The sequence below is a fragment of the Streptomyces sp. SID8374 genome (assembly GCF_009865135.1).
Taxonomy (GTDB): Bacteria; Actinomycetota; Actinomycetes; order Streptomycetales; family Streptomycetaceae; genus Streptomyces.
In genome coordinates, this window is sequence record NZ_WWGH01000002.1 from 972,878 (window position 1) to 1,030,548 (window position 57,671).

46 protein-coding genes (2 of these 46 running past the window's edge) are annotated in these 57,671 nt (G+C 71.8%); 40 read left to right on the top strand and 6 right to left on the bottom strand.

All coding sequences use genetic code 11. The features are described 5' to 3' along the window. The 12 genes from GTY67_RS27830 to carB all read left to right on the top strand — a co-directional run. A protein-coding gene (locus tag GTY67_RS27830; protein ID WP_161280673.1) for a lonely Cys domain-containing protein crosses the window boundary here: on the top strand, nucleotides 1-2,476 show its end. The gene continues 29,408 nt to the left of window position 1, outside the view; 2,476 of the gene's 31,884 nt are visible here — the last part of the coding sequence; the start codon falls outside the window, past its left edge; its stop codon occupies nucleotides 2,474-2,476. Between the two features lie 55 nt (nucleotides 2,477-2,531). Then, entirely contained in the window at nucleotides 2,532-3,149 is a 618-nt protein-coding gene (locus GTY67_RS27835; RefSeq protein ID WP_161280674.1) for a type VII secretion system-associated protein, read from the top strand. 736 nt (nucleotides 3,150-3,885) lie between these two features. Then, entirely contained in the window at nucleotides 3,886-4,896 is a 1,011-nt protein-coding gene (locus GTY67_RS27840; protein WP_161280675.1) for an Inducer of phenazine A, read from the top strand. A 258-nt stretch (nucleotides 4,897-5,154) separates the two neighbouring features. Further along, entirely contained in the window at nucleotides 5,155-7,401 is a 2,247-nt protein-coding gene (locus GTY67_RS27845) for an iron-containing redox enzyme family protein (RefSeq protein WP_161280676.1), read from the top strand. A gap of 90 nt (nucleotides 7,402-7,491) precedes the next feature. Then, on the top strand, nucleotides 7,492-9,330 hold the full coding sequence (locus GTY67_RS27850) for a carbamoyltransferase (RefSeq protein WP_161280677.1): 1,839 nt from the start codon (nucleotides 7,492-7,494) through the stop codon (nucleotides 9,328-9,330). A gap of 122 nt (nucleotides 9,331-9,452) precedes the next feature. Next, nucleotides 9,453-9,602 (top strand): hypothetical protein, encoded by a 150-nt coding sequence (locus tag GTY67_RS34700; RefSeq protein ID WP_202462369.1) that lies wholly within the window; start codon nucleotides 9,453-9,455, stop codon nucleotides 9,600-9,602. A gap of 43 nt (nucleotides 9,603-9,645) precedes the next feature. Further along, a complete protein-coding gene (locus tag GTY67_RS27855; protein WP_093692886.1) occupies nucleotides 9,646-10,599 on the top strand; it encodes a TauD/TfdA family dioxygenase in 954 nt (317 codons plus the stop codon). 63 nt (nucleotides 10,600-10,662) lie between these two features. Continuing rightward, on the top strand, nucleotides 10,663-11,916 hold the full coding sequence (locus GTY67_RS27860) for an ATP-grasp domain-containing protein (protein ID WP_161280678.1): 1,254 nt from the start codon (nucleotides 10,663-10,665) through the stop codon (nucleotides 11,914-11,916). Between the two features lie 142 nt (nucleotides 11,917-12,058). Then, nucleotides 12,059-12,349, top strand: coding sequence for a nitrile hydratase subunit beta (locus GTY67_RS27865; RefSeq protein ID WP_161280679.1), 291 nt, complete (start codon nucleotides 12,059-12,061; stop codon nucleotides 12,347-12,349). After that, nucleotides 12,346-13,686, top strand: coding sequence for a biotin carboxylase (locus GTY67_RS27870; RefSeq protein WP_237502935.1), 1,341 nt, complete (start codon nucleotides 12,346-12,348; stop codon nucleotides 13,684-13,686). The genes GTY67_RS27865 and GTY67_RS27870 overlap by 4 nt, the downstream gene beginning before the upstream one ends. Continuing rightward, on the top strand, nucleotides 13,683-14,825 hold the full coding sequence (gene carA, locus GTY67_RS27875) for a glutamine-hydrolyzing carbamoyl-phosphate synthase small subunit (protein WP_161281621.1): 1,143 nt from the start codon (nucleotides 13,683-13,685) through the stop codon (nucleotides 14,823-14,825). Before GTY67_RS27870 ends, carA begins: the two co-directional genes overlap by 4 nt. Beyond that, a complete protein-coding gene (carB, locus tag GTY67_RS27880) occupies nucleotides 14,818-18,207 on the top strand; it encodes a carbamoyl-phosphate synthase large subunit (RefSeq protein ID WP_161280680.1) in 3,390 nt (1,129 codons plus the stop codon). Before carA ends, carB begins: the two co-directional genes overlap by 8 nt. On the opposite strand, the gene GTY67_RS27885 is transcribed toward carB, so the two are convergent. Further along, on the bottom strand, nucleotides 18,129-18,776 hold the full coding sequence (locus GTY67_RS27885) for a LysE family translocator (RefSeq protein ID WP_093686234.1): 648 nt from the start codon (nucleotides 18,774-18,776) through the stop codon (nucleotides 18,129-18,131). The genes carB and GTY67_RS27885 overlap by 79 nt on opposite strands. Before the next feature lie 268 nt (nucleotides 18,777-19,044). Here GTY67_RS27885 and GTY67_RS27890 point away from each other — a divergent pair, with 268 nt between their 5' ends. The 8 genes from GTY67_RS27890 to GTY67_RS27930 all read left to right on the top strand — a co-directional run bounded on the left by GTY67_RS27890 (nucleotide 19,045) and on the right by GTY67_RS27930 (nucleotide 28,510). Beyond that, on the top strand, nucleotides 19,045-20,388 hold the full coding sequence (locus tag GTY67_RS27890) for a PLP-dependent aminotransferase family protein (RefSeq protein ID WP_161280681.1): 1,344 nt from the start codon (nucleotides 19,045-19,047) through the stop codon (nucleotides 20,386-20,388). 464 nt (nucleotides 20,389-20,852) lie between these two features. After that, the gene (locus tag GTY67_RS27895; protein ID WP_161280683.1) at nucleotides 20,853-21,863 is read left to right on the top strand and encodes a LuxR C-terminal-related transcriptional regulator; all 1,011 of its coding nucleotides are present in this window, start codon (nucleotides 20,853-20,855) and stop codon (nucleotides 21,861-21,863) included. 681 nt (nucleotides 21,864-22,544) lie between these two features. Beyond that, nucleotides 22,545-23,690, top strand: a complete 1,146-nt coding sequence (locus GTY67_RS27905) for an FAD-binding oxidoreductase (protein WP_161280685.1) — start codon at nucleotides 22,545-22,547, stop codon at nucleotides 23,688-23,690. Between the two features lie 66 nt (nucleotides 23,691-23,756). Continuing rightward, nucleotides 23,757-24,068, top strand: coding sequence for a (2Fe-2S)-binding protein (locus tag GTY67_RS27910; protein WP_161280687.1), 312 nt, complete (start codon nucleotides 23,757-23,759; stop codon nucleotides 24,066-24,068). Next, the gene (locus tag GTY67_RS27915; RefSeq protein WP_161280688.1) at nucleotides 24,019-25,707 is read left to right on the top strand and encodes an NAD(P)/FAD-dependent oxidoreductase; all 1,689 of its coding nucleotides are present in this window, start codon (nucleotides 24,019-24,021) and stop codon (nucleotides 25,705-25,707) included. Before GTY67_RS27910 ends, GTY67_RS27915 begins: the two co-directional genes overlap by 50 nt. A gap of 52 nt (nucleotides 25,708-25,759) precedes the next feature. Continuing rightward, nucleotides 25,760-26,656, top strand: a complete 897-nt coding sequence (locus GTY67_RS27920; protein ID WP_161280690.1) for a dihydrodipicolinate synthase family protein — start codon at nucleotides 25,760-25,762, stop codon at nucleotides 26,654-26,656. Between the two features lie 49 nt (nucleotides 26,657-26,705). Continuing rightward, entirely contained in the window at nucleotides 26,706-27,707 is a 1,002-nt protein-coding gene (locus GTY67_RS27925; protein WP_161280692.1) for a proline racemase family protein, read from the top strand. Between the two features lie 98 nt (nucleotides 27,708-27,805). Beyond that, complete coding sequence (locus GTY67_RS27930; RefSeq protein WP_093686227.1) at nucleotides 27,806-28,510, top strand: GntR family transcriptional regulator; 705 nt, start codon at nucleotides 27,806-27,808, stop codon at nucleotides 28,508-28,510. 13 nt (nucleotides 28,511-28,523) lie between these two features. On the opposite strand, the gene GTY67_RS27935 is transcribed toward GTY67_RS27930, so the two are convergent. Next, nucleotides 28,524-30,068, bottom strand: a complete 1,545-nt coding sequence (locus tag GTY67_RS27935; RefSeq protein ID WP_161280694.1) for a PucR family transcriptional regulator — start codon at nucleotides 30,066-30,068, stop codon at nucleotides 28,524-28,526. A gap of 204 nt (nucleotides 30,069-30,272) precedes the next feature. Here GTY67_RS27935 and GTY67_RS27940 point away from each other — a divergent pair, with 204 nt between their 5' ends. The 6 genes from GTY67_RS27940 (at nucleotide 30,273) to GTY67_RS27965 (ending at nucleotide 37,995) form a co-directional block, all read left to right on the top strand. Beyond that, a complete protein-coding gene (locus GTY67_RS27940) occupies nucleotides 30,273-31,097 on the top strand; it encodes an FAD binding domain-containing protein (protein ID WP_161280696.1) in 825 nt (274 codons plus the stop codon). Then, nucleotides 31,094-33,862, top strand: a complete 2,769-nt coding sequence (locus tag GTY67_RS27945) for a molybdopterin-dependent oxidoreductase (protein ID WP_161280698.1) — start codon at nucleotides 31,094-31,096, stop codon at nucleotides 33,860-33,862. Before GTY67_RS27940 ends, GTY67_RS27945 begins: the two co-directional genes overlap by 4 nt. Nucleotides 33,863-34,191: 329 nt before the next feature. Next, complete coding sequence (locus GTY67_RS27950) at nucleotides 34,192-35,238, top strand: iron-siderophore ABC transporter substrate-binding protein (RefSeq protein WP_161280700.1); 1,047 nt, start codon at nucleotides 34,192-34,194, stop codon at nucleotides 35,236-35,238. 50 nt (nucleotides 35,239-35,288) lie between these two features. After that, complete coding sequence (locus tag GTY67_RS27955) at nucleotides 35,289-36,326, top strand: iron ABC transporter permease (RefSeq protein WP_161280702.1); 1,038 nt, start codon at nucleotides 35,289-35,291, stop codon at nucleotides 36,324-36,326. Continuing rightward, nucleotides 36,323-37,390, top strand: a complete 1,068-nt coding sequence (locus GTY67_RS27960; protein ID WP_161280704.1) for an iron chelate uptake ABC transporter family permease subunit — start codon at nucleotides 36,323-36,325, stop codon at nucleotides 37,388-37,390. Before GTY67_RS27955 ends, GTY67_RS27960 begins: the two co-directional genes overlap by 4 nt. A gap of 83 nt (nucleotides 37,391-37,473) precedes the next feature. Continuing rightward, nucleotides 37,474-37,995, top strand: coding sequence for a hypothetical protein (locus GTY67_RS27965; protein WP_161280706.1), 522 nt, complete (start codon nucleotides 37,474-37,476; stop codon nucleotides 37,993-37,995). 133 nt (nucleotides 37,996-38,128) lie between these two features. Here the strand turns inward: GTY67_RS27965 and GTY67_RS27970 are convergent, their stop codons facing one another. Both GTY67_RS27970 and GTY67_RS27975 read right to left on the bottom strand, forming a co-directional pair. Beyond that, nucleotides 38,129-38,785 (bottom strand): DedA family protein, encoded by a 657-nt coding sequence (locus GTY67_RS27970; RefSeq protein WP_093686219.1) that lies wholly within the window; start codon nucleotides 38,783-38,785, stop codon nucleotides 38,129-38,131. 70 nt (nucleotides 38,786-38,855) lie between these two features. Then, nucleotides 38,856-39,740 (bottom strand): sugar isomerase, encoded by an 885-nt coding sequence (locus GTY67_RS27975; protein ID WP_161280708.1) that lies wholly within the window; start codon nucleotides 39,738-39,740, stop codon nucleotides 38,856-38,858. A gap of 206 nt (nucleotides 39,741-39,946) precedes the next feature. On the opposite strand from GTY67_RS27975, the gene GTY67_RS27980 reads away from it, so the two are divergent. The 11 genes from GTY67_RS27980 to GTY67_RS28030 all read left to right on the top strand — a co-directional run bounded on the left by GTY67_RS27980 (nucleotide 39,947) and on the right by GTY67_RS28030 (nucleotide 52,600). Continuing rightward, a complete protein-coding gene (locus GTY67_RS27980; RefSeq protein WP_093686217.1) occupies nucleotides 39,947-40,744 on the top strand; it encodes a DeoR/GlpR family DNA-binding transcription regulator in 798 nt (265 codons plus the stop codon). 156 nt (nucleotides 40,745-40,900) lie between these two features. Continuing rightward, nucleotides 40,901-41,305, top strand: a complete 405-nt coding sequence (locus GTY67_RS27985; protein WP_030572629.1) for a cell division protein SepF — start codon at nucleotides 40,901-40,903, stop codon at nucleotides 41,303-41,305. Between the two features lie 115 nt (nucleotides 41,306-41,420). Then, a complete protein-coding gene (locus tag GTY67_RS27990; RefSeq protein ID WP_093686216.1) occupies nucleotides 41,421-41,780 on the top strand; it encodes a nucleotide pyrophosphohydrolase in 360 nt (119 codons plus the stop codon). Nucleotides 41,781-41,904: 124 nt separating this feature from the next. After that, nucleotides 41,905-42,405 (top strand): DUF6099 family protein, encoded by a 501-nt coding sequence (locus GTY67_RS27995; protein WP_093686215.1) that lies wholly within the window; start codon nucleotides 41,905-41,907, stop codon nucleotides 42,403-42,405. A 34-nt stretch (nucleotides 42,406-42,439) separates the two neighbouring features. Next, on the top strand, nucleotides 42,440-43,363 hold the full coding sequence (locus GTY67_RS28000; protein ID WP_093686214.1) for an LLM class F420-dependent oxidoreductase: 924 nt from the start codon (nucleotides 42,440-42,442) through the stop codon (nucleotides 43,361-43,363). Nucleotides 43,364-43,404: 41 nt separating this feature from the next. Beyond that, nucleotides 43,405-44,322 (top strand): homocysteine S-methyltransferase, encoded by a 918-nt coding sequence (mmuM, locus tag GTY67_RS28005; protein ID WP_161280710.1) that lies wholly within the window; start codon nucleotides 43,405-43,407, stop codon nucleotides 44,320-44,322. Between the two features lie 78 nt (nucleotides 44,323-44,400). Beyond that, a complete protein-coding gene (locus GTY67_RS28010; protein WP_161281622.1) occupies nucleotides 44,401-45,891 on the top strand; it encodes a 3' terminal RNA ribose 2'-O-methyltransferase Hen1 in 1,491 nt (496 codons plus the stop codon). After that, on the top strand, nucleotides 45,888-48,485 hold the full coding sequence (locus tag GTY67_RS28015) for a polynucleotide kinase-phosphatase (protein WP_161280712.1): 2,598 nt from the start codon (nucleotides 45,888-45,890) through the stop codon (nucleotides 48,483-48,485). The genes GTY67_RS28010 and GTY67_RS28015 overlap by 4 nt, the downstream gene beginning before the upstream one ends. Nucleotides 48,486-48,549: 64 nt before the next feature. Further along, nucleotides 48,550-49,782, top strand: a complete 1,233-nt coding sequence (locus GTY67_RS28020; RefSeq protein WP_093686212.1) for an arginine deiminase — start codon at nucleotides 48,550-48,552, stop codon at nucleotides 49,780-49,782. Nucleotides 49,783-49,929: 147 nt separating this feature from the next. Then, entirely contained in the window at nucleotides 49,930-50,934 is a 1,005-nt protein-coding gene (gene argF / locus GTY67_RS28025) for an ornithine carbamoyltransferase (RefSeq protein ID WP_093686211.1), read from the top strand. Between the two features lie 178 nt (nucleotides 50,935-51,112). Further along, entirely contained in the window at nucleotides 51,113-52,600 is a 1,488-nt protein-coding gene (locus tag GTY67_RS28030) for an amino acid permease (RefSeq protein ID WP_161280714.1), read from the top strand. Here GTY67_RS28030 and GTY67_RS28035 read toward each other — a convergent pair. Further along, nucleotides 52,551-53,000, bottom strand: a complete 450-nt coding sequence (locus GTY67_RS28035; protein WP_030572598.1) for an ATP-binding protein — start codon at nucleotides 52,998-53,000, stop codon at nucleotides 52,551-52,553. The two genes, GTY67_RS28030 and GTY67_RS28035, sit on opposite strands and share 50 nt — an antisense overlap. A 364-nt stretch (nucleotides 53,001-53,364) precedes the next feature. Between GTY67_RS28035 and GTY67_RS28040 the strand changes: the two genes are divergently transcribed. The 3 genes from GTY67_RS28040 to GTY67_RS28050 all read left to right on the top strand — a co-directional run bounded on the left by GTY67_RS28040 (nucleotide 53,365) and on the right by GTY67_RS28050 (nucleotide 57,208). After that, on the top strand, nucleotides 53,365-54,192 hold the full coding sequence (locus tag GTY67_RS28040; protein WP_093686209.1) for an enoyl-CoA hydratase family protein: 828 nt from the start codon (nucleotides 53,365-53,367) through the stop codon (nucleotides 54,190-54,192). Between the two features lie 2 nt (nucleotides 54,193-54,194). Beyond that, complete coding sequence (locus GTY67_RS28045; protein WP_161280716.1) at nucleotides 54,195-56,510, top strand: bifunctional salicylyl-CoA 5-hydroxylase/oxidoreductase; 2,316 nt, start codon at nucleotides 54,195-54,197, stop codon at nucleotides 56,508-56,510. A gap of 125 nt (nucleotides 56,511-56,635) precedes the next feature. After that, a complete protein-coding gene (locus GTY67_RS28050; RefSeq protein ID WP_161280718.1) occupies nucleotides 56,636-57,208 on the top strand; it encodes a DM13 domain-containing protein in 573 nt (190 codons plus the stop codon). Between the two features lie 79 nt (nucleotides 57,209-57,287). On the opposite strand, the gene GTY67_RS28055 is transcribed toward GTY67_RS28050, so the two are convergent. After that, nucleotides 57,288-57,671, bottom strand: the end of a protein-coding gene (locus GTY67_RS28055) for a PaaX family transcriptional regulator C-terminal domain-containing protein (RefSeq protein WP_093686206.1). The gene runs 438 nt beyond the window's last position; 384 of the gene's 822 nt are visible here — the last part of the coding sequence; its start codon lies beyond the right edge, outside the window; the stop codon is at nucleotides 57,288-57,290.

Below are 57,671 nucleotides of genomic sequence, written 5' to 3' on the forward strand. Positions count from 1 at the left end.
CCGCGTACCGGGCCTCAACTGGGGGGCAGACGACGTCATCGCGCTGGACACCACCCGGAGCGATCTGCTGGAGGAGGACCCCGCAGGCGGCTACGACGTCGTCAGCACCTCACCGGCCCCCTGGCCGGGCACCACGACCCCGTACGTGGTGGCCGCAGAAGGCGGGTACGACCGGGTGGAGGCGCGGCTCCCGGACGGCTCGGTACGGGAGCTGGGCGTCGAGGAGTTCGTGGAGCTGGTCGCGGCCGACCTGGCCCGGGAGGCGCTGCCGCCGGACACGCCGATCGTGCTCGCCGTACCCTTCGCCGCCGACGGCTACCTCGACCTGCCCCGCAGGCTCGCCGACCGCACGGGCCGCACGGTGTGGGCGCACAGCGGCCGCATCACCGTCGAGTCCGCCCCCGGGGACCCGAGCACCATCGACGTCGTCCGCACCCCGAAGACCCCCCGGGGCGACTGGATCGCCAGCGAGCCGGGGCTCGGGCCGGACACCGACGACGACGGGCCCGACTGGCACCACGACGTGGTGACCCGGGCCCTCGTCAGCGCGCTCAGCGGCCGCCAGATCGGCCGGGCCTCCCACCATCCCGCCGAGTTCGCCCGGGACTTCGAGGAGCACGACCGCCACCTGGACCGTATGGCGACCTTCGTCCACGACCACCCGGCCACCGGCCGCACCTCCGGCGAGTACGACCTGCCGCGGCCGGGTCCCGAGGACCGCGCGTACCGGCTGGACCTGCACGGCTCTCCCGGCAGCCTGACGCTGGCCTTGCGCGACGGCACCACCCGTGACGTCGACGAGCGGGAGGCCGGACCGTGGCTGCGCCGCCGCAAGAGCCTGATGACCCTGCCCGAGGACCACTGGGTCGACCTCGTCGTCTGCTGGAGCGGAGCCCCCGGCGACAGTGCCGTACCGAGGCCGAGCACGGCCTCCGACGCGTATGGCGGCCCCTTTGTCGCCGACCCGCTGGCCACCGTCTCGATGGGCCAGCACGTGGCCAACGCCACCGGGCGCGCGGTGCGCATCGCCTACGGGCTCCAGGGCACCCGGCGGAGCAACGGCCGTTACCAGCGCACCCTGTTCGCCGATGCCCAGGGGCGCCACAGGGCCTGGGCGCTGGCCCGGCCCGAACCCGACGAGGACGAGCTGGACCGGCTGGCGGAGGTGGCCGGGGTGAGCCCCGGCGACGGCGAGGTGTCGGACGAGATGCGTACGGCGACGCTGCGCCTGGTGCGGGCGCTGCGGTTCACCCTCGGCCACGACATCGACGACGACCCGGACTTCGACGACCTGCTGCGCGGCGCGGCGGCGGTGGACCAGATGTGGCGCAGCGATTCCGACTTCCAGGAGGCCGGCCCGTTCACGCTGGACCTGCTCCACCGGGTCGTCGCCGCACACCCGGAGGCCGCCGCCGGGGTGGACGGGCAGACCGCCCGCCGGGTGCTGGCCGCCGCCGCTGAGCAGTGGGCCCGCTACCCCGGCGACGGGCTCGTCAGCTTCGTCGACCTGCCCGCGGTGGAGGCCGCCGCCCAGTGGCTGGCGGAGGGGGATGTGGAGGACGAGGCCGCCGCCGTCCTGCGCCTGCGCACCGACGAGGTGGGAGAGGCGGAGATGTCCCGGATGTTCTGGGCGCGGGTCAAGGCCGAGGAGACGCTGCCGGGGACGGGCCCGGACGCGCGGGAGTTCGCCGCCCGGGTCCTTCACCGTGAGCCGGACCCGAGCACCGCCCACGCCCGCCGCGCCGAGGCACTCGACGTGCTGACCCGGGCCTTCGCGGTGGGCCGGGAGGCGTCCGCCCCCGACGTCGCGGCGGCGTACGCGCTGAAGGAGGCCGGTGCGTACGACGACACCGCACTCGACACGGTGCAGGGTGCGTCGCACGGCACCGGCCGCGACTACACCGACGGCCTGGCGCAGGACGTGGACCTGGCGCGGTTCCGTACCCCGTCGGGCCTGGTGGACGCGCCCTGGGCGCAGGGGAAGGACCGGCCCGTCCCCTATCTGGTGCGGGTCGGGGCCGATGCGGACGACCCCGATCTCGTCGAGGTGTCCTGGGGCGGCGACACGTACGAGACGACGGTCGACGAGTTCGCCGAAATCCTTGCCGCCGACCTGGAGTTGGCCCCTGCCGAGCTGACCGTACCGATCGTCCTGGCCCTCCCGGGCCCGGCCGCCGACACCGCCGACCTCGCGGACCGCATCGCCCGCAGGCTGGGCCGCACTGTCTGGTGGACCGGCTTCCCGGTCGACCTCTCCGGCACCGGTGACACCGGCGACGCGGTGCTCACCCTGCACCGGACGGCCGACGGCACCACCCCGGGGCCCGCCCCCTGGCAGCGGGCCCGCCCGGCGCACCCCGCCTCGGCCGAGGACGCCCCGCGCCCGGTCCCGGCCCCGCTGCCCCGCTCCACGCGGAGCGACGAGGAGCGCACCGGACCGACCGGCCGCACCGGGACACCCGCCCCGGCTCCCTGACCACCGCCTCCACCCGCACCCCCGAACTCCCGCACCCCCAGTGAACGAGGACACGATGAGTGAGCCCGGCGCCCAGCCCGCCATCTCCCCCCTGGACCCCGCACCCCCGGAGGAGTTCGTCGAGGCCGCCCGGCTCGCGCCCGACCACTGGCTCTACCTGACCGACCCCGCCTGGCGCGGGGAGGGCCCGCCGCCGGAATGGGCCGTCATCGGCCAGTGGCGCTCGGACCGTGCGGGCGAGATCGTCGAGTGGGAGGACAACCCGGAGTACCGCCCGTCGCCCGAGGCGATGGGGTGGCCCGAGCCCGCCGACGAGGTGGACCGGGCCGTCCAGCTCGCCACCACCGGCTACGGCCCCGCCGAGGACGTCACCGCCGCCCTGGCCAGGGCCGAGGTCGCGGTGCCGGTCACGGCGGACGGTGACCCGGTGAGCGCGTCGGCACCCGACGGCACGGCGGTGGTCCCCGTCTACACCTCCCCGCGCTACCTCCGTAGCCTCGGGCAACTGGGCTCCGTAACGCTGCCGCTCACCGATCTGCTCGCCCGCATCCCCGCAGGCCACAGCCTCTGCCTCAACAGCTCGGCCCCGGTCAGCATGGTGCTGACGACGGAAGGGCTCGCGGACGTGCTGGCACAGGCGGCGGGGGAGGGGACCACGGCCCCCACCGCCTGAGGCGTATCCGCCGTCGGCCCGCCCCCTGAGGCGTGTCCGGCCGCAGGCGCACCCTCGGAGGCGTGTACGCCGCCGGTGCCAGCGCGGGCAGGACGCGCTCCCAGATCTCCGCGATGCGCTCGGGCAGATCCTGGCGTCCGGTTGCCGACTGCGCCTGCATCTGGGCCACGGTGCACGCGTTGACCAGGACGCGGGCCCAGCGCGCCACGGCCGCGTCCAGTGCGAGTTCATCCCGCTCCTCGGCGGCCCGCAGATCCTTGGTCAGCACCTCGGCCCACTGCTGATCGCGGCCACGCTCGCCCCGGCGAAGGCCTCGGCCACCGCGTGGAGGATGGCGGCTCGCGCCGGTCCACCTCACGGCCGAGGTCGGTGCGCACCTGGAGGCGGCGGAGACCCATAACACCGCGTTCCCGCCCGCCCTCTACGGCCGGTCGCGTGGCGAACGGGCCGACGCCCGGGCCACGTTCGCCGGGGCGCTGCGGCCGGAGGCGCCAGATCGTCCATCCAATCGGTTGTCATGTTCCGTGCATAAGTGGGGGCTGTGCAGCGACACAGCCCCCACTCACGCACATGAACGCCTTTGTCGCCTCTGTCCCCCCTTCGGGAACGCGCAACGCGGGTTCCCGACCACCGGGCCCCCTTCATCCAGGACTCCCGACGGACGAAGCTCGTCACGTACGGCGCACGAGATACGCCCGTCGGAAGAGCGAGTCCTGAATCGAGGAGCGTCCTGCCCGTGAAATCCCAGCGCGAACTCCTGACCCCCCAGATGCTGCGGTACGACGATTTCGACGACCGTGCGGAAACCCGCTACCTGCCCTACCTGATGTATTTCCACCGGGCGGACTACCGCTCCGCGACGATAAACACCGACCGGCTGGGATTCAGGATCTCCCACGGCTCCGGTGAACAGGCATCGGTGGCGAATCCGCCCAAAGGCCCGGTCCGGCTGCTGGCCGGCAGCTCCACCCCGTTCGGGATCGGGGCGACCGCCGACACCGCCACCATGGCGTCGCGCCTCTGGACCCGGTACGCGCCCTCCGTCCCCTGGCTCAACTTCGCCGGGCGCAGCCACAACTCGATGCAGGAGCTGCTGCTGTTCCTGATGCACCGGGAGCTGGTCCCCGAGATCGACGAGATCGTCGTGTTCTCCGGCCTCAACGACCTCGCGCTCAGCCGGCTGCCCGACGCCCAGCGCGGCGACCACGGCGGGTTCTTCAACTGCGGTGAATACTTCGACCGGATGGAGGAGCTGCGCGCCTCCCACCGCAAGCCCAGGCGGGGCTTCGGCCGGCGCCCCGGAGCGGTGGGCGAAGAGCCGCATGTGGTGCCCCCGCTCGCGGACCGGATCGCGTACGCCGTCGACCTGACCTCCCGTCACCTCGCCGCACTCCGCCTGCTCGCCGGGCGGACCGGCGCCCGCATCACCTACGTGCTACAGCCCCTGGCGACCTGGGTGCGGGAGTCCGGCCCGCGCGAGGAGAGGGCGATCTTCGGCGAGCTCGACGGGATCTCCAACTTCTGGGAGCTGTACGGCGACATCGCCACGCTGGAGACCGGCCGCCGGTACGCCGACGCGCTCCAGGCCGCCTGCAAGGAACAGGACATCCGCTTCCTGGACCTGAGCCCCGTGGTCGCCGATTCCGTCAAGGACGACGACTGGCTCTATGTGGACCGCGCCCATTTCACCGACCACGGTACGGAAATCGTCTCCGGCCTCCTCGCCGAATCCCTCGGGCTTTCCTGAACGGCCCCGATCCGATTCGGTCCGGCCCTGTACTCCCTTGAAACTCCCTTGACGCAAGAGAGGGCTATTCAGCCATGTCGTTCGTACGAAACCTCATCGCGAAAGTGTTCCGGCGCAGGCGGAAGCCCAAGAACGACGCCTCCATCTACCCCATGTTCTGACCGTCCGCGACGGAAAGCACGCGACGGAGAGCCAGCGACCGAGAGCACGCGACGAGGGCACGCGCCACCGAGAGCACGCGACCGAGAGAGGGGAACGATGCACAGCCAACAGGCAGCTGCCACGGCCACGCTGTCCGCAGAGCATCAGGCGGGCCGCCCGCACGGGCTGCCGGGGGACGGCGGCTCCGCGCGGACCGTCTACGCGTACGCGACGGACCCGGAAGCGTCCCTCCCCGAGGGCCGGTTCGTCGAGGAGGTACGGACCGTCCTGCGCCGCCACGCCACGGCCACGGACGACGGCTCCCTCGACGCCCTCGTACGGCAGGCCGCCGACTGGGGGGCCGCCGAACGCGAGCGCTACCGCACCCTGGCCGGTGACGAAGAAGGCCCCGAAGGCCACCACCAGGTACTGGTCCGCCGGGCCGTCCTCGGCTGCGCCCCGCTGGCACTCCTGTCCGGGGCCTGGCTGCAATGGCTCAGCGCCCCCGGCAACGCCGACGACCCCCTCGTGCTGCGCATCCTCGCCCTGTACGCCTCCGACGTGGGCGCCGGCCACCCGGCGGCCTCCCGGGGCAGCGCCTACCTCGAACTGCTGCGCCGCCTGCGGCTCGCCGAGAACGCGGCACCGGCCGCCCGGCTCACCGGCGACCAGCGCATCCCGGACGGGGCGTTCCGCCTCCCGGCGCTGCTCCTGGCGATGAGCCGGCGCCCCGACGACTTCCGGGGCGAGATCCTCGGCGCCGATCTGTGCCTGCGAGCCGTCGGGCTGCTGCCCGCCCTGGAGCTGGTACGGGAGGTGCTGCCGACCGGGGCGGAATGGCCGGCCCTCGACCCGGGCCAACTGCGCTGCACCGAAGGGCCCTTGCCCGTCGAACAGTGCCGCGCGGCGGTGGACGCGCTGGTCGCGGTGGAGGGCGAGCGGGGGGCGGCCGCGGTGCGCTCCGGCTTCCGCTGGATGCTGGCCGGCCTCCGCGACTGGTCCGAGGCGCTCCACGCCGAGCTCGTGGCGGCCGGTGACCCGGCGTTCGACATGGCCGATCTGATGCGGCTGCGGTCGCGTGAAGGCGCCGTCTACCACCACCAGTTCCTGCTGGAGGGCAAGCCCCTGGCCCGCTGGCTTGCGGAGTGCCGGACCGATCCGGGGCCGCTGCTGGACGTCCTGGCGCGCAGCAAGCTGGTCAAGCCCGGCCGTTCCGGGGCGAGTTCGCTCGTACGGGGACTGGTCAGCGAGCGCGGGCCGATGTTCCGGGTCTTCTCGCCGGAGGATCTGACGGTGATCCGGCGGTGGATCGACTCCCTGCCGGTGCGGCCCGCCGACCCCCACGGGGCGGGGGCGGAGACCGCACGGGACACCCGTCCGCCGCGTACGCCCTCCCCGGCCGCCGGACCGCAGGACCCCCTCGCCGCCGTCGCCGGAGCCCTGCGGGCAGGCGCCCGCTCCCCGGGCCGCACCCCGTCCGGGCTGCGTGAGGCGTACCACCTGCTGATGACCCGTACCGACACCCCGGCCCTCCGCTCCTGGGCCATGGAGTACGTCGCCGGCTGGCTCGCCCGCTCCGGTCACGGCATGGACCGTACGGCGATGCCGCTGCCGGAGCGGTGGGGCCACGAGGGGCTGCGGCCCTGGCTCCAGGCCCAACACGACCGGCACGGAGTCGAGTTCGAGGAGAACGCGGCGATCCCCCTGCCATCGAAGGAGGCGGTCGTCGACGACACCGTACAGACGGCGCCGCTGACCCTCATCGACGGCAGCTGGCTCCAGGGGTTCACCGACTACGAGCAGGCCTCGTCCGCGATCGGGCACTCCCTCTTCGAGACGTACTGGGACGAACTCGGCAACGGCGAACCGCACTTGAACCACCCCCTCATCTACCGCGATGTCCTCAAGGAGATGGGGGTGGAGCTGCCGCCGACGGCCTCCGCCGCGTTCGCGCAGTGGCCCGGCTTCCGCGAGGAGTCCCTCGAACTCCCGGTGTACTGGCTGTGCGTGGGGCGCTTCCCGCAGACCTTCCTGCCGGAGGTCCTCGGCCTGAACCTGGCCATGGAGCTGTCGGGCGTCGGCGGCACCTACCGGCGGGCGCGCCTCGCACTCAAGGCGTACGGCTTCAGCACGCGCTTCGTGGACATCCACAACACCATCGACAACGTGGCCACCGGCCACTCCGCCTGGGCCGCCGACGCCGTGGACACCCTGCTCGCCTCGCTGCCCGACGCACCGGGGCCCGGCGCCCGGGCCGATGTGTGGAGCCGGGTGCAGGTGGGCTACCGCTCGCTCAACCCGCCCAGGAGCGTCGGCGCACGGCTCGCCGCCCGCCGCACCCGCTTCACGGGGCGCCGCAGGTGAGCCGCCTGAGGCCGACGGGCCCCACGACGCGGCGAGTCCCGCAACCCCCACCACGATCCCGTATCCGAACCCAGCCGGAGGAACGCAGCGGTGTCTGACCTCATTCTCGGAGTCTCCGCCTTCTACCACGACAGCGCCGCCGCTCTGATCGCCGACGGCGTACCCGTGGCCGCAGCCCAAGAGGAACGCTTCACCAGGCGGCGGCACGACCCCTCGTTCCCCTCCCGCGCGGTGGCGTACTGCCTCGACGAGCAGGGCGTGAGCCTGGCCGACGTCTCCGCCGTCGCCTACTACGAGGACCCCTGGCTGAAGTTCCGCCGGGTGCTGGCCACCTTCGCGGGCGCCGCGCCCACCGGCTTCGCCTCCTTCCGCGACACCCTGCCCGCCTGGCTCGGCCCCGGCGGCAAGCTGCGCACCGCCGACACCGTGCGCGCCGAACTCGCCGCGCTGGGCCGGGGCCGGGTCCCCCAGCTCTCGGTGCGCCGCCACCACGAGTCGCACGCGGTCTCCGCCTTCTTCCCGAGCCCGTACGAGTCCGCCGCCGTGCTCTGCATCGACGGCGTCGGTGAATGGGCCACGACCACCCTGTGGCACGGCCGGGGCACCGACCTGCGACCCGTCTCCGAACTCCGCTTCCCCCACTCGCTCGGCCTGCTCTACTCCGCATTCACCTACTTCTGCGGCTTCAAGGTCGACTCCGGCGAGTACAAGCTCATGGGCCTCGCGCCCTACGGAAAGCCGCGCTACGCCGACCTCATCCGCGAGAAGCTCATCGACCTCAAGCCCGACGGGTCCTTCCGCCTGGACATGCGCTACTTCGCGTACCTGCGCGGCCAGGTCATGACCGGACGCGGCTTCGAGAAGCTCTTCGGCGGGCCGCGCCGCACCTCCGAATCCCCGCTCACGGAGCGGGAGTTCGACCTCGCCGCCTCCGTGCAGGCGGTGACCGAGGAGGCGGTGCTCCGGCTCGCCCGGACGGCGCGCGAGCGTACGGGGGAGTCCCGGCTCTGCATGGCCGGCGGCGTCGCGCTCAACTGTGTGGCCAACGGCAAGGTGATCGACGCCGGGATCTTCGACGAGGTCTGGGTCCAGCCCGCCGCCGGTGACGCCGGGGGAGCCCTCGGCGCCGCCCAGGCCGTCGCGATGGAACGGGGCGCGCGCCGCGACCACGTGCGTACGGGGCACGACGCGATGAGCGGCTCCCTGCTCGGCCCCGCCTACGGCGACGAGGAGATCGCCGCCTACCTGGACGCGCGCTCCATCCCGTACCGCCGACTCGACAGCGACACGCTGGCCGCGCAGGTCGCGGACGGGCTCGCCCAGGGGAAGATCGCGGGCTGGTTCCAGGGGCGCATGGAGTTCGGGCCCCGGGCCCTCGGCGCCCGGTCCATCATCGGGGACCCGCGCAACCCGGACATGCAGTCGGCGATGAACCTCAAGATCAAGTTCCGAGAGTCCTTCCGCCCGTTCGCCCCGGCCGTCCTGGCCGAGGACGCCAAGGACTACTTCGACCTGCCGCAGGAGAGCCCGTACATGCTCGTGGTCTCCCAAGTCGCCGCCGCCCAGCGGCTGGAGGCCCAGGACGCCGGAGCCTCGGGGCTGGACCTGCTGAAGGTGCGGCGCTCCACCATCCCCGCCGTGACCCACGTCGACCACTCGGCGCGCGTGCAGACGGTGACCGGCCACAGCAACCCGGCCTACCACCGGCTGCTGACCGCCTTCAAGTCGCTCACCGGCTGCCCGGTCCTGGTCAACACGTCATTCAACGTACGCGGCGAGCCGATCGTCAACTCCCCGCAGGAGGCCTACACGTGCTTCATGCGGACCGACATCGACCTGCTGGCGCTCGGCAACTTCCTGCTGGAGAAGAGCGAACAGCCCGCTTGGACGGAAGCGTCCGACTGGCGCGACGAGATCCCTCTCGACTGAACGCCCTGCCCGGCCACTTCCCGCTCCTGCGCCGCCGCCACGGGAGAACACGAGAAGCAGCCACGGCAGAACAAGAGAAGCCGCCACATGGGCACCACGAGAAACGGACGGAACGAACACCCATGCGTACCTTCCTGCTCCTCATCGCCTACTACCTCGTCGTGACCCCCGTCGGCCTGCTGAGCCGACTGGCCCACGACCCCCTGGCCCGCCGCTGGAACCGGCGCGCCGACACGTACTGGAACGCGCCGGCTCCCTCACCGGCCCGCTGAGCGATGCAACGAGGGCGTGCAACCGACCTAACGGAGACAGACGATGACCAGCTTGCTCCAGTTCGCCCGGTACCGCGTCGAGGACAGCGCCCGGGACCTGTTGCGCAAGGAGATCTCGGCCAGGGTGTCGGAGACCAGCCTCGACTCCGACCTCGACGACGCCATCCTCGGAGGGATCGGCGCGTACGCGCTGCGGCGCCATCTGCCCGGTGACATCCTCCAGGGCAGCCAGGTGTTCACCGCGGCCGGCTCCCACGCGCTACTCCTGTCCAACCTGCCCACCCAGGACTTCCCCGCCACCCCGGTCAGCGGCTTCGCCGACGAGAGCGAACTCGCCGTGACCAACGCGGTCCACCTGGGCCTGATCCGGCTCCTCGGCTGCACGCCGTTCGCGGTGAGTTACGAGAACGACGGCCGGCTCATCCGCAATGTGGTGCCCAACCCGGCGGCCTCCGGAACGACCAGCTCGTGGGGCGCCGACTCGGAGTTCTTCTGGCACTCCGACAACCCGCACCAGCCCTTCGGCCCGCCCGGATCCGACCCCCGGCTCTACACACCGCCGTACCTCACCTTCTTCGCCATACGGAACGAGGAGCGGATCCCCACCGAGATCGCGGCCCTCGACGACGTCGTCGTACGACTCGACGAGGAGACCCGATCCGCCCTCACCGCACCGGAGTTCGAGGTCGGCGCCCCCGACTCCAACGACGAGGGGACGATCGGCCCCCTGGTGAAGACCCCGGTCCTGGAGTCCGGCCCGGACGGCCGCCACCGCGCCCGCTACGACCGCGGCACCACGACCGGCCTCACCCCCGCCGCCCAACAGGCGCTGGAACGCTGGCGAGAAGTCCTGCTGGACATCCCGTCGGCCGATCTCGTCCTCCGGCCCGGCGACTTCATGATCTTCGACAACCTCCGCGTGCTGCACCGCCGCAAGGCGTTCACCCCGCACCCCAACACTACGGCCCGCTGGCTCCGCCGCTGCTACGCCGCCTGAACCGGCACGACAACTCCCCCTCGTTCCACCGCACATACCACCTACCACCTCGAAGGGAACCCCATGGGCAAGTACCGCGTGGCAGTCATCGGCGGCCGGCCGGCACCGGTCGCGGGAGCCAAGGAACTCGGCATCGACGTCGTTCTCGTCCATGAGGAGGGCGCCTACGACGTGGCCGTCGGCCAGCACTGCGAGCGCATCATCCACGGCCCCCTGGACGACGGCCCGGCCATCCTCGAACTCCTGAAGCCGCTGCACGCCGAGAGCCCGTTCGACCGAGTCCTCACCACCACCGAACCGGCCGCCGAGTCCACCGGCTTCGTCGTGGACGCCCTCGGCCTGCCCGGCGTCAGCGAGTTCACCGCCCGCGCCCTCAAGGACAAGGCGCTCACGCGGAAGTTGCTGGACGAGCACGGCATCAGCCCCGTGCGCTACCGCATGGTGCACAGCGCGGACGAGATCGCCGCGTTCCGGGCCGAGGTCGGCGACCGGATCATCGTCAAACCGGTGGACGGCGTCGCCAGCCTGCACATCCACCCCGTCGACGGACCCGAGGACGCCGCGAAGGCCTGGCAGGCGCTCCAGGCGGCGGACATCTCGACCGTCATCGCCGAGGAGTACCTCGACGGCCCCGTCGTCAGCGTCGACTCCTTCTCGCACGCGGGCCGCCACCTCACCATCGGCTACTCCGAGTACCGCATGAACGAGCGGTACGTCGAGTGGGAGGTCAGCACCCCCAGCCGGTACGCCACCCCGTGGCTCACCGAACTCCGGGAGCTCACACCGAAGTTGCTGGACGCCGTCGGCCTCACCGAAGGGCCCTCGCACAGCGAGTTCGTCCTCACCCCCAAGGGCCCTCGTGTCCTCGAATCCCACGCCCGGCTGGCCGGCAGCGGCGCCCCCGAGCTGGTCCGCCGCGCCTTCGGCCTCAACCTCAACCGGATGTTCCTCACGGTCCCGCTCGGCATCGACGAGCTGCCGGAGACCTCGCCCGAGCCGCTGGGCGGCGCCGCGGTCCGCTTCTTCACACCGGAGCCGGGCACGGTCGACGCGATCGAGGTGGACGACGACGCGGCCGACGCCATCCGCCGGGTCCCGAAGGACGAGAAGCAGTACGTCTTCCTGCCGTACCTGGACGAGTTCGTCGATACGGCGGTGGCGGCGGTGATCGGCAAGAGCGTCGGGGAGACCGTGCCCCCGCTGCTGACCGTCGCCGACTGCGTCTCCGGGTACGTCATCGCCTCCGGGCGCGACGCGGACGATGCCGTGGCCAAGTGCGAGGCGACGAACGACCGGATCCGCTTCAAGACGAGCTGAGGGCGGAGCGGCCTTCGGGGGCCTGCTCGGCCTCGCGCCCCGAAAGCCAGGGCGGCCGGGACCTCCGCCCGAGGCCCCGTCCGCCCGGCCCACCTTCTCTCCACGTCGCCCCTGCCTCCTGCCTCCTGGGATGGACTCACCCATGAACACGATCATTTGCCCCGTCGTGGCGGAGGGGTCCCGGCCGGACCCCGTCGCCCAGTTGCACACCGTCCGCCAACTGGTCGAGGAGCGGTACAGCAGCGAGCAGCCCCTCGCCCGCGCCGCGCTCCACCTGATCGACTGCGCCACCGACATCGTGGGCCAGCTCCCGGACGGCGACCTGGACGCGGCCCGCGGTGCACTCGGCTCGGCCCGGGCCGCCGTGGTCTCCGCGACCTTCGCGGTGGGCCGGGTCCGGGACCTGTCGGCCACCGGAGCCGATCAGGCATGAGCGAACACAGCGAACCCAGCGAACACAGCGAACCCAGCGAACACAGCGAACCCAGCGAACACAGCGAACCCAGCGGACACGGCGAACCCAGCGGTCACATCATCGTCATCCACCGCTGGCGTGACCGGCACGCCCACTACGAGGAGTACGTCGACCACCGCACCCACCGGGTCACCTACGTGACCACGGAACTGGCCCTCGACTCCGTGCCCGGCGGCGCGGCGGCCGCCCGTACGGTCCCGGCCACCGACGACCTCGACGCCGTCTGGCGCGCGGTGACCGAGCTGCGAACCCATTTCGGTGTGCCCGAGCGCGTGGTGGCCCTCAACGAAGGGGACCTCGACACCGCAGCCGTCGTCCGTGAGCGGCTGGGCTGCGCCGGCCAGACCCCCGACGCCCTGGCGCGCTTCCGGGACAAGCTCACCATGAACCAGGTGACTGCCGAGGCCGGGATACCGGCCCCCGCCTTCGCCGACGCCCCCGACGAGGCAGCGGTCCGGGCCTTCGCCGAACACCACGGCTGGCCGGTCGTGGTCAAGCCGCGCCGGGGCACCGCCAGCCGGGGTGTCGTACGCCTCGACTCCGAGGCCGACCTGCCGCTGCTGCGCACCTCACCCCCGGAACCGCGCCTGGTCCAGGCGTTCTGCGCCGACCCGATCTTCCACATCGACGGCCTGTGGACCGGCGAGGAACTGGGCCCCTGGCGAGCCTCCCGGTACGTCAACACCTGCGTGGACTTCACCCAGGGCGAGGCGCTCGGCTCGGTCGAGGTGGACGACCCCGAACTCCTGGCCCCGCTGGGCGAGTTCACCTCCCGGGTCGCCGGGGCGCTCGGCCCGGAGCCGTGGGTCTTCCACCTGGAGGCGTTCGTCGGAACGTCGCCTGACGGCTCACCCTCGATCCAGTTCCTGGAGGCGGGGTACCGGGTCGGCGGGGCGGAGATCCCGTTCGTCTGGCGGGAGGTGCACGGCATCGACCTGGCCGGGGCCGCCGCCGACGTCCAGCTGGGCCGGCGCCCGGAACTCCCCGTACCGGACGTCTGGCGTACGGGCGGCTGGCTGCTGGTGCCTTCACCCGTACCGGCCCCCTGCCGCGTGACGGCCTGGGACCTCCCCGAACCGCCGACCCCCGACGAGGGCCCCTACACCTCCGTGATCCCGGCCGTGGGCCAGGTGGTGCCGCGCGTGGGCGGGTACGAGCACGTGGGCGCCCGGTTCCGGTTCCGGGGCGGATCGAGTGGTGACGTGGAGAAGGCGATCCTCAGGACGGCATCCCAGTTCCGGTTGGAGTGCGTACCGGAGCGGGGAGCGCGCGTGGTCTGCGGACTGGATCGATGAGGGGCAGGAGCAGGGGAGGTCCGCCCCCGTCCGCCGTACTCGTCCTGGAGGACGGCCGTGTGTTTCACGGTCGTGCTTATGGGGCCGTGGGGGAGACCTTCGGTGAGGCGGTGTTCTCGACCGGGATGACCGGTTACCAGGAAACTTTGACCGATCCGTCGTATCACCGTCAGGTGGTGGTGATGACGGCCCCGCACGTCGGGAACACCGGTGTGAATGATGAGGATCCGGAGTCGGCGCGGATCTGGGTGTCGGGGTATGTGGTCCGTGACCCTGCGCGTAAGCCGTCCAACTGGCGCTCGCGGCGGACGCTGGACGAGGAGTTGGTGGCGCAGGGTGTGGTCGGGATCAGTGGTGTCGATACGCGTGCGCTGACCCGGCATCTGCGGGAGCGGGGTGCCATGCGGGTCGGGATCTTCTCGGGGAACGCGGTCGCGGATGAGGGGACGCTGCTGGCCCGGGTGCGTCAGGCGCCGGAGATGACGGGTGCGGACCTGTCGGCTGAGGTGGCCACCAAGGAGGCGTACGTCGTTCCCGCGATCGGGGCGAAGAAGTTCACGGTCGCGGCGGTGGATCTGGGGATCAAGGGGATGACGCCGCACCGGATGGCGGAGCGGGGTATCGAGGTGCATGTGCTGCCCGCGACGGCCACTTTGGATGAGGTGTATGCGGTCAAGCCGGATGGCGTCTTCTTCTCCAACGGCCCGGGCGACCCGTCGACCGCCGACCACCCGGTCGCTCTCATGCGGGGTGTCCTGGAGCGGTCCACGCCCCTTTTCGGCATCTGTTTCGGGAACCAGATCCTGGGACGGGCGCTGGGTTTTGGTACGTATAAGTTGAAGTACGGGCATCGGGGGATCAATCAGCCGGTGCAGGACCGCACCACGGGCAAGGTCGAGGTGACCGCGCACAACCATGGCTTCGCCGTCGACGCCCCCTTGGACAAGGTCTCCGACACGGAGTTCGGCCGCGCCGAGGTGTCCCATGTCTGCCTGAACGACCAGGTGGTGGAGGGTCTCCAGCTCCTGGACCGCCCCGCCTTCAGCGTGCAGTACCACCCGGAGGCGGCTGCCGGCCCGCACGATGCCGCGTATTTGTTCGATCGTTTCGTTTCTCTGATGGAGGGCCAGCGTGCCTAAGCGCTCCGATATCCAGTCCGTCCTGGTCATCGGCTCGGGTCCGATCGTCATCGGCCAGGCCGCCGAGTTCGACTATTCCGGTACCCAGGCCTGCCGCGTCCTGAAGGCGGAGGGGTTGCGGGTCATTCTGGTGAACTCCAACCCGGCCACGATCATGACCGACCCCGAGATCGCCGATGCCACCTATGTGGAGCCGATCACCCCGGAGTTCGTCGAGAAGATCATCGCGAAGGAGCGCCCTGACGCCCTCCTGCCCACCCTGGGCGGCCAGACCGCGCTGAACACGGCGATCTCCATGCACGAGCAGGGGGTGCTGGAGAAGTACGGTGTCGAACTGATCGGCGCGAATGTGGAGGCGATCAACAAGGGCGAGGACCGCGACCTGTTCAAGGGCGTTGTCGAGGCGGTGAAGGCGAAGATCGGCTACGGCGAGTCCGCCCGCTCGGTGATCTGCCACTCCATGGACGACGTCATCAAGGGCGTTGACACCCTCGGCGGCTACCCCGTCGTCGTGCGCCCCTCCTTCACCATGGGCGGCGCGGGTTCCGGGTTCGCCCACGACGAGGAGGAGCTGCGCCGTATCGCCGGCCAGGGCCTCACCTTGTCTCCGACCACTGAGGTGCTCCTGGAGGAGTCGATTCTGGGGTGGAAGGAGTATGAGCTGGAGCTGATGCGGGACAAGAACGACAATGTCGTGGTCGTCTGTTCCATCGAGAACTTCGACCCCATGGGCGTGCACACCGGCGACTCCATCACCGTCGCCCCGGCGATGACGCTGACCGACCGCGAGTACCAGCGGCTCCGCGATGTGGGGATTGCGATCATCCGCGAGGTGGGTGTCGACACCGGTGGGTGCAACATCCAGTTCGCCATCGACCCGGTGGATGGGCGGGTCATCGTGATCGAGATGAACCCGCGGGTTTCCCGCTCCTCGGCGCTGGCGTCGAAGGCGACGGGTTTCCCGATCGCCAAGATCGCCGCGAAGCTGGCGGTGGGGTACACGCTGGATGAGATTCCGAACGACATCACGGAGAAGACCCCGGCGTCGTTCGAGCCGACTCTCGACTATGTGGTGGTGAAGGCTCCGCGGTTCGCGTTCGAGAAGTTCCCCTCCGCCGACTCGACCCTGACGACGACGATGAAGTCGGTGGGGGAGGCGATGGCGATCGGCCGGAACTTCACCGAAGCCCTCCAGAAAGCGCTGCGCTCGCTGGAGAAGAAGGGCTCCCAGTTCGCCTTCACCGGCCCCACCGGGGACAAGAAGGAGTTGCTGGAAGAGGCCGTACGCCCCACGGACGGTCGGATCAACACCGTCATGCAGGCGATCCGGGCCGGTGCGACGCAGGAGGAGGTTTTCGAGGCGACGAAGATCGACCCGTGGTTCGTGGATCAGCTTTTCCTGGTCAAGGAGTACGCGGACGAGCTGGCCGCTGCGGACAAGCTGGAGCCTGAGCTGCTGGCGGAGGCGAAGCGGCACGGGTTCTCCGACGCCCAGATCGGTGAGATCCGGGGTCTGCGCGAGGATGTGGTGCGCGAGGTGCGGCATGCGCTGGGGATTCGGCCGGTGTACAAGACGGTGGATACGTGTGCGGCGGAGTTCGCGGCGAAGACGCCGTACTTCTACTCCTCCTACGACGAGGAGTCCGAGGTCGCCCCCCGCACCAAGCCCGCGGTGATCATTCTGGGGTCGGGGCCGAACCGGATCGGGCAGGGCATCGAGTTCGACTACTCCTGCGTCCACGCCTCCTTCGCGCTGTCGGATGCGGGGTACGAGACGGTGATGGTCAACTGCAACCCGGAGACGGTCTCCACGGACTACGACACCTCCGACCGGCTCTACTTCGAGCCGCTCACCCTGGAGGACGTCCTGGAGATCGTCCACGCCGAATCCCTGGCCGGTCCGATCGCCGGGGTCATCGTGCAGCTGGGTGGTCAGACGCCGCTGGGTCTGGCGCAGGCGCTGAAGGACAACGGGGTGCCCGTCGTCGGCACGTCCCCGGAGGCGATCCACGCGGCCGAGGACCGTGGCGCGTTCGGCCAGGTCCTCGCCGAGGCAGGGCTCCCGGCCCCGAAGCACGGGACGGCGACCACGTTCGCCGGGGCGAAGGCGATCGCGGACGAGATCGGCTACCCGGTCCTGGTCCGGCCGTCCTATGTGCTGGGCGGGCGGGGTATGGAGATCGTGTACGACGAGGCCCGCCTGGCCTCCTACATCTCCGAGTCCACCGAGATCAGCCCCACCCGCCCCGTCCTGGTGGACCGGTTCCTGGACGATGCGATCGAGATCGATGTCGATGCGTTGTACGACGGCACCGAGCTCTACCTGGGCGGTGTCATGGAACACATCGAAGAGGCCGGCATCCACTCCGGCGACTCCGCCTGTGCCCTGCCCCCGATCACTTTGGGCGGGTTCGACATCAAGCGGCTGCGCGCCTCCACCGAGGCCATCGCGCGTGGTGTCGGGGTGCGGGGGCTGATCAACATCCAGTTCGCGCTGTCCGGGGACATCCTCTACGTCCTGGAGGCCAACCCCCGCGCCTCGCGCACGGTTCCCTTCACCTCCAAGGCGACCGCTGTTCCCCTGGCCAAGGCCGCCGCCCGGATCTCCCTGGGCGCGACCGTCGCCGACCTCCGCACCGAAGGGCTGCTGCCGAAGACCGGTGACGGCGGCACCCTGCCGCTGGACGCGCCGATCTCCGTCAAGGAAGCCGTGATGCCCTGGTCGAGGTTCCGGGACATCCACGGGCGGGGTGTGGACACGGTGCTGGGGCCGGAGATGCGCTCCACCGGTGAGGTGATGGGTATCGACTCCGTCTTCGGGACCGCGTACGCCAAGTCGCAGGCCGGGGCCTACGGGCCGCTGCCCACCTCCGGGCGGGCGTTCATCTCGGTGGCGAACCGGGACAAGCGCTCGATGATCTTCCCGGCGCGTGAGCTGGTCGCGCACGGGTTCGAGCTGATGGCCACCTCCGGCACCGCCGAGGTCCTCAAGCGCAACGGGATCAACGCCACGATCGTGCGCAAGCAGTCCGAAGGGGAGGGCCCGAGCGGGGAGAAGACGATCGTCCAGCTCATCCATGACGGGCAGGTCGACCTCATCGTCAACACCCCCTACGGCACCGGCGGCCGCCTCGACGGGTACGAGATCCGCACCGCCGCCGTCGCCCGCTCCGTCCCGTGCCTGACCACGGTCCAGGCACTCGCCGCGGCCGTCCAGGGCATCGACGCCCTCAACGGCGGCGACGTCGGCGTCCGCTCCCTCCAAGAACACGCCGAACAGCTCACCGCGATCGTTCTTCGGGATCAGCTCGAACTGGCCGGCATCGAGGTGTCCAAGGCGACCGAGACGGCCAGCAGGCCCAGGGCCGTTCCCATCATGTAGCGCTGCACCTTGAGCCAGGAGGGCCGACGGGCCAGGAACATGGCGATGGATCCGGCGGCCAGGACGATGCTCAGGTTGATCGTGAGGGCCACCACGATCTGGACGGAGCCCAGCACGAACCCCTGGAACAGCACGTGCCCCGAGTCCAGGTTGATGAACTGCGGGATGAGGGAGAGGTACATGATGGCGATCTTCGGGTTGAGCAGATTCGTCATCAGCCCCATCGTGAACAGCCTGCGCGGGGAGTCGTGCGGCATCTCCTGGGGCGCGAAGACGGAGACGCCCCCGGGCTTGAGGGCGGTCCAGGCGAGGTAGGCCAGGTACGCCGCACCGGCCAGCTTCACCGCGACGTACAGCTCGGGCACCGCGATGAAGACCACCGAGAGGCCGAGGTTCGTCGCCAGCAGGTAGACCAGGAACCCGACGGCAACGCCTCCGAGGGAGACGATTCCCGCCCGTCGGCCCTGGGTGATGCTCCGGGAGACGAGATAGATCATGTTCGGGCCGGGGGTGAGCACCATCCCCAGGGCGACCATCGCGACCCCGAGCACTCCGGTCAGCTCAACCATTCCTGTGCGCCGCCTTCTGTTCCGTGGCCAGTTCTGTCACTCGCATCGCTCGCCCCGTGGATTTCCGGCCCCTGTGGGAGGGCGTACCTCGGAGCAATTCGAGTGTAAGGTCAATTCTTTCCTCGGTTCAATACGAAATATTGAACTCGGTGCAATACTGTGCTTCGATGCCGACAAGCGCATCAAGGCGAGGGCACCAAGGCGACCGCATCAATGCGCGATGAGTGATGAGCGAGAGCGAGAGCGATGAGTACGGGAGGAGGGGTCCGTGAAGGACTACCGGAGCGTCGCCGACGCGGTGGCCGCTGACATCGGGGCGGGCCGGCTCAAGGCGGGTGAACGGCTCCCCACCCAAAGGGAATTCGCCCGGCAGTACGGCATCGCCAATTCGACCGCCACCCGCGTCTATCAGGAGCTCGCGCGCCGGGGTTTCACCGAGGGCCATGTGGGCCGCGGCACCTTCGTGCGCGACGCTTCCCGTGCGGCGGCCGCCGCGCCCGCGCTCTCCGAACCCGCCGACAGCCGGGTCGACCTGGAGCTGAACTACCCGGTGGTGCCCGAGCAGGCCGAGTTGCTCGCCGCCGGGCTCGGCAGGCTGCTGCGCCCCGGCCGGCTGGAGCCGGTCCTGCGCCCGGTCGGCGCGGCCGGGACCCCCGCCGCGCGCCATGCCGCGGCCGACCTGCTCGCGCGGGGCGGCTGGCGCCCCGATCCGGCGCGGATCCTGTTCGCCGGGAGCGGGCGCCAGGCGATCTCGGCGGTCGTCGCCGCGGTGACCCGGCCGGGCGCGCGGCTGGGCGTCGAGGAGCTGACGTACCCGGTGCTCAAGGCGATCGCCACCCGGCTCGGTGTCACCCTCGTGCCGCTCGCGATGGACGAGGCCGGGCTCATCCCGGAAGCGGTGGAGGAGGCGCACCGGGCCGGGCCGCTGCACGCCGTCTACGTACAGCCGGTTCTGCACAATCCGCTGTCGCTGACCATGCCCGCCGACCGGCTGGACCGCCTGGCCGATGTGCTGCTGACGTGCGGGATCCATGCGATCGAGGACGCCGTCTGGGCCTTCCTCCGGGATGATCTGCCGCCTCTCGCGTCGCGTGCGCCCGAGCGGACCGTCCTCGTCGACAGCCTGTCCAAACGGCTGGCTCCGGGGCTCTCCCTCGGGTTCGCCGTCGCCCCTGCCGCCGTGTCGGGCGGGGTCGCGGCCGCTCTGCGCTCGGGGGGCTGGACGCCCATGGGTTTCCCCTTGGAGGCGATGGCCCAGTGGCAGGCTGACGGTGCCGTGGAAACGCTCGTACGGGCCAAGCAGCGGCAGGCCGTGGAGCGGCAGGAGATCGCGCGGCGCCACCTCGGTGACTTCGTGACCCGCTCCGCGCCCGGGTCGTACTACCGCTGGTGGGAGCTGCCGCGCCCGTGGCGTGCCGACACCTTCGTCGCCGCGGCGGCCCGGCACGGTATCGCGGTCACCCCGGCCGCCGCGTTCTCCGTCGGCCGGCACCGCGGCTCGCACGCGATCCGGCTCGGCCTCGCCTCGCCCGCCGAGGAGACCCTCTCGCGGGCTCTGGCGACCCTGGCGGACCTCGCCAGGTCCGCCCCGGACGATCTGGCGCAGGACTGAGGCCGGGGCGGAGGCGGTGACCGAGTCCGGGCCGAGGCCGGTCCTGACGCCAGGGCCTCGGCCGCCGTCTCGAATCGTGAGACATTTCTCTGTCAATTTCGAGGAGGAATAGGCCGGATAGGGAATGACGCTCTTTGTGCTCTTTGTGCATCAGCCCCAGGCCGAGTCTTTTCGCGCCCGTTGTACGCGATGTGTAATTGCTGAAAAGCAAGTATGCGCAGCGCTGACGGTCCGATACATACCATCACCTTGTCGATGTGATTGTTTCCATGTTTCACGGCGAGTGTTTCCCGTTTGTGAAATTTCCCGGGCGGCTTCCTGTCGATCGACCCGCGGAAGATATCCCGCTCGCTTTTGTTCGGGTGCATTGTTTGCGTCACGGTCATCCTTTCGCATATTCCGGCGTCGATGCGAGCCTGCCTGTCGTCCCGACCACGCATTGCGGCAACACGAAGGATGGGCAGATGACGCCAGAACCTGACATAACGCCACTTGTCGAGGTGCGCCTGTGTGCGGAGGGGCTGCGGCGCTACCGCGAGGCGCTGGAGGCGGGGTCGGTATCGGGTGATGTGCCCGGGTGTCTCGTACGCTCCGGACTTCTGCGGCCGCTGCCCGGTGCGCAGGACGTGTACGTACCGGTTCCCCCGGGAATCGCCGAGTCGCTGCTCGCGCGTCATATGGAGCGAGACATCGAAGAGCGCCGGAAATCCCTGGACGTCCTGCATTCATCCTTTCTCGCGGCGGAAGCCGTCTACCGAAAGGTCCGGCGCCGGGCCGAGCTGCCCATCGAGTCCCTGAACGGCGAGGAGGTGATCGGCGAGGCGCTGCGGAAGGCGGTCGGGTCCTGCAAGGAGGAGTTGCTGACCGCGCAGCCCGGCGGCGGCCGGCGGCCCGCGCTGCTCGCCGAGGCCTTACCCCGCGATCTCGCGCTGCTGCGGAAAGGCGTACGGCAGCGCACGCTCTACCAGCACAGCGTCCGGTCGCACGCGCCCACCCTCGCCTACATCGAACAGGTCCTCGCCGAAGGCGCCCAGGTCCGTACCGTGGATGAGATCTTCGAGCGCGTCATCATCTGCGACCGCGCCATCGCCTTCATCCCGGGGACCGCGGAGCGCAAAAGTACCGCGCTCGCCCTCCGGGACCCGGGGGTGATCGAGTTCCTCGCCAAGATGTTCGATCACGCGTGGGAGCGGGCGGAGCCCGTCGCCATCAGCGTCGAACGGCACCGCCCCGACCTGCTCACCAGCGCCGTCCGCAGGACCGTGCTCCGCATGGTCGTGACCGGCCATACGGACGAGTCCATCGCGTCCCGGCTGGGCATGAGCGCGCGCACCGTCTCCACCCACATCCGCAAGGTCTCCGAGGCGCTGGGCAGCCGCAGCCGGGCCGAGTTGGGCTACCTCCTGTCCCAACGGCGGCTGCTGGAAAGGGAAAGCGCCCTGCTCGATGTTCGAGATACGGGGGAGCTGCCGTGAAACGCTGTCGCGGAGGTACCCCTGATACGCGGACTCCAGGGCCCTGGGCAGCAGACCGCCGAGGTCCTCCGGGCCCGGAGGTGGAAGACGGGGCTGTCCCTGCGGCCGACCAGGCGGGGCACGGACTGCTCCGGTGCCGGAGCATCGGCCGGCCCGGAGTCCGGCCGCCCGGTCTCCAGCCGACCATCACGGTGGTTCCCGGCTCCTGCGCCGCGTCCAGCCGGGCCGGTGCGGAGCGTAACTCCGGTGCGAGCGGCGCCCGGCGATCCACCAGCAGGAGCAGCGGACCGGGGGCCCGTCGATGCGTTGGGGCACGAACACCCGTCAGCGGGAGCGGACTTCGCCCAGCCGCTCGGCCCTCCCCGAGCGAACCTGCCTCGACCGCAACTGCGTACGTTCCAGTGTCTCCGCCCGGGCCGGTTCCTGGCCGTCCAAGGCCGACTTCGCTAACCGGTCCGCCCGGCACCGCCGAGACGGTGACGGTGAACAGCCCCGCCCCCGGCTGGCGCTACCTCTCCATCGCCGCCGAACAGGCGGTGTCGGGGCTCGTGGTCTCCGCGGAGTTCTGACCCCGGGGGCCGGAGATTCCCGCGCCGGCGAACCGCTCCCGCCCCGGCGGGAGCGGGTCTTGGCAGGCTCTGAGTCATGTGACATGTTACTGCCGTGCTCAAGGGAGAGTCCGTGGATCTCGTCGTGATCGGCGCCGGAGTCGTCGGTGCCGCGTGCGCCTACTACGCCGCTCAGGCCGGTCTGTCGGTGGCCGTCGTCGACCGCGGGCCGGTCGCGGGCGGTACGAGTGGGTCGGGTGAGGGCAACCTCCTCGTCTCGGACAAGGAGCCCGGTCCCGAGCTGGAGTTGGCCCGGGTGTCGCTCACGCTCTGGGGCGAGCTTTCCCAAGTGCTGCCCGAAGACATCGAGTTCGAGGCCAAGGGTGGCCTGGTCGTCGCCGAGGACGGCGAACAGCTCGCATCGTTACGGGAGTTCGCCGCCGCCCAAGCCCGGTGCGGGGTCTCCGTGGAGGAGGTGGACGCCGACGGTCTCCACGGCCGGGAGCCCCATCTCGCGCCCGGCCTCCCCGGAGGGTTCCACTACCCCGAGGACGCCCAGGTGCAGCCGGCCCGGGCCGCCGCCCGCCTTCTGGAGGCTGCCGTGCGGGCGGGGGCGCGGCGCTTTCTGGGGGAGGAGGTCACCGCCGTGACGACCACCCCGGACGGGCGGATCAGCGGGGTGCGGACCGCGCACCGCCGACTGCTGACCGGGGCGGTCGTGAACGCGGCCGGCACCTGGGCGGACCGGATCGCGGAGCTGGCGGGCTCCTACCTTCCCGTCCAGCCGCGACGGGGCTTCGTCCTCGTCACCGAACCCCTGCCCCCGCTGATCCGCCACAAGGTGTACGCGGCGGGGTACGTCGCCGATGTGGCGAGCGGGGACGCCGAGTTGCAGACCTCGCCCGTCGTGGAGGGCACACCCGCCGGGCCCGTCCTCATCGGGGCGAGCCGGGAACGGGTGGGGTTCGACCGCCGTATCTCGGCCGAGGCCGTCCACCGTCTGGCCGCCGCCGCGACCGCCCTCTTCCCGGTGCTGGCACAGGCGCGCGTCCTGCGGGTCTACTGCGGCTTCCGCCCGTACCTGCCCGACCATCTGCCGGCCATCGGCCCCGACCCGTACGTCCCCGGCCTCTACCACGCCTGCGGCCACGAGGGCGCCGGGATCGGCCTCGCACCGGCGACCGGGCTGGCCATCGCGCAGCAACTGACCGGAAAAGCGGCGGGGATCGACGTCCGGCCCTTCGACCCGGGGCGGCTGACCGAACCTGCCAGGACATAGGTCGGGTTCCTCGTACTGGTACCTCCACATGAGTGCGTGAGTGACGAGAGAGGGGAAGTGCGGTCCATGCGCCGACGAGCCGAACCACCCGCCGAGGCCGAAGGCGATTCCGTCCGCTTCGCCTTCGACGGCCGGACCCTCGACGCCCGCCAGGGGCAGAGCATCGCGGGCGCCCTCTGGGACCACGGCATCGTCGCCTGGCGCACCACACGAGGCGGCGGACGGCCGCGAGGCGCGTTCTGCGGGATGGGCGTCTGTTTCGACTGCCTCATCACCGTCAACGGCACACCCGGTCAACGCGCCTGTCTCGTGCGGGTGTCGGAGGGCGATGCGGTCACCTCGCAGGAAGGACACGGGCGTGACGAGTTCGACGTCTGACGGCTTGCGGGGGAGTGGAGGCCCGGTGCCCGGCCCCGCGGCAAGGGGTTCCCTTCCGACGTCCCGAAGTTACGACCTGGCGGTCATCGGCGCCGGGCCCGCAGGCCTGGCCGCCGCCGTTACCGCGGCCGACTGCGGCCTGTCCGTCGCGCTCATCGATGCCTCGGAGCGGCCGGGCGGCCAGTTCTTCCGCCATGCCGCCCCCGGGCTCGCCCCGAAGGGGAATCCCGTCGGCCATAAGCGGGCCACCTTCGCCGCGTGGTCCGCCCGCCTGGCGGCACACGTGCGGGGAGGCGGGATCACCCACCTGGCGGGACGGCATGTCTGGATGGCCGAAGGGGGAGGCGGCGCGGCGGCGGGTCCCAAGGGCTGGGCCCTGCGCCACGTCCCGGTGGATGGCGCGCCGACCGGTAGTGCCTCCGGTGCATCGGCCGACGGCAACGCACCGACCCCCGGCAGTACGTCGGCCGACGGCTCCCCATCCCACGACAGCGCCCCGCCCCACGCCCCACACCTCACCCAGGCCCGCTTCCTCCTGCTCGCCACCGGCGCCTACGAACGCCAACTCCCCTTCCCCGGCTGGACCCTGCCCGGCGTGGTCGCCGCCGGAGGGGCTCAGGCGATCCTCAAGGACTCCCGCGCCCTGCCCGGGCGGCGCATCGTCGTGGCCGGGAGCGGACCGCTCCTGCCCGCCGTCGCCGTCTCCCTCGCGGAGGCGGGCGCCACCGTTCCGGTCCTGGCCGAGGCGGCCTCGTACGCCGGTTACGCCGCCCGCCCCGGTGTGCTCGCCCGGAACCCGGCGAAGGCGGCGGAAGGGGCCCGGCTCGCGGCGGATCTCCTGCGGTACCGGATCCGGCTGCGCCCCCGCAGTGCGGTCGTCCGGGCGCACGGTACGGACCGGGTCGAGGCTGTCACCCTCGCCGCCCTCGACCGGTACTGGCGTCCGGTGGCCGGGACCGAGGTGCGCATCGCCTGCGACGCGCTCGCCGTCGGCCACGGCCTCGTCCCGCAACTGGAACTCGCCGTCGCCCTCGGCTGCACCCTGCGCACCGCACCGGACGGGACCCCTGCCGTCGTCGTCGACGACCAACAGCGCACCGACGTGAACGGGTTGTGGGCCGCAGGTGAGTCCACCGGCGTCGGGGGCGTCCAACTCGCGCTGCTGGAGGGGCGGTCAGCGGCCTTGAGCATGGCGGCCGCCCTCCGGGGAGGCGGCGCACGCGGCACCCGGCCCCGCCCGGCCATCGCCCGGCAACGCCGCTTCGCCGACCTCATGGCGGCGGTCCACCGCCTGGGCCCCCACTGGCCGCAGTGGCTCACCGAGGACACCGAGGTCTGCCGCTGCGAGGAGGTCACCGCCCACGAACTGCGTCAGGCACACGAGTTGGGCGCCCGGGACAGCCGCAGCGCCAAACTCCTCACCCGGGCCGGCATGGGCTGGTGCCAGGGCCGCATGTGCGAGACGGCCGTCACCTGCCTCGCGGCGGACGGCGACGGCTCCGCCCCACTCGTCGCCGCCCGCCGCCCGCTCTCCTGCCCGGTCTCCCTCCAGGACCTCGCGGACTCCGACTCCCGCCTTCCCTCCCACCCGGCTGCCGACGCAGGCCCCGCCCCCGCCCCAGGACCCTCAGCCGTCTGATGTCGCCCACCGCGACCACCACCACCGCACGCCCCGACCCGAGGAGTTGTCCATGCCCCGCACCCACCCCTGGCACGGCGTCATGGTCGCCACCACGCTGCCGTTCCACGACGACCTCTCCGTCGACCTCGACGCCTTCGCCGACCACGTCCGCTCGCTCATCGACGCGGGCTGCGACGGCGTCGTACCGAACGGCTCCCTCGGCGAGTACCAGACCCTGACCGACGAGGAGCGCCGCCGGGTGGTCGAGACCGCCGTCGAAGCGGCGGGCGACGGGGCCCGGGTGATGCCGGGCGTCTCCGCGTACGGGAGTGCCGAGGCCCGGAGTTGGGCCGAGCAGGCGGCGGAGGCAGGGGCCGGTTCCGTCCTGCTGCTGCCGCCCAACGTCTACCGGGCCGACGAGGCCGCCGTCCGCGCCCACTACGCGGAGGTCGCCCGTGCCGGGCTGCCCGTGGTGGCGTACAACAACCCGTACGACACCCGGGTCGACCTCACCCCCGCTCTGCTGGCGCAGCTCCACGAGGCGGGGGACATCGTCGCCGTGAAGGAGTTCACCGGCGATGTGCGCAGGGCCTGGGAGATCGCCGAGCGCGCCCCCGGCCTCGACCTGCTGATCGGCGCCGACGACGTCCTGCTGGAGCTGGCCGTCGCGGGGGCCGTCGGCTGGATCGCCGGATTCCCCAACGCGCTCCCCGGCTCCTGCACCGCCCTCTACCGCGCGGCGGTCGCCGGTGACCTGGACACCGCCGTACCCCTGTACCGGAAGCTGCACCCGCTGCTGCGCTGGGACTCCAGGACCGAGTTCGTGCAGGCGATCAAGGCGTCCCAGGACGTGGTGGCCGACGGCAGCGGCGGACCCTGCCGGCCCCCGCGTACCCCTCTCTCGCCCCAAGACGAGGCGACCGTGCGGGCGTTGACCGGGAAGCTCCTCGCCGAAGGCCTCGACTGAGGCAGCGGCTGAACCTGGCCCCCCCGGCCCACCACGAAGGAGCAGCACTGTGCGCAGCCGCCGTACCGTCCACACCGTCGACTCCCACACCGAGGGCATGCCGACCCGGGTCGTCACCGGCGGCATCGGGACCGTACCCGGAGCCACCATGGGGGAGAGGCGCACCTACTTCCAGGAGCACCTCGACCACCTCCGCACCTGGCTGATGTACGAGCCGCGCGGCCACGCCGCGATGAGCGGGGCGATCCTCCAGCCGCCCACCCGGCCCGACGCCGACTGGGGCGTGCTGTTCATCGAGGTGTCCGGGCTGCTGCCGATGTGCGGCCACGGCACCATCGGCGTCGCCACCGTGCTCGTGGAGACGGGCATGGTGGCCGTCACCGAACCCGTCACCACGGTCCGGCTGGACACCCCCGCCGGCCTGGTCGTCGCCGAGGTCCGTGTCGAGGACGGCGCGGCCACCGCCGTGACCCTGCGCAACGTGCCCTCCTTCACCGTCGCCCTCGACCGCCGGGTGGAGATCCCCGGGCACGGCACCGTCGCCTACGACCTCGCCTACGGCGGCAACTTCTACGCGATCCTGCCCCTGGACCGCCTGGGCCTGCCCTTCGACCGTGCGCGCAAGGACGACATCCTGCGGGCCGGGCTGGACCTGATGGCCGCCATCAACGCGACGGAACCGCCCGTCCATCCCGAGGACCCGTCGATCACCGGCTGCCACCACGTCCAGCTCCTGGCCCCCGGATCGAACGCCGGGCACTCCCGCCACGCCATGGCCATCCACCCGGGCTGGTTCGACCGCTCGCCCTGCGGCACCGGCACCTCCGCCCGCATGGCCCAGCTCCACACCCGGGGTGAACTGCCCCTGCACCGCGACTTCGTGAACGAATCCTTCCTCGGTACGTCGTTCACCGGCCGGCTCGTCGAGGAGTGCCGGGTGGCCGGGGTGCCCGCGGTCGTCCCGACCATCACCGGGCGCGCCTGGATCACCGGGACCGCGCAGTTCCACCACGATCCCAGCGACCCGTTCCCGGACGGTTTCCTGCTGTGACGAACCCGGCCCGGACCGGGCGCGACCCTCTCGGGAGGTGAACTCCCTTCGGGTAACGTGACATTGCACCGAAGAAGCCCGAAGTCCCGGAGGACGCCGTGGTCACCTTGCAGTCACGCAAACTCGTGTCTCCCACCGAGAACCTGCGCGACCAGGTGGCCCACGCGCTGCGCGCCGCGCTCATCGCGGGGGAGATCAAGCCCGGGGGCGTCTACTCGGCCCCCGCCCTCGCCGCCGAGTTCGGCGTCTCGCCCACCCCGGTGCGCGAGGCGATGCTGGACCTCGCCCATGAAGGGCTGGTCGAGGTCGTACGGAACAAGGGCTTCCGGGTGACGGAGATGACCGAACAGGACCTGGACGAGTACACGGAGCTCCGTACGCTCATCGAGGTCCCCACCGTCGGCAAGGTGGTCCGGACCGCCACCCGCGATCAGCTCGAAGCCCTGCGCCCCGGCGCCGAGGCCATCGTGGCGGCGGCCCGGGGACACGACCTCATCGGCTATCTGGACGCCGACCGCCGCTTCCACCTCGATCTGCTCGCCCTCGGCGGCAACCGCCACCTCGTCTCGGTCGTCGGCGACCTCCGCAAGCGGTCCCGGCTCTACGGCCTCACCGAACTCGACGAGGCCGGGGTCCTCGTCGACTCCGCCGAGGAGCACGTACGGCTGCTGGATCTGATGATCGCCCAGGACGCCGAGGCGGCGGAGGCCCTCATGCGCCACCACCTGGAACACGTACGGACCCTCTGGGCCAGCCGCCCGCAGCCGGAGAAGCGGACCGCGCTCACCCTGCACCGGGGCTGAGCCGCACGATCGGTCAGCGGCAGAGCAGCGCCGCCTTCAGGTCCAGCTTGTGGTCGAGACGGCCCAGGTCACGGCCGGTGAGCAGCTCCACGCGCCGGATGCGGTAGTGCACGGTGTTGACGTGCAGATGCAGGGCCTCGGCCGTCCGCGCCCAGGACCCGTTGTGCGCGAGGAAGGTGTCGAGGGTCTCCAGGAGCATCCGGTGGGAGGGGTTCGTGGCGTCGGCGAGCGGGCCCAGCGCATGGATGCCGAAGGCCGTCCGTACGTCGGTGGGGACGCCCGCGAGCAGGGCGCCCAGCGTCGTGAGGTCCTGGATCGCGGTGAGGTGCGCGCCCTCGGCCGGTGCTGTCCGCGACGCGGCGGTCAGCGCGTAACGGGCCTGCACCAGCGCGCCGTTGAGGTCGGCCGGGGTGGCGGCCGGGGCGCTGACGCCCCCGTACGGGAGGGCGGTCTCGTCGCAGGCGAGCAGCGTGGGCCAGAGGTCCTTCAGGGCGGAGACCACAGCATCAGGGGCGTCGGCGTCCGGCACGTCGGCGTCCCTCGCGCCGGAATCCGCGGCGATCACCGCCGCCGCCCCGCCCCCGGCCAGGCGCCCCACCGTGAACCGCTGCTCCGGCAGGTGGCGCAGAACCTCCCCCAGCGCCTCCGCCCCTTCGCCGCCCGCCGCCCCCATGGACACCGCGACCACCGTGTACGGACCCTGTTCCGGGAGACCGCAGGCGCGCAGGGCCGCCGCGAGCGGCGCGGCACCGGAGCCCGGCGTGTCCAGCAGGGCCAGCAGCTCCGTGGCGGGACCGCGCGCCGCGGCCTCGCGGCGCAGCACCCCCTGCCGGTACTGGGCGAACACCTCGGCTATCTCGTGCAGCATCCGCGGAGGGACGTCCACCTCTCCGGCCAGATGCAGGAACCACTGCCCGTACGCCGACGCGTCCGGGTCCACGCGCAGGGCGGCCTTCAGCCGCTCGGCCGCCTGGGCGGCGGTGAGGGCCCGGGCCGTCGGCGTACGGGCGATCGTGCGCCCGGTGGCGCTGAGCACGTGACAGGGCGGGGTCCCCAGATGCGCCACCGCCCGGGTGAGCAGCGTGTCCGGGGCCGCGCCGTCCGCGAGGAGGCGGCTCAGCTCGCCCCGTACGTTCTCCGGCAGCGCGTAGGGAGCGGCGGGCCGCCTGCTGAGATCGCCCCACTGCCGCAGGTACACGGTGTCGGTGATCGCCCGGAACGAGGTGTGCACCGGCACGGAGAACAGCGCGATCCCGTGCCGGCGGCACGCCTCGACCAGCACATCCGGCACCGTCCCGTGCGTCTCCTCGCCCGCCAGCAGCGCGGCCGCACCGGCATCGCGCAAGGCCGTGACGAACCGGTCCGCCGCCCCCTCCTCGTCCGCCGCGCTCCACCACACCAGGCCGCTCAGCACGATCTCGCCCCGCTGGAGGAACCGGCCCGGGTCCTCCAGATCGGTCGCGGTGACCCCGCTGATCTCCCGCGCGAGGAGCGGGGGGCCGCCCCAGAGCAGGGTGAGGTCCAGGGACTCCAGCCGGAGGAGGTCTTCGACGTGCATGGGCGGTCTCCTTGCAGGGCTGCCGGGCACCACACCTGGCCTCTCACATTCACGAGGCCAATGCGAGTCACTGCATCGTAAATGCCAGGCTTAAGGGGGCAAACACCTCTTGGTTGATCCTCCAGTGTTACGTCTTGGGCCTGGTGTATTTCCGTACGGTGAACCAGTCGTGCGGGCCCCTGTCGCGGGGCTTCACTGGCGGGCATGGACCTCAACACGGTGCTGGACGTGCGGGACGCCCGTAGCCCCGCTCCCTGGCGGCCGGGCGACGCCTGGCTCGGCGGGGGCACCTATCTCTTCTCCGAGCCGCAGCCGCATCTGCGGCGGCTGGTGGACCTGAGCCGGATGGGCTGGGAGCCGGTGTGCGAGCTGCCCGACGGTTCGCTGGAGACCGCGGCGACCTGTACGATCGCGCAGCTCTCGCGGTTCGGGAAGACGTGGGGCGCACCGGCCGCTCCGCTGGTGGAGCAGTGCTGCCGGGCCTTCCTCGCCTCGTTCAAGATCTGGAACATGGCGACCGTCGGCGGGAACCTCTGCAACGCCCTGCCCGCCGGACCGATGATCTCGCTCACCGCCGCGCTGGACGGCACCTGCCTGCTCCGCGCCCAGGACGGTTCGCTGCGCCGGGTGAAGGTGGCGGACTTCGTCACCGGCGCGGGCCGCAAGGACCTGGCCGAGGGCGAGCTGCTGCGCTCGGTCACCCTGCCCGCCCGCGCCCTCGCCTCCCGTACGGCGTTCCGCCAGGCGTCCCTGTACGGGCTCGGGCGCTCGGGGGCCCTGGTCATCGGGGTCCTGGACCCGGTCGACGGGTCGCTGGCCGTGACGGTGAGCGCGGCGACGGTCCGGCCGTTCCGCTTCTGGTTCCCGCTGCCGCCGGACCGGGACACGCTGCGGAACGCGATCGACTCCACGGTGGGCCCCGACGACTGGTTCGACGACATCCACGGACTGCCCGCGTGGCGGCGGCACATGGCGCTCCGCTTCGCCGAGGAGATCCGGCAGGAACTGATCGCAGGGGGAGCGGTATGAGCTACGGGATCCACATCAACGGCCGGTCCTTCGCGGACGAGCCGCGCGCCGGGCAGTGCCTGCGCACCTACCTCCGCGAGCGCGGCTGGTTCGGGGTGAAGAAGGGCTGCGACGCCGGGGACTGCGGGGCGTGCACGGTGCACGTCGACGGGGAGCCGGTGCACAGCTGCCTCTACCCGGCGGTCCGGGCAGAAGGGCGGGCCGTCACCACGGTGGAGGGGCTGGCGGGCGAGGGCGGCGAACTCCACCCCGTACAACAGCAGTTCCTCGACGCGCAGGGGTTCCAGTGCGGGTTCTGCACTGCCGGGTACCTGATGACGACGGCCGCCCTCGACGAGGAGCAACTCGACGACCTGCCCTGGGCGTTCAAGGGCAACATCTGCCGCTGCACCGGCTACCGGGCCATCGAGGACGCGGTGCGCGGCGTACGGCACACCGAGGAGCCGGACGCCGGGCGGGCCGTCGGCCGCAACCTGGGCGCCCCGGCCGGGCCGCAGGTGGTGACGGGCACCGCGCGGTACACCTTCGACCTCGACGTCCCCGGCCTCCTCCACATGAAGCTCCTGCGCTCCCCGCACCCGCACGCCCGCATCGTCGCCATCGACACGGCCGCCGCCCTGCGCGTCCCCGGCGTCCACCTGGTCCTCACCCACCACGACGCCCCCGAACGGCTCTACTCCACCGCCCGCCACGAGCACCCCACCGAGGACCCCGACGACACCCGGCTGCTGGACGACACCGTCCGCTACATCGGCCAGCGCGTCGCCGCCGTGGTCGCCGACAGCGAGGCGGCGGCAGAGGAGGGGTGCCGCCGCATCGAGGTGACGTACGAGCAACTCCCGTACGTCACCGACCCGGAGGAGGCGATGGCCCCCGGCGCCCCGGTCGTCCACGACAAGGGCCCCGAGTCACGCATCGCCCGCCCCCAGAACAACGTCGTCGGTGAAGTCCACGGCGAGATCGGCTCGGTGGAGCAGGGGTTCGCCGAGGCCGACGTCGTCTACGAGGAGACCTTCCGCACCCAACGGGTCCAGCACGCCAGTCTGGAGACGCACGGCGCGGTCGCCTGGTACGAGAGCGGGGAGGACGGCGGGGAACGGCTCACCGTGCGCTCCAGCACCCAGACCCCCTTCCTCACGCGGCGGGCCCTGTGCGCCTTGTTCGACCTGGAGTTGAAGCAGGTACGGGTGCTGGCGGGCCGGGTCGGCGGCGGCTTCGGCGGAAAGCAGGAGATGATCGTCGAGGACATCGTGGCGCTCGCCGTGATGCGGCTGCGCCGCCCGGTCAAGCTGGAGTACACCCGCGCCGAGCAGTTCTACGGGGCGACCACCCGCCACCCCTTCACCATCCAAGTCCGCGCGGGCGCACGGTCGGACGGCACGCTGACCGCCCTTCAGGTGCGGGTGGTGTCGAACACCGGGGCGTACGGCAACCACGGCCCCGCCGTCATGTTCCACAGCGTCGGCGAGTCCATGGCCGTCTACCGCGCCCCGCACAAGAAGGTGAACGCCTACTCCGTCTACACCAACTCCGTTCCCGCGGGCGCCTTCCGGGGCTACGGACTCGGCCAGGTCGTCTTCGCGGTCGAGTCGGTGATGGACGAACTGGCCCGGCGCACCGGCGTCGACCCCCTGGTCTTCCGGGAGTTGAACATCATCGGCCCCGGCGAGCACATGATCAGCCCCGGCGGTGAGGAGGAGGACCTGGAGATCGCCAGCTACGGTCTCGACCAGTGCCTCCAGGTCGTACGGGACGCGATCGGGGAGTACGGGCACGGTTCCGGTTCCCTGGCCGGTGCCGGGCCCGGCGACGACGTCCCCGAGGGGTGGCTCGTCGGCCAGGGCAGCGGGATGTCGATGATCGCCACCGGCCCGCCCGGCGGCCACTTCGCCGACGCCACCGTGAAGCTGCTCCAGGACGGGACGTACGACATCGCCGTCGGCACCGCCGAGTTCGGCAACGGCACCACGACCGTCCACAAGCAGATCACCGCGGGCGCCCTCTCCACGACCGTCGACCGGATCGCGATCCGCCAGTCGGACACCGATGTGGTCCGGCACGACACGGGCGCCTTCGGTTCGGCCGGGACGGTGGTGGCGGGCAAGGCGGTGATGAAGGCCGCCGACGCCCTCGCCGTACAGCTGCTGGAGTTCGCGGCCCAGCATGTGGGGGCGGCTCTGGAGGAGTGCAGGCTCACGGCGGACGCCGTGGAGTGCGCCGGGCGCGTGGTCAGCCTGAAGGAACTGTTCCAGGCTGCCCGCGCGGCCGGGCGCGAGCTGTCGGCGGACGGGCACTGGGGCGGCTCACCGCGCTCGGTGGCGTTCAACGCCCAGTGGTTCCGGATCGCGGTGGACCCGGGCACCGGTGAGATCCGCATCCTGCGCAGCGTCCACGCCGCCGACGCGGGCAAGGTGATGAACCCGATGCAGTGCCGGGGCCAGGTCGAGGGCGGGGTGGCGCAGGCGCTCGGCGCGACCCTCTTCGAGAACGTACGCCTCGACGAGCGCGGCCAGGTCGTCACGGCCGCGTTCCGCCGCTACCGGCTGCCGCAGTACGCCGATGTGCCGCGTACCGAGGTGCACTTCATGGAGACCTCGGACGCGATCGGCCCGCTGGGCGCCAAGTCGATGAGCGAGAGCCCGTTCAACCCGGTCGCCCCGGCCTTCGCCAACGCGCTGCGCGATGCCACGGGCATCAGGTTCACCGAGCTGCCGCTGACGCGCGACCGGGTGTGGCTGGCGCTCCACGAGGCCGGGAAGGGCTGACGGTCACTTCCGGGGAGCGGGGCGCCGGCCGGTCGGCCGGAACCCGCGCCCCCGGGAGGTCCGGCGTCGCGAAGCGGGGCGGAAGGTCGGGGGTGAGCAGTGATCGTGCCTGGGCCATGGGTCCCACCTGCCTCGCTGTGAGAGTCCGGACGGGCTCCCACCAGTGATTCGGAGCCGTACGGCAGGCGGATTGGCCGAGCCCGCACCCCTCGGCCGCCTCAGACCAGGTCGCGGCCGGGAGGGTGGGGGAGGGCGCCCACCAGGGCACCCTGTACGTTAGCTTAGGCTTGCCTAACTCTCACTTGCTCGTCCAACCATGAGGAACACCCATGCTCGGCTTCACCCGCGTGCGTCGTCACACCCTTGCCGCTTCGGCCACCGCCGTCGCCCTCGCCGTCGTCCTGGCCGGCTGCTCCTCGGACGGTGACAGCAAGGACGCGGCGAAGGACACGGCGAAGAGCGGAGGCGCCTTCCCGGTCTCGATCAAGAGCTCGCTCGGCACCGCGAAGATCGAGGAGCAGCCGAAGCGCATCGTCACCCTCGGCCAGGGCTCCGCCGAGACCGCGATAGCCCTCGGCCAGACCCCGGTCGGCATCGAGAGCTACCCGTGGGGCAGCGACAAGTCCGGCTACCTCCCGTGGATCAACGAGGCCGTGAAGAAGTCCGGCGACAAGCTGCCCAAGCAGTTCGCGGGCGGCGAGGAGATCGACTTCGAGGCCATCACCGAGCTGGAGCCCGACGTCATCCTCGCCCCCTGGTCGGGCATCACGCAGAAGCAGTACGACGTCCTCAAGGACATCGCCCCCACGGTCGCCTACCCGGACCAGGCGTGGAGCACCGACTGGGACCAGCAGATCGACATCATCGGCCAGGCGCTCGGCCGGACCAAGGACACCGACGCCCTCAAGACGAAGATCGAGAAGCAGCTCGCCGACGCCGCGGCCACCCGGCCGAACTACAAGGACGTCACCTTCTCCTACATCTACAACTCCGGCCCCGGCACCCTCGGCGTCTTCAAGCCCGAGGAGCAGCGCGTCAAGATGGTCTCCTCGCTCGGCCTGAAGGTCGACCCGGTCGTCAACGGCTTCAAGGAGACCCCCGGCACCGACTCGGCCCTCATCGGCCTGGAGAACGCCGAGAAGCTGAAGGACAGCGACCTGATCTTCACGTTCTACACGGACGCGAAGAACCGCAAGGAGATCGAGGGCCAGAAGCTGTACGGCGCGATCCCCGCGATCAAGAAGGGCGCCGTCGTCGCGAGCAACGACAACTCCTTCGTCACCGCCTCCTCGATCATCAACCCGCTGACCGTGCCGTGGACGATCGAGCGCTACCTGCCGATCATCGACGAGGCCGTCAAGAAGGCCGGCAAGTAACCCCGGCCGGGTATCCGAACCGCCGAAGCCACCAGGCACACTTCACTCCCATGGCAACCACCACGGTCGCACCGCCGAGCGGCGCCGGTACCTCCCGTACCGGCGCCGCTCGGACGGCGTTCCTCCTGCTCGCGGCGGTCGCGGCGCTGGCCATCGCGCTCTGCGCGAGCGTCATGTTCGGCAGCCGCTCCACCTCGTTCGGCGATGTCCTCGGTGTGCTCGGAGGCAGCGCCGACGAGAACGTCACCGCGATCATCGAGAGCCGCTACCCCCGCACCGCCCTCGGCGTCCTCGCCGGACTCTGCCTCGCGGTCGCGGGCACCCTCATGCAGGGCGTCTCGCGCAACCCGCTGGCCGAACCGGGACTTCTCGGCATCAACGCGGGTGCCTCCGCGAGCATCGTCGCCGCGACCGCCTGGTTCGGCGCGTCGGGCGCCACCGACACCATGTGGTGGGCGCTGCCCGGCGCGCTGGTCGCCGGGGTGCTCGTCCACGTCATCGGCTCCGCCGGTACGGGCACGAGCGTGGTGCGCCTGGTGCTCGCAGGGGCCGTGCTCACCGCCGTACTGATGGCGTTCATCCAGGCGGTGACCCTCAGCAAGCCGCAGGTGTTCGACAGCTACCGCTACTGGGTCGTCGGCGCCCTCGGCGGCCGGGACTTCGACGTGTTCTGGTCCGTCCTGCCCTTCGCCGCCGTCGGGTTCCTCCTCGCGCTCGCCCTCGGCCCCGGCCTCAACGCCCTGGCCCTGGGCGACGCGACCGCCGTCGCCCTCGGCTCGAACCCGGCCCGCACCCGGGGCGGCGGGCTGCTCGCCGCCACCCTGCTCAGCGCCGCCGCGACCGCCGCCGTCGGCCCGATCGCCTTCGTCGGACTGGCCGTACCCCACGTCGTACGGGCCCTGGTCGGCGTCGACTTCCGGGTCCAGCTCGTCTTCTCCGCGCTGCTGGGGCCCACCCTGCTGCTCCTCGCCGACATCGTGGGCCGGGTCGTCATGCGCCCCACCGAACTCATGGTCGGCGTCGTCACCGCGTTCATCGGCGCACCCGCGCTGCTCATCGCCGTACGCAGGATGCGGGGCACCACATGACCGTCACCGAACCCCTTCGCGCGCCCGCCAAGGCTCCCCGCGGCTATCTGGTCATCGGCCGCACCGTGGCGGTCCCGATGCGCCGGGCCTCCGTCCTCGCGGGCGCCGGGCTCCTCGTCCTCCTCCTCGCCGCCGCCGTGGCCACGCTGACCTGGGGACGCCTCGGCCTCGACCTGGCCGACCTGCCCGCCGCCCTCCTCGGGGACGCCGAGGGCAAGGACCGCTTCGTCTTCAACCGGCTGCGCGGCCCCCGCCTCACCGTCGCCATCGGGGTCGGCGCCGCGCTCGGCCTCTCCGGCGCGCTCTTCCAGTCCGTCACCCGCAACCCGCTCGGCAGCCCCGACGTCATCGGCCTCTCCGCCGGGGCCGGTGCGGGCGCCGCGATCTGCGCGCTGATGTTCCCCGGCACCGTCCCGGTCGCCGTCGGCGCGCTCATCGGCGCGGTCGCCGCGATGGCCCTCGTGTACGTCTCCACCGGCACCGGCTTCCGCAACCCCGCCCGGCTCGTCATCGCCGGTATCGGGGTCGCCGCGATGGGCGCCGCCGTCACCCAGTACGTCGTCTACGCCCTGGAACGCGACAAGGCCTCCGTCCTCACCGCCTACGTCAACGGCAGCCTCACCGCCCGCTCCTGGACCGACGCCACCACCATCTGGCTCGTCCTGCTCGCCGCCGCCCCGCTGACCGCGCTGATCTCCCGGCGCCTCGACATCGGCGAGATGGGCGACGACATCGCCGAAGGTCTCGGCTCCGAACCGAGGAGGGCCAAGACCCTCGCCGTGGTCCTCGCCATCGCCCTCTCGGCGGCCGCCGTCAGCGTCTCGGGACCCATCGCCTTCATCGCCCTGACGGCCCCGCAGATCGCCAAGCGCCTCACCCGCGGATCCGGCCCCCACCTGCTGCTCTCCGGTCTCACCGGCGGGCTGCTGCTGGTCGCAGCCGACCTCTGCGCCCAGCAGCTGCCGCTCTTCGAGGACCTGCCGGTCGGGATCTACACCATGGCGATCGGCGGGGCGTACCTCGGCTATCTGCTGATACGCGAGTGGCGCCGGGGGGTGCTGTGACAGCCCGGCCCGGTCCGCGCCGCGAAGGCGCCGGGAACGATGACGACTGGTCACGTACAGGTTCGTCGACCATACTGCCCGCCGTGGAGCAGAGCATAGATTCGAACAAGAAGCCCGAGTTCGCCGCAGGCACCGACCCGGCGTTCATCCCCCTCCCCGGCCTGGCGGCGCCCGTCGCGACCGGGAAGACCGAAGCGGAACCGGAGGACGCCGTCCGGACGGACCCGGAACCCGACGGAGCGCCCGAAGCGGAGGCCGAAGAGGCTCGCGAGACCGAGAACGACGCTGCGGCCGACGCGGAAGCGGAAGCGGAGGTTCCCGAGGACGGCCCGGTCTTCGAGATCAGCGACCGCCGCGGTTCGATCCGGGTGGCCCGGGAAGGCATCCGGTTCACACTGGACGACCAGGAGGCCGACTTCGACTGGTCGGAGATCGGCGCGGTGGAGATGCACCCGGCCCGCTTCGGCCGCCGGTTCACCGTGACCGTGCACCTGTCGACCCGCCGCTGGTTCAACGCCGAGGTCGAGGCGGAGAGCCGTGCGCAGCTCAAGGCGTGGCCGGCCGAGCTGGACACCGTCCTGGACGCCTACTTCGAGGAGTCCTGAGCCGGCGGCCGCCGCGCCCCGGACACCGCTGACCGGCCCTCCCGGCGCCACGGCGTCCGGGGGCGCCGGGCGGTGTCCGGGGGCGGGCGGTGCCGGAGGGCGTGCGTGACCGCGTACGGGGCGGAGCCGCCCGTCACTCGCCGCGCGGGGAGTCCTTGCGGCCCCGGACACGCGTCACGACGTACCAGGTCACCGCCAGCACGGCCAGCGCGAGCACGACCTTCGACATGATGCCGACGTACGTCCCGACCACGTCCCAGCTGTCGCCCAGCCAGTAACCCGCCAGCACCAGCACGGTGTTCCACACCAGGCTGCCCGCCGTCGTCAGCCCGACGAACACCGGCAGCGGCATGCGCTCCACACCCGCGGGCACCGAGATCAGGCTCCGGAAGACCGGCACCATACGGCCCAGCAGGACCGCCTTGGTGCCGTGCCGGGCGAACCACTCCTCCGTACGCACCAGGTCGGCGGGCTTGACCAGCGGCAGCCTGGCCCACAGGGCGTGCATCCGCTCCCGCCCGAAGACGGCCCCGAGCCCGTACAGCGCCAGCGCCCCGACCACCGAGCCGAGCGTCGTCCAGAACAGTGCGGAGGCGAGGCTGAGCACGCCCTGCGAAGCGGCGAACCCGGTCAGCGGGAGGATGATCTCGCTCGGCAGCGGCGGGAACAGGTTCTCCAGCGCGATGGCGAAACCGGCACCCGGCCCGCCGAACGTCTCGACCAGGCCGGTGGCCCACCCTGCGATGCCGCCCTTCGGCTCCTCGGCGGCGACGGGCAGTGCGAGGTGCATGAAGGCTCTCCGGCGTGGGGGTGTCGGGTGAGTGGAGGGAAGTTGACCGCCTCCTGCCCTCCATCCTCCCTCAGCCCTGGTCCAGCACCACCGACCGGGTCAGATGGCGGGGCGCGTCCGGGTCGAGGCCCAGCGCCGCCGCCCGGGCGACCGCCAGGCGCTGTACGCGTACGAGGTCGGCCAGCGGGTCGAGTCCGCCCTGCACCCACTGGGCGCCCGTGGCCCGCACCTGCTCCGCCAGACCTTCGGGGGCGGCGCCGAACATCCAGGTCGCGGTGCCGGACGTGGAGATGCTGACGGGCCCGTGGCGGTACTCCATCGCCGGGTAGGACTCCGTCCAGGCCAGCGCCGCCTCCTTCATCTTCAGCGCCGCCTCATGGGCCAGGCCGACCGTCCACCCCCGGCCGAGGAAGGAGAACTGGGTCCGCTCCAGCAGCCCTTCGGGCAGCGGCTCGGCGAGCGCCGTCTCCACGTCCCGTACCGCCTCCTCGGTGTGCAGGCCGAGGTGGGCGCGGAGCAGGGTCAGCGCGGACGTGGCGAACCGGGTCTGCACGACGGACCGTTCGTCGGCGAAGTCCAGCACGACGAGACCGTCGGCGGCCTCCCGTACGGGCGTGTGCGGATCGGCGGTGACCGCCACCGTACGGGAGGCCGGGCGCACCCGGCCCAGCAGCTCCAGCACCTCGGTCGTGGTCCCCGAGCGGGTCAGCGCGACGACCCGGTCGTACGTGCGCCCGTACGGGAACTCGGAGGCGGCGAAGGCGTCCGACTCGCCCTGGCCCGAGCCCTCGCGGAGCGCCGCGTAGGCCTGCGCCATGTAGAAGGAGGTGCCGCAGCCGACGACGGCGATCCGCTCACCGGCGGCGGGCAGGACGGCCCGGTGGCCGTCGGCCAGTGCTGCTGCGCGGCGCCAGCAGGCGGGCTGACTGGCGATCTCGGTCTCGGCGTACGACACGTCTGCACTCCACGGGACGAGGGGCGGATGGGGCCTCGATGTAGAATCCTGCACGTTACATGCGGTTATTGAGCAAGAACAAGCATGGTGCGCGGGGTGCGGAGTCGAACGCCCGGCTCCTGTGCGACGCTTGCGGCGGTCCGGCCACCGGCGACCGCGTTCCCGGGAAGCGCGGAGCGCGGCACCGGACGGTGAAGGAGACGCACGTGGCCAGGGACGCCCGGTGGGACGCGCTGCTGGAACTGGTCGGCAAGCACGGCAGGGTGGAGGTCGAGGAGGCGGCGGCCGCACTCGACGTGTCGGCCGCGACCATCCGCCGCGACCTCGACCAGCTGGCCGAACAGCACCTGCTCACCCGCACCCGGGGCGGAGCCGTCGCGCACGGCGTCTCCTACGAGCTGGCGCTCCGCTACAAGACCGGCCGCCACGCCCCCGAGAAGCAGGCCATCGGCCGCGCGGTCTCCGGGCTGGTCGCCGTCGGCGAGGTGGTCGGCCTGACCGGCGGTACGACGGTGACCGAGGTGGCCCGCGCACTGGCGGTCCGCCCCGACATCGTCGGCGAGACCACGGTGGCGGGCGGACAGCCGACGCTCACCGTCGTGACCAACGCGCTCAACATCGCGAGCGAGCTGGCGATCCGGCCGCAGATCAAGATGGTCGTCACCGGCGGCGTCGCCAGGCCGCAGTCGTACGAACTGACCGGACCTCTGGCCGTCGGCGTGATGAACGAGATCACCCTCGACGTCGCCGTCCTCGGCGTGAACGCCATCGACATCGAACGCGGCGCCTACGTCCACCACGAGGGCGAGGCCAGCGTCAACCGGCTTCTGGCGGAACGGGCCCAGCGGGTGGTGGTCGCCGCCGACTCCTCGAAGATCGGCAAGCGGGCCTTCGCCCGGGTCTGCGACCTCGGCCTGGTCGATGTGCTGGTGACGGACGCGCACATCACGGCGGAGGCGAAGGACCGGTTCGGCGAGGCGGGCGTCCAGGTCATCACGGTGTGAGGGCTCAGGAGCGGTGTGAGAGCCCGGTGTGCGTGACTCGATCCGGCCGTTCGCCGTGTCGTTGGTACGCCGAACGGGTGAGGGACGAGAGGATTGGCCGATGAACAGTGAGCGCAGCCGGCGCGCAGGCGACCGGCTTGACGACGGGGTGGCCCTGTGAGCAGGTACGACAGGTACGACAGATATGACGCCACCGACGAACAGTGGGAGGGGCTGGCCCAGGTCGTACCCCTGCGCGGCCGCGACGAGTGGCCCTCCCGGATCGACCACCGCACGGTCCCGGACGAGCGGGTGGCCGAACAGCGCCGCCTGGTCGTGCTGCGGGTGCAGGTCTTCGCGGACGCCCGCGAGGTCGCGGAGTACCTGGTCGCCCAGGTCCCGGTGCTGCTGGACCTGACGGCGGCGGAGACGGACGTGGCCAAGCGCATCCTCGACTTCAGCAGCGGCGTGGTCTTCGGGCTCGGCAGCGGTATGCACCGCGTGGACCGGAACGTCTTCCTGCTCGCCCCGGAGGGCATGGAGGTCGAAGGCGTCACACCGGCCGGGCTCGCCCAGTCGTAGGACCCCCCTCTTCCCGTCCCCCTCACCGGCCTCGCCGCCCGGACGCCTCTCGTGGGCGTCCGGGCGGCGGCGTCCGGGAGCGGCGGTGTCCGAGGGCGGTGGTAGACCTGGGGCCGTGACAGAACCAGATGTGGCAGAACTCCAGCGCCGACTGGCCGCGTTCGCGGCGGCCCGGGACTGGGGGCAGTACCACACCCCGAAGAACCTGGCCTCCGCCCTCAGCGTCGAGGCCTCCGAACTGGTCGAGATCTTCCAGTGGCTGACGCCCGAACAGTCCGCCCGGATCATGGACGAGCCCGAAGCCGCCCATCGCGTGGCCGACGAGGTCGCCGACGTGCTCGCCTACCTCCTCCAGTTCTGCGAGGTGCTGGGCATCGACCCGCTGCGGGCGCTGGCGGCCAAGATGGACCGGAACGAGAAGCGCTTCCCCGTCCCGAACCCGCTGGAACCCCAGGATCGTCACTCTTCGGAGTGATCGAGTTATCCACAATCGATTTTGTGTCCACAGATTTCCGATTTCCTCTGGCCTTACGGTGCCATCTACCTCACTGTGGGTAATGAAAGAGGTGAGCGGGTTTTCGTGACGACGGGGGAGACACATGGAAGCGGAGCGACTCATCGAGTCGGGGCGGCGGGCGCTGGCGGAGAGCCGGGGCGCGCTGGACGTGATGGCGGAGGCCTGGCAGGCGCAGGCCCTCGCGCGGACGGTCGGCAGCAGGCTGGCGCTGTTCGGCCCGATGGAGTTACGGGGCGAGGCGCGGGCCCTCGGTGAGATCGGCGTCGGGTGCGCGCCGCCGGACCACCCGGCGGTCCTCTCCCGGGGCACACGGGCCGCGCAGCTCTCCGGGATCGCCGATGTGCGGGCGGCCCTGACGAGCCTGGCGCTGCTCCTGGGAGAGGCCGGGATAGCGCTGGTCTCGGTGGCCTGCGACACGGGGGAGGACGGGCTCTACTGGCAGTGCATCGAAGCCATGGACGCCGCCGATGAGTCGCTGGACCGGGTGCACGGGCTGCTGAGACGGCTGGGGGAGCGGGAGAGGGAGCGCGACGGCCCCTACGGCGGGATACGCGGCCCGGCCCCCTCGGCGGCGGGGCCCTGAGGAAGAGGAGCCGCAGAAGGGGCAGGATGGGTGCATGGATCTTCGAATCTTCACCGAGCCCCAGCAAGGGGCCGGCTACGACACCCTGCTCACCGTCGCCAAGGCCACCGAGGACCTCGGCTTCGACGCCTTCTACCGCTCGGACCACTATCTCCGCATGGGCTCCGGCGACGGCCTGCCCGGACCGACCGACGCCTGGATCACCCTGGCCGGCCTCGCCCGCGAGACCAAGCGGATCCGGCTCGGCACGCTGATGACGGCAGGCACGTTCCGGCTGCCCGGCGTGCTCGCCATCCAGGTGGCCCAGGTCGACCAGATGTCCGGCGGCCGGGTCGAACTGGGCCTGGGCGCGGGCTGGTTCGAGGAGGAGCACAAGGCCTACGGCATCCCGTTCCCCAAGGAGAAGTTCGGCCGGCTGGAGGAGCAGCTGGCCATCGTCACCGGTCTGTGGGCGACCGAGGTCGGCAAGACCTTCAGCTACGACGGCACCTATTACCAGCTCACCGACTCGCCCGCGCTGCCGAAGCCGGCCCAGGCCAAGGTGCCCGTCCTGATCGGCGGCCACGGCGCGACCCGCACCCCGCGCCTCGCCGCGCAGTACGCGGACGAGTTCAACATCCCCTTCGCCTCCCTGGAGGACAGCGAGAAGCAGTTCGGCCGGGTCCGGGCGGCGGCGAAGGCGTTCGGGCGCGACCCGGACGACCTGGTGTACTCCAACGCCCTGGTCGTCTGCACCGGCAAGGACGACGCCGAGGTGGCCCGACGGGCGGCGGCCATCGGCCGGGACGTGGAGGAGCTGAAGGCCAACGGGCTGGCGGGCTCGCCCGCAGAGGTGGTCGACAAGATCGGCCGGTACGCGGCGATCGGCTCGTCCCGGATCTACCTCCAGGTCCTGGACCTGGCCGACCTGGACCATCTGGAGCTGATCTCCTCGCAGATCCAGTCCCAGCTGAACTGACCCGCGCCTCCCAACAGGAGACGGATGAGGAGGAGGTGGTCGTGAACTCCGGCCGTACGCTCGCCGAAGCACTGGCGGAAGGGCCCGTCCTGCTGGACGGCGGGCTCTCCAACCAGCTGGAGGCACAGGGGTGCGACCTCTCCGACGCACTCTGGTCGGCCCGGCTGCTGGCCGACGCGCCGGAGCAGATCGAGGCCGCCCACCTGGCGTATCTGCGTGCCGGAGCGCAGGTGCTCATCACCGCCAGCTACCAGGCCACGTTCGAAGGGTTCGCGCGCCACGGGATCGGTCCCGGGCGGACCGGGGCGCTGCTCGCCCGCAGCGTGGAGCTGGCCCGGCGGGCGGCCGGAGCGGCCCGCCGGGCCGACCCGGGGCGGGAGGTCTGGGTCGCCGCCTCGGTCGGCCCGTACGGGGCGATGCTCGCGGACGGCAGTGAGTACCGGGGGCGGTACGGGCTCACGGTCCCGGAGCTGGAGCGCTTCCACCGCCCCCGGGTGGCGGCGCTCGCCGAGGCGGGGCCCGACGTCCTGGCGCTGGAGACGGTGCCGGACGCGGACGAGGCCGAGGCGGTGGTGCGGGTGGCCGAGGAGACCGGGCTGCCGCTCTGGCTCTCGTACAGCGTGGCGGGCGGCCGGACCCGGGCCGGGCAGCCGTTGGAGGAGGCGTTCGCGGTGGCCGCCGGGCGGGAGGCGGTGGTGGCCGTCGGGGTCAACTGCTGCGACCCCGACGAGGCGGAGGAGGCGGTGCGGGTGGCGGTGGAGGTCACGGGCAAGCCGGCCGTGGTCTACCCGAACAGCGGGGAGGGCTGGGACGCCGAGGGGAGGGGGTGGACCGGGGCGGGCACCTTCGACCCGGGGCGGGTGCGGGCCTGGACGGGGGCCGGGGCGCGGCTCGTCGGCGGCTGCTGCCGGGTGGGCCCGGACCGGATCGAGGAGCTGGCGGGGCTGCTGGAGCGCTGAGCCGAGGAGTCGGCAGGCCGCTGCCGCAGGGGAGAAAATGCCTGGTGGGACGCGGGGGTGACGACCATACTCGGACAGGTGTTCCTGACGATCAGTACGACCGGCACCCCTGAACGCCCCGCCACGGACCTCGGCTTCCTGCTGCACAAGCATCCCGACCGGGCGCAGGCGTTCTCCACCTCGCACGGCACCGCGCACGTCTTCTACCCCGAGGCGTCCGCCGAGCGCTGCACGGCCGCCCTCCTGCTGGAGGTGGATCCGGTGGCGCTGGTGCGGCGCGGCAAGGGCAAGGGCCGGGGCGGTGCGCCCGACGCGACGCTCGCGCAGTACGTCAACGACCGCCCCTATGCGGCCTCCTCGCTGCTCTCGGTCGCCCTCGCCACAGTGTTCAAGTCCGCGCTGGGCGGAGTCTGCCGGGCCCTGCCCGAGCGGGCCGGGGCCCCGCTGCCGCTGCGGATCGAGGTGCCCGCGCTGCCCGCCCGGGGCGGTGCGGAGCTGGTGCGCAAGCTGTTCGTGCCGCTCGGCTGGGAGCGGGTCGAGGTGACGGAGGTGGCGCTGGACGAGCAGTTCCCCGCCTGGGGCGCGTCACGCTACGTACGCCTGGTGCTGGAAGGGGAGTTGCGGCTCGCCGACGCCCTGCGCCAGCTCTACATCCTGCTCCCGGTCCTCGACGACGCCAAGCACTACTGGGTCGCGCCCGACGAGGTGGACAAGCTGCTGCGGGCCGGTGAGGGCTGGCTGGCCGACCACCCCGAGCGCCCCCTCATCACCCGGCGCTACCTCTCCCACCGCTGGGGCCTTACCCGCCAGGCCGACCAGGCCCTGGAGCTGATCCGCCTCGCGGAGTCCGACGACCTCGATGTGGGGAGCGTCGACAACGCGGTGGACGAGAGCACCGACACCGAGGAGAAGCCGGTCCCGCTCGCCGAGCACCGGCGCACCGCGATCCTCGAAGCGCTGCACGGAGCCGGTGCCCACCGGGTCCTCGACCTGGGGTGCGGCCAGGGGCAGTTGGTGCAGGCGCTCCTCAAGGACGTGCGGTTCACCGAGATCGTCGGCGTCGACGTGTCGATGCGCGCCCTCACCATCGCCTCACGCCGCCTGAAGCTGGACCGGATGGGGGAGCGGCAGGCGGACCGGGTCACCCTCCGGCAGGGCTCCCTCACCTACACCGACAAGCGGCTCAAGGGGTACGACGCCGCCGTGCTCAGCGAGGTCGTCGAGCATGTGGACCTGGACCGGCTGCCCGCCCTGGAGTACGCGGTCTTCGGCTCGGCGCGCCCGCGCACGGTCCTCGTGACCACGCCGAACGTGGAGTACAACGTCCGCTGGGAGACCCTCCCGGCCGGGCACGTGCGCCACGGGGACCATCGCTTCGAGTGGACCCGGGCCGAATTCCGCGCATGGGCCGGGAAGGTCGCCGAGCGCCACGGGTACACCGTCGCCCACCTGCCCGTCGGCCCGGACGACCCCGAGGTCGGCCCGCCCACCCAGCTGGCCGTCTTCACCCTGACCGACACCGCGACCGACAAGAACAACGAGAAGAAGAAGGAGGCGGCAGCCGCATGACGAACGACAACAGCAGAAACGACGACAGCACGAGCACCGACACCACCGGCACCGGCGGCGCCTCCCGCACCCTGCCGGTGACCGACCTCTCCCTCGTCGTCCTCATCGGCGCCAGCGGATCGGGCAAGTCCACCTTCGCCCGCAAGCACTTCAAGCCCACCGAGATCGTCTCCTCGGACGTCTGCCGGGGCCTCGTCGCCGACGACGAGAACGACCAGAGCGCCAGCGGCGACGCCTTCGACGTGCTCCACTACATCGCCGGCAAGCGCCTGGCCGCCGGACGGCTCACCGTCGTCGACGCCACCAGCGTCCAGTCCGAGAGCCGCAAGCAGCTCGTCCGGCTCGCCCGTGAGCACGACGTGCTGCCCATCGCCATCGTGCTGGACCTCCCCGAAGAGGTCTGCGCCCGGCGCAACGCCGCCCGCCCCGACCGCGCGTCCATGCCCCGCCACGTCATCCAGCGCCACCGCCGCGAGCTGCGCCGCTCGCTGCGCGGCCTGGAGCGCGAGGGCTTCCGCAAGGTGCACATCCTGCGCACCGAGGAGGAGGCCGAGAGCGCCGAAGTGGTCCTGGAGCGCCGGTACAACGACCTGCGCCACCTCACCGGCCCCTTCGACATCATCGGCGACATCCACGGCTGCCGCTCCGAGCTGGACACCCTGCTCGGCAAGCTCGGTTACGTGGACGGCGCCCACCCCGAAGGGCGTACGGCCGTCTTCGTCGGCGACCTCGTCGACCGGGGACCCGACAGCCCGGGGGTGCTGCGCCGCGTCATGTCCATGGTCGCGTCGGGCAACGCCCTCTGCGTGCCGGGCAACCACGAGAACAAGCTCGGCCGCTATCTGGCGGGCCGCAAGGTCCAGCAGACCCACGGCCTCGCCGAGACGGTCGGACAGCTGGAGCGCGAGGACGCCGAGCACCCCGAGTTCCGGCAGCAGGTACGGGAGTTCATCGACGGCCTGGTCAGCCACTACGTGCTGGACGGCGGCAACCTGGTGGTCTGTCACGCCGGGCTGCCCGAGAAGTACCACGGCCGCACTTCGGGCCGGGTCCGCTCGCACGCGCTGTACGGGGACACCACCGGCGAGACCGACGAGTTCGGCCTGCCCGTGCGCTACCCGTGGGCCGAGGAGTACCGGGGCCGCGCCGCCGTGGTCTACGGCCACACGCCCGTGCCCGCCACCTCCTGGATCAACAACACCATCTGCCTGGACACCGGTGTCGTCTTCGGCGGGAAGATGACCGCGCTGCGCTGGCCGGAGCGCGAACTCGTCGACGTACCGGCCGAGAAGGTCTGGTACGAGCCCACCAGGCCGCTGGCCACCGAGGCGCCCGGAGGCCGGGAGGGCAGGCCGCTGGACCTCGCCGATGTGCAGGGCCGCCGCGTCGTGGAGACCCGGCACATGGGCCGGATCGCCGTGCGCGAGGAGAACGCGGCGGCCGCGCTCGAAGTGATGAGCCGGTTCGCCGTCGACCCGCAGCTCCTCGCCTACCTCCCGCCGACCATGGCGCCCACCGCCACCTCCAAGGAGGAAGGCTTTCTGGAGCACCCGGCCGAGGCGTTCGCGCAGTACCACGCGGACGGCGTGGGGCGGGTCGTGTGCGAGGAGAAGCACATGGGCTCCCGGGCCGTCGCCCTGGTCTGCAAGGACGCGGCCGCCGCCACCGCCCGCTTCGGCACGGACGGCCCGACCGGCGCCCTCCACACCCGCACCGGTCGCCCCTTCCTCGACGACCGGGCGCTCACCGAAGAGGTCCTCGGCCGGCTGCGTACGGCCGTCACCGCGGCCGGGCTCTGGGAGGAGTGGGACACCGACTGGGTGCTCCTGGACGCCGAGCTGATGCCGTGGTCGCTCAAGGCCGGCGGACTGCTGCGCTCGCAGTACGCCGCCGTCGGCGCGGCCTCCGGCGCGGTGTTCCCCTCCGCCCTCGCCGCCCTGGAGACGGCCGCCGCCCGTGGCGTCGACATCGGCGACCTCGCCGCGCGGCAGCACGGCCGGGCGGAGGACGCGGCCGCGTTCACCGAGGCGTACCGGCGCTACTGCTGGACGACCGAGGGGCTGGAGGGGATGCGGATCGCCCCGTTCCAGATCCTCGCCGTCCAGGGCCGCTCGCTCGCCGCCGTCCCCCACGACGAGCAGCTGGCCTGGCTGGACCGGCTCGTGGAGCACGACCCGACCGGGCTGCTCCAGGCCACCCGCCGACTTGTCGTGGACCCCGCCGACGAGGCGTCCGTCCGCGCGGGCACCGACTGGTGGCTGGAGATGACCGGGCGCGGCGGCGAGGGCATGGTCGTCAAGCCGCTCGGCGCCCTGGTCAGGGACCTCAAGGGCCGCCTGGTGCAGCCGGGCATCAAGGTGCGCGGCCGGGAGTATCTGCGCATCATCTACGGCCCCGAGTACACCCGCCCGGAGAACCTGGAGCGCCTGCGCTCCCGCTTCCTCGGCCACAAGCGCTCGCTCGCGCTGCGGGAGTACGCGCTCGGCCTGGAGGCGCTGGACCGGCTGGCGGACGGCGAGCCGCTGTGGCGGGTCCACGAGGCGGTCTTCGCCGTCCTGGCCCTGGAGTCGGAGCCGGTGGACCCCCGGCTCTGACCCCCGGGGCAACCCATGGGCGATTCGCGGGGTGAACGGTGCTCCGCCCGGTGAGGATGAAGGCATGGGATTCCATGTCGACTCCGAAGCCGGGCGGCTGCGCCGCGTCATACTGCACCGCCCCGATCTGGAACTGAAGCGGCTGACCCCCCGCAACAAGGACGCGCTCCTCTTCGACGACGTGCTCTGGGTGCGGCGGGCCCGGCAGGAGCACGACGGGTTCGCCGACGTCCTGCGCGACCGGGGCGTGGAGGTGCACCTCTTCGGCGACCTCCTCCAGGAGTCCCTGGACATCCCCGTGGCGCGCAGGCTCGTCCTGGACCGGGTCTTCGACGAGAAGGAGTACGGGCCGCTCGCCACCGAGCACCTGCGCGCCGCCTTCGAGGAGCTGCCGTCGGCCGAGCTGGCGGAGGCGCTGGTCGGCGGGATGACCAAGCGCGAGTTCCTGGAGCGGCACAGCGAGCCGACCTCCGTCCGCTTCCATGTGATGGACCTGGACGACTTCCTGCTCGGCCCGCTGCCCAACCACCTCTTCACCCGGGACACCTCGGCCTGGATCTACGACGGGGTCTCCATCAACGCGATGCGCTGGCCCGCCCGGCAGCGCGAGACCGTCCACTTCGAGGCGATCTACCGCCACCACCCGCTCTTCACCGGACCGGACGCGGGCGTCTTCCACCACTGGTCGGAGGGGCAGGACGACTACCCCTCCACGATCGAGGGCGGTGACGTCCTGGTCATCGGGCAGGGGGCGGTCCTGATCGGGATGAGTGAGCGCACCACCCCGCAGGCGGTGGAGATGCTGGCCCGCGGCCTCTTCGACGCCGGTTCGGCCCGCACGATCGTGGCCCTCGACATGCCCAAGGCCCGCGCGTTCATGCACCTGGACACGGTGATGACGATGGTCGACGGCGACACGTTCACCCAGTACGCCGGCCTCGGCATGCTCCGCTCGTACACGATCGAGCCGGGCAGCGGCCCCCGCGAGCTGAAGGTCACCGACCACCCGCCCGAGCACATGCACCGGGCCATCGCCGCCGCCCTCGGCCTCGACTCGATCCGGGTGCTCACCGCCACCCAGGACGTGCACGCGGCCGAGCGCGAGCAGTGGGACGACGGCTGCAACGTCCTGGCGGTGGAGCCGGGCGTCGTCGTCGCGTACGAGCGGAACGCGACCACCAACACCTATCTGCGCAAGGAGGGCATCGAGGTCATCGAGATCCGGGGCAGCGAGCTGGGCCGGGGGAGGGGCGGACCGCGCTGCATGAGCTGCCCGGTGGTGCGGGACCCTGTGTAGTACCAGCGCTTTCGGGACAGGGACCAGCGGTTTCCGGACCAGGGGGGCTGTATAGGGATGCGAGTGCTCGTATAGACTTCCAGAACTGTATGCCGATCCCCCCGCATCCCGTCCCGATCTGCCCCGTCCCACCCTGGAGCCGTCACCATGGCCATCGACCTCACCGGCCGCCCCTTCCTCAAGGAGCTGGACTTCACCGCCGAGGAGTTCCTCGGCCTGGTCGCGCTGGCCGGTGAGCTGAAGGCGGCCAAGAAGGCGGGCGCCGAGGTCCAGCGGCTGCGCGGCAAGAACATCGCACTGATCTTCGAGAAGACCTCGACGCGTACGCGCTGCGCGTTCGAGGTCGCCGCCGCCGACCAGGGCGCCTCCACCACCTACCTGGACCCCTCCGGCTCCCAGATGGGCCACAAGGAGTCGGTGAAGGACACCGCCCGGGTCCTCGGCCGGATGTTCGACGGCATCGAGTACCGGGGCGACAGCCAGCAGGTGGTCGAGGAGCTGGCCGCGTACGGCGGCGTCCCCGTCTTCAACGGGCTCACCGACGACTGGCACCCCACGCAGATGCTCGCCGACGTGCTGACCATGACCGAGCACAGCGACAAGCCCGTCACCGGGACGGCCTTCGCCTACCTCGGCGACGCCCGCTTCAACATGGGCAACTCCTACCTGATCACCGGCGCCCTGCTCGGCCTGGACATCCGGATCGTCGCCCCCGAGATGTACTGGCCGGCCCCCTCCGTCGTGGAGCAGGCGGAGAAGCTCGCCGCCGTCAGCGGCGCCAAGGTCACGCTCACCACGGACGTCACCGAGGGCGTGCGCGGCGCCGACTTCGTCGCCACCGACGTATGGGTCTCGATGGGGGAGCCCAAGGAGGTCTGGGACGAGCGCATCGCCGCGCTCGCGCCGTACGCCGTGACGATGGACGTCCTGCGCGCCACCGGCAACCCGGACGTGAAGTTCCTGCACTGCCTGCCCGCCTTCCACGACCTCGGCACCCAGGTCGGGCGGGACGTCCACGCCGCCCACGGCCTCACCGAGCTGGAGGTCACCGACGAGGTCTTCGAGTCGGCCCACTCGGTGGTCTTCGACCAGGCGGAGAACCGGATGCACACGATCAAGGCCGTGCTGGTGGCGACGCTGGCGGGGGAGTAGCCGCCCCTGCGGGCGGGGGTTCGTATGGCCATTCACCCGATTGGGTGAACATGCGAGGTGGTGGCTACGATGTCGCCTCTGGTGGGGTTCGGGTTCGCACACTCGGACCCCTTCCCTGTGCCGTCCGCGCGCACGGGGCCGTCCCCCCACTGCACCACCAGAGAAGAGAACGTCCCGCATGAGCCCCGGCCTGCCGACCCCCGGCACCCCGAAGCGTCCCGGCCTCTCCCGGCCCGGACTGCGCCGCAAGAGCCCCGAGATGCTCATCGCCGAATCCGGCGGCGACCTGGAGGGCCACGGCCTCAAGCGGACGATGGGCCTCTTCCAGCTCGTCTGCTTCGGCGTCGGCGCCATCGTCGGCACCGGCATCTTCGTCGGCCTCTCCGACACCGTCGCCGAGGCCGGACCCGCCGTCGTCATCTCGTTCGTCCTGGCCGCGATCACCTGCATCTTCACCGCCTTCTCCTTCGCGGAGCTGGGCAGCGCGATCCCGGTCTCGGGGAGCTCGTACTCCTTCGCGTACGCCGCCCTCGGCGAGCGCACGGCGTTCCTCGTCGGCTGGTGCCTGATGCTGGAGTACGGCGTCTCGGTCTCCGCGGTCGCCGTGGGCTGGAGCCAGTACGTCAACGAGCTGCTGAACAGCCTGATCGGCTGGCAGCTGCCCGCCGCCGTCTCCGCCGGACCGGGCGACGGCGGCGTGGTCAACCTCCCGGCGATCGTCGTCATCGCGATGGCCGCCACCCTGCTGGTGCGGGGCGTCCGGGAGAGCGCGAGCGCGACCGCCACCATGGCGGTCCTGAAGATCGGCATCCTGCTGGCGTTCTGCGCGATCGCGTTCACCGCCTACCAGGACGACAACCTCGTGCCGTTCGCGGGCCACGGGCTCGGCGGGATCACGGCCGGTGCCTCGCTGGCGTTCTTCTCGTACATCGGTTTCGACGCCATCACCACCGCCGGTGAGGAGGTCAAGAACCCCCGCCGGAACATCCCCATCGCCATCCTGATCTGCATCGGTGTCGTCACGCTGCTCTACTGCGCGGTGGCGCTCTCGGCCATCGGCGCGCTCGGCGCGGACGCCGTCTCCGACAAGCCCGCGGCCCTCTCGCTGGTCGTCAACCAGGTCACCGACTCCTCGGTCGGCGGCGGCATCATCGCCTTCGGCGCGGTCGTCGCCATCGCCTCGGTGGTGCTCGCCGTGATGTACGGGCAGACCCGCATCCTGATGTCGATGTCCCGTGACGGGCTGATCCCGCGCGTCTTCGAGCGCGTCTCGCCCAAGACCCACACCCCGGTCGCCAACACCTGGATCGTGGCCTGCGTCTTCGCCGTCCCGGCCGCCTTCGCCTCGCTGGACGTCGTCGTCAACCTGACGACCATCGGCACGCTGGCCACCATGGTCGCGGTCAATGTGGCCGTCGTGGTGCTCCGCCGCCGCCACCCCGAGCTGGAGCGCACCTTCCGGGTGCCGCTCTACCCGGTGAGCCCGGTGATCGGCGTCGTGTTCTGCCTGTATCTGATGTACGGGACCGGCTGGACGACCTGGCTCCAGTTCGCGGTCTTCCTCGCCGCCGGTTCGCTGCTCTACGCCTGCTACGGGCGCAAGCGGTCCCGCCTGGTCAGCTCTCCGGCGACGGACCCGGCTGGGACGGTATCGCCGGAAGCGTGAACCAGACGGCCTTGCCGTGCTCCGTGGTGCGGTGGCCGCAGGCGGAGCTGAGGGTCCGGATCAGCAGCAGGCCGCGGCCGTGCTCCTGCCAGGGGTCGACCTCGTAACCGGGCTGCGGCCGGGAGAGGTCCCCGGGCGGAGCGGGGTCGTGGTCGTGCACCTCGACCTGGCAGCCGGTGGGCAGCAGCTCCACGACCAACTCGATCGGCTCGCTGCTCACCGTGTGCTCCACCGCGTTCGCGACCAGCTCGGCGGTGAGCAGCTCGGCGGTGTCGCTGTCCGCCGGGGCGTGGATGTCCGACAGGGCGGTACGGACCAGAGCGCGGGCGATCGGCACGGCTGCCGTGGAGTGCGGCAGGGCGATCCGCCAGGAGGCGGGAACAGGGACATCGGGCGGCACGGCGGGGTTCCGTTCGGGAGCGGGACTTCCTTGTAGCGGGACTTCTCGACTCATCGGGGTCTCTCGACCCGTCATCGGGTTCTCCCGATCTGTCGTCGGGCTCTCCCGACGCGGTGTCGGGGTTTCTCGACTCACTCGACTCATCGGCATCGCGTTTCGAGACTTCCTGGGGTCAACCTTACGAACCGCACGGCCCTGGCCATAGAGGCGGTCGACCGGTGCAAACAGGACTTTCGCCACAACAGTCTCACGGTCGGCGTATCGCGACCTCGTGACGACAGTCACGTAAGGGTGATAAATTCGGTGGTGGAACGCGACCCGCGCACGGCCGGCAACCCGCCCGAATGCTGAAGGGAACCCCTTCATGAGCTCGTTTCCCAGCTCCGCCCCGCGCGTGGAGGAGTGGCGCCATCTCCGGATCTCCCGGGACGACGGTGTGGTGACCGTCACACTGGACCGCCCCGAGAAACTCAACGCCCTCACCTTCGGTGCCTACGCCGATCTCCGCGACCTGCTCGCCGAGCTGACCCGGGAACGCTCCGCCCGCGCCCTCGTGCTGGCCGGTGAGGGGCGCGGCTTCTGCTCCGGCGGCGACGTGGACGAGATCATCGGCGCCACCCTCGCCATGGACACCGCCGCGATCCTGGAGTTCAACCGGATGACCGGCCAGGTCGTACGGGCCCTGCGCGAGTGCCCCTTCCCGGTCGTCGCCGCCGTCCACGGGGTGGCCGCCGGAGCCGGTGCCGTGTTGGCCCTCGCCGCCGACTTCCGGGTCGCCGACCCCTCCGCCCGCTTCGCCTTCCTCTTCACCCGGGTCGGCCTCTCCGGCGGCGACATGGGCGCCGCCTATCTGCTGCCCCGGGTCGTGGGCCTCGGCCACGCCACCCGGCTGCTGATGCTCGGCGACCCCGTCCGGGCCCTCGAAGCGGAACGGATCGGGCTCATCAGCGAGCTGGCCGAGGAGGGGCAGGCCGACGCCCGCGCCGCCGAGCTGGCCCGCCGCCTCGCCGACGGCCCCGCCCTCGCCCTCGCCCAGACCAAGGCGCTGCTCACCGCCGAGCTGGACATGCCGCTCGCCGCCTCCGTGGAGCTGGACGCCAACACCCAGGCGCTCCTGATGCACGGCGAGGACTACGCGGAGTTCCACGCCGCCTTCACCGAGAAGCGGCCGCCGAAGTGGCGGGGGCGGTAAGGGTGGCGGGCGACGGTCCCCTCGCGAGGACGCCCGCCCCCGGCCCCGTACGCCGCATCGCCGTCATCGGCGGCGGCCCCGGCGGTCTCTACGCCGCCGCCCTGCTCAAACGACTCGACCCGGCCCGCGAGATAACGGTCTACGAGCGCAACGCCCCCGACGACACCTTCGGCTTCGGCGTCGTCCTCTCCGACGAGACCCTCGGCGGCATCGAACACGCCGACCCGGAGGTCTACCGCGCCCTGAGCCGTGAGTTCGTCCGCTGGGACACCATCGACATCGTCCACCGCGGCCGCACCCACACCTCCGGCGGCCACGGCTTCGCCGCCCTCGGGCGCCGCCGACTGCTGGAGATCCTGCACGAGCGCTGCACCGCCCTCGGCATCGGCCTCCGCTTCCGTACGCAAGCCCCGCCCGCCGCCGAGCTGGCCGCCCACCACGACCTGGTCATCGCCGCCGACGGGGTGCACAGCACGACCCGCCAGGCGCACGCGGACGCCTTCGGCCCGTCCCTCACCGAACACCGCAACCGCTACATCTGGCTCGCCGCCGACTTCACCCTCGACGCCTTCCGCTTCGAGATCGCCGAAACCCCGTACGGCGTCATGCAGTTGCACGGCTACCCGTACGCCGCCGACGCCTCCACCGTCATCGTGGAGATGCGCGAGGAGGTGTGGCGCGCGGCCGGACTCGACAGCTGCGACCCGGCCGAATCCACCACCCGCTGCGCCAAGTTCTTCACCGAGGCCCTGGACGGCAGGCCCCTGCGCGCCAACCGGTCCAGCTGGCTCACCTTCCGTACGGTCACCAACTCCCGCTGGTCGCACGGGAACACGGTCCTCATCGGGGACGCCGCGCACACCGCGCACTTCTCCATCGGCTCCGGCACCAAGCTCGCCGTCGAAGACGCCCTCGCGCTGGCCGCCTCCATCGAGGAACAGCCGGACCTCCCCGCCGCGTTGGCCGCGTACGAGGCCGAGCGCCGCCCGGTCGTCGCCTCCACCCAGCGGGCGGCGGTGGCCAGTCTGCGCTGGTTCGAGGAGCTGGCCACCTATGTCGACCAGTCGCCCCGCCGCTTCGCGTTCAACCTGCTCACCCGCAGTCGCCGGGTCACCCACGACAACCTGCGGCTGCGCGACGCGTCCTTCACCGCCGCCGTGGAGGAGGAGTTCGGCTGCCCGCCGGAGACCCCGCCCATGTTCACCCCGCTACGGCTGCGCGGCCTCGAACTGCGCAACCGGGTCGTCGTCTCACCGATGGACATGTACTCGGCCACCGACGGGCTCCCCGGCGACTTCCACCTCGTCCACCTCGGCGCCCGCGCGCTCGGCGGGGCCGGGCTCACCATGACCGAGATGGTCTGCGTCAGCCCCGAGGGCCGCATCACCCCCGGCTGCACGGGCCTGTGGACCGACGAACAGGCCACCGCCTGGCGCCGGATCACCGACTTCGTCCACACCTCGGCCCCCGGCGCGGCCATCGGCGTCCAGCTCGGCCACTCCGGCCGCAAGGGCTCCACCCGCCTGATGTGGGAAGGCATCGACCAGCCCCTGGAGACCGGCAACTGGCCCGTGTCGGCCGCCTCCCCGCTCCCGTACACCCCCGGAGTCAGCCAGATCCCGCAGGAGCTGAACGCGGCCCAACTGGACACCATCCGCAATCAGTTCACCCAGGCGGCCCGCCGTGCGGCCGAGGCGGACTTCGACCTCCTCGAACTCCACTGCGCTCACGGCTACTTGCTCTCCGGCTTCCTCTCCCCGCTCACCAACCACCGCACCGACGCCTACGGCGGCCCGCTGGAGAACCGGCTCCGCTTCCCCCTCGAAGTCTTCGACTCCGTCCGCGAAGTCTGGCCGCGGGACCGCCCGATGACCGTCCGGATCTCCGCCACCGACTGGGCCGAGGGCGGCACCGACGCCGAGGACGCCGTCGAGATCGCCCGCGCCTTCGCCGCCCACGGGGCCGACGCCATCGACGTCTCCACCGGCCAGGTGGTGCCCGAGGAGCGCCCCGAGTTCGGCCGCTCGTACCAGACCCCGTACGCGGACCGGATCCGCAACACCGTGGACGTCCCCGTCATCGCGGTCGGCGCCATCTCCTCCTGGGACGACGTCAACTCCCTGCTCTTGGCGGGCCGCGCCGACCTCTGCGCCCTGGCCCGCCCGCACCTGTACGACCCGCACTGGACGCTCCACGCGGCAGCCGAACAGGGCTACACCGGACCGGGCGCACCCTGGCCCCTCCCGTACGGCGCGGGCAGCCGCCCCCCGCCCACGGGCCGCACGGACGCACCGAAGCCCCGGCTCAGGCTGGGCTGAACTGTCCCGCGCGGCCGTGAGACCCCCGTCGTACCGGGGCAGTCGCCGCAGGTGGGCCCGGTCGGGTTGGATGGGGTCTCCGGGAGCCGGGCGAGCAGGCCGGCGGGGTGAGTGGAGGGGACAGGATGGGGCGGGTGCGCGGAAGGCTGAAGCGGTCGGTGGTCGCGGGGGCGCTGGTGGTGGCCGTGGCGCTGGTCGGCGTGGGGCTCTACTGGTTCCAGCCGTGGAAGCTGTGGCAGGACGACACCGTTCAGGAGGCCCTGCCGGAGGTGGCGGCTTCGGAGCCCGTGGGCGGGTCCGGCGGCGAGCCGGTGACGCCGGACGGGGCGCCCGGCCCCGGGGAGCCGGTGACCGTGGCGGGCGGCGAGCTGATCAGCCATGAGCACTCCACTTCCGGCACGGTGAAGCTGCTGCGGCTCGGCGACGGTTCGCACGTCGTGCGGCTGGAGAACCTCGACACCAGCAACGGTCCGGACCTGAGGGTGCTGCTGTCCGACGCGCCGGTGAAGGAGGGGCGGGCAGGCTGGTTCGTCTTCGACGACGGCGCCCACGAGAGCCTCGGCAAGCTCAAGGGCAACAAGGGGTCCCACAACTACCCGCTGCCCGCAGGCCTCGACCCGGCTGCCTTCACCAGCGTCAGCATCTGGTGCGACCGGTTCGACGTGTCCTTCGGCGCCGCCGAGCTGGTCCGCACCTGACGGCCGACCGGCTCGCCGGTTCAGCGGGGCGAGGCCCCGGGAGCCTTCGGGGGCCACGCGGCTCGGCGCCGCCGCACCCTCACCCCCGTACGAACCGTTCCCCCGCGTCCCGCAGCCGCTCGTGCAGCTTGCCGAACACCTCCGCCGAGCGCCCGCCCGGCCACCCCTTCGGCAGCAGCTCCTCCGGCAACCCCGGGTCCGCATACGGGAGTTGGCGCCAGGAGTCCAGGGCCAGCAGGTAGTCCCGGTAGGCCTCCTGGGGGCGGGGTCCCTCCTCGGTCCGCGGGGTCGCCTCCCACTCGCGGAGGACCGGTTCGTGGAGTTCCAGGAAGTCCCGGTGGAGGCGGGCCACCGCGTCCAGGTCCCACCAGCGGGCCACCGACTCGCGGGTCGCGGCGAAGCCCAGGTGGTCGCCGCGGAACAGGTCGACGTACGGGGCGAGTTCGAGCCGCTCCAGAGTGTG

Excerpts from the sequence above, each read along its gene's own strand:
- GTY67_RS27835 (WP_161280674.1), top strand. The coding sequence starts at position 2,532 with ATGAGTGAGCCCGGCGCCCAGCCCGCCATCTCCCCCCTGGACCCCGCA.
- GTY67_RS27845 (WP_161280676.1), top strand. The coding sequence starts at position 5,155 with ATGCACAGCCAACAGGCAGCTGCCACGGCCACGCTGTCCGCAGAGCAT.
- GTY67_RS34700 (WP_202462369.1), top strand. The coding sequence starts at position 9,453 with ATGCGTACCTTCCTGCTCCTCATCGCCTACTACCTCGTCGTGACCCCC.
- GTY67_RS27855 (WP_093692886.1), top strand. The coding sequence starts at position 9,646 with ATGACCAGCTTGCTCCAGTTCGCCCGGTACCGCGTCGAGGACAGCGCC.
- GTY67_RS27860 (WP_161280678.1), top strand. The coding sequence starts at position 10,663 with ATGGGCAAGTACCGCGTGGCAGTCATCGGCGGCCGGCCGGCACCGGTC.
- GTY67_RS27865 (WP_161280679.1), top strand. The coding sequence starts at position 12,059 with ATGAACACGATCATTTGCCCCGTCGTGGCGGAGGGGTCCCGGCCGGAC.
- GTY67_RS27870 (WP_237502935.1), top strand. The coding sequence starts at position 12,346 with ATGAGCGAACACAGCGAACCCAGCGAACACAGCGAACCCAGCGAACAC.
- carA (WP_161281621.1), top strand. The coding sequence starts at position 13,683 with ATGAGGGGCAGGAGCAGGGGAGGTCCGCCCCCGTCCGCCGTACTCGTC.
- GTY67_RS27885 (WP_093686234.1), bottom strand. The coding sequence starts at position 18,776 with ATGGTTGAGCTGACCGGAGTGCTCGGGGTCGCGATGGTCGCCCTGGGG.
- GTY67_RS27895 (WP_161280683.1), top strand. The coding sequence starts at position 20,853 with ATGACGCCAGAACCTGACATAACGCCACTTGTCGAGGTGCGCCTGTGT.
- GTY67_RS27910 (WP_161280687.1), top strand. The coding sequence starts at position 23,757 with ATGCGCCGACGAGCCGAACCACCCGCCGAGGCCGAAGGCGATTCCGTC.
- GTY67_RS27915 (WP_161280688.1), top strand. The coding sequence starts at position 24,019 with ATGCGGTCACCTCGCAGGAAGGACACGGGCGTGACGAGTTCGACGTCT.
- GTY67_RS27920 (WP_161280690.1), top strand. The coding sequence starts at position 25,760 with ATGCCCCGCACCCACCCCTGGCACGGCGTCATGGTCGCCACCACGCTG.
- GTY67_RS27935 (WP_161280694.1), bottom strand. The coding sequence starts at position 30,068 with ATGCACGTCGAAGACCTCCTCCGGCTGGAGTCCCTGGACCTCACCCTG.
- GTY67_RS27940 (WP_161280696.1), top strand. The coding sequence starts at position 30,273 with ATGGACCTCAACACGGTGCTGGACGTGCGGGACGCCCGTAGCCCCGCT.
- GTY67_RS27945 (WP_161280698.1), top strand. The coding sequence starts at position 31,094 with ATGAGCTACGGGATCCACATCAACGGCCGGTCCTTCGCGGACGAGCCG.
- GTY67_RS27950 (WP_161280700.1), top strand. The coding sequence starts at position 34,192 with ATGCTCGGCTTCACCCGCGTGCGTCGTCACACCCTTGCCGCTTCGGCC.
- GTY67_RS27955 (WP_161280702.1), top strand. The coding sequence starts at position 35,289 with ATGGCAACCACCACGGTCGCACCGCCGAGCGGCGCCGGTACCTCCCGT.
- GTY67_RS27960 (WP_161280704.1), top strand. The coding sequence starts at position 36,323 with ATGACCGTCACCGAACCCCTTCGCGCGCCCGCCAAGGCTCCCCGCGGC.
- GTY67_RS27970 (WP_093686219.1), bottom strand. The coding sequence starts at position 38,785 with ATGCACCTCGCACTGCCCGTCGCCGCCGAGGAGCCGAAGGGCGGCATC.
- GTY67_RS27995 (WP_093686215.1), top strand. The coding sequence starts at position 41,905 with ATGGAAGCGGAGCGACTCATCGAGTCGGGGCGGCGGGCGCTGGCGGAG.
- GTY67_RS28000 (WP_093686214.1), top strand. The coding sequence starts at position 42,440 with ATGGATCTTCGAATCTTCACCGAGCCCCAGCAAGGGGCCGGCTACGAC.
- GTY67_RS28015 (WP_161280712.1), top strand. The coding sequence starts at position 45,888 with ATGACGAACGACAACAGCAGAAACGACGACAGCACGAGCACCGACACC.
- GTY67_RS28020 (WP_093686212.1), top strand. The coding sequence starts at position 48,550 with ATGGGATTCCATGTCGACTCCGAAGCCGGGCGGCTGCGCCGCGTCATA.
- argF (WP_093686211.1), top strand. The coding sequence starts at position 49,930 with ATGGCCATCGACCTCACCGGCCGCCCCTTCCTCAAGGAGCTGGACTTC.
- GTY67_RS28030 (WP_161280714.1), top strand. The coding sequence starts at position 51,113 with ATGAGCCCCGGCCTGCCGACCCCCGGCACCCCGAAGCGTCCCGGCCTC.
- GTY67_RS28040 (WP_093686209.1), top strand. The coding sequence starts at position 53,365 with ATGAGCTCGTTTCCCAGCTCCGCCCCGCGCGTGGAGGAGTGGCGCCAT.
- GTY67_RS28050 (WP_161280718.1), top strand. The coding sequence starts at position 56,636 with ATGGGGCGGGTGCGCGGAAGGCTGAAGCGGTCGGTGGTCGCGGGGGCG.